Source organism: Azospira sp. I13, assembly GCF_003112695.1.
Taxonomy (GTDB): domain Bacteria; phylum Pseudomonadota; class Gammaproteobacteria; order Burkholderiales; family Rhodocyclaceae; genus Azospira.
In genome coordinates, this window is the sequence record NZ_BFBP01000013.1 from 172180 (window position 1) to 227356 (window position 55177).

Genomic DNA, 55177 nt, shown 5'->3' on the forward strand with positions numbered 1-55177 from the left:
TCTCGCCGTTGCCCTGTTTGCCGCTTTCGGTACCGCCTTCGCCCAGGCTCCCGCTGCTGCCCCGGCCGCCGCACCTGCCGCTCCCGCTGCTGTGCCTGCCGCCGCCGCGACCAAGGCGACGGTGGACGCCCCCAAGGCCGACGTGAAGGGCGAAGCCAAGCACGCTGAAAAGCACACCCATCACAAGGCTGAAAAGGCCGAAAAGAAGGCCGAGAAAGCCGAAGTGAAGACTGAAAAGGCCGAGATGAAGAGCGAGGCCAAGGCCGAAGCCAAGCCCGAAGTGAAGAAGGAGGAAGCCAAGAAGGTGGAAGCGCCCAAGGCTGAAGTGAAGCCGGCGGCGGACGCTGCCAAGAAGTAAGCAGTCCATCAGCCGGGGCGTCCTAGGGATGGGGCGCTCCAAAATAGGAAGGGCGCCGGATATTCGTATCCGGCGCCCTTCTGCTATTGGGGGATGACCTTCGGGCTTATTCCATCTTTTCGGCGAAAGCCAGGGCTTCCAGCTGGGCCTTGTTCACCTGGTCGGCGGAGAGCCCGAGCATGCCGGCCTGTTCGATCAGGGCGGTGCCGTCCGTCGCTTCGCAGGCCAGGGCGATAGCGTGGAAGGGCGCATACATGCCGCCTCGGCCGAGCAGGGCATCGGTGATGGGTTCGGGCAGGTGCATGGCATCCAGCACCTGTTCCATGGGCACGCCCAGCATGTGGTCGAGGAGGGAGAAGGCGCCGGTGATGAAGAGGTTGTCGTATTCGGACTTGTCCACCAGGCCGTGGCCCAGGGTTTCCATCAGCCGGGCCCGGGTCAAGGCGGTGTGCATCAGGGCCGGCGCCATGGGGTCTTTGGAGGCGGTCACCAGCAGCAGGGAAAGCCACTTGTTGAGCTTGTCGTAGCCGAGGATGGTGACGGCATGCTTGAAGGACTGGATCTCGCAAGAGAGACCGAAGCCCACTGAGTTGATGTAGCGCAGCAGCTTGTAGGAAAGGGCCACGTCCTGCTTCAGGGCAGCCTCGATCTTGCCGGTGTCCTCGTTGTTGCGCACCAGGTTGAGCACCCGCACGATGTGGGCATGGCTCGGGTTGAGGGCCTTGCCGGCGGGCGCCGTCATATTCTTGAAGAACCAGCCGGAGGCGGCGGAGACGCCCGCATCCATGCAGGCCTGGAATTCCTGGGGACTGTCGGCGTTGAAAGCGACGGGAATGCCGAAGGGCTGGGTCTTGGCCACCAGGGCCTTCATCTGGGCCGGGGTGTAGGCATCCACATCGAAGCCGATGAAGCGGAAATGTAGGCCGCTGGAGAGGGCCTGGGAAGCATCGTCGCCGAAGTCCAGACAGAGGGACGGATTGCGGTTCTTCAGTTCCGTCAGCAGGATGCCGTCGCCGGTGGTGAGGGCGAAGGGATGGACTTCCAGGGTGGCGTTGGCTGGTACGTCCCAGTTCAGCAGTTCCGGGGAAAGGGGCGCGCCGCTGCTGATGAAGACGGATTTTTCTCCCTGGGGCCAGACGTCGACCAGGGTGCCCAGACCCTCGGCGGCGGCCGGCATGGGGTCGACGCCTTCGGGGAAGGCCAGGCGCAACCGGGTGGCGATGATCTTGCTCTGGCGGTTGACCAGGGGCTGGCGGGTGAAGAAGACCTCGGCGGGCATGGTGCCTCCAGGGGTTCAGGAAGAGAAGGTGAAGGAGTCGGCGAAGAACTCGGCTTCCGGCAGGCCGCAGCGGCCGGTGAAGTCGCGCTTGGCCGCTTCCACCATGACAGGGGCGCCACAGACGTAAACCTGGTGGCCGGAGAGGTCGGGGAAATCCTGCATCACCGCTTCGTGCACCAGGCCGGTACGGCCTGTCCAGCCGTCTTCGGCCGCTGGTTCGGAAAGCACCGGCACATAGCGGATGTGGCTGTGTTCGGCGGTCCAGCGGGTGGGCAGTTCGTCCATGTAGAGGCCGGCCTTGTAGCGGTTGCCCCAGTAGATGACCATGGGGCGCTTGCTCTGGGTATACAGGGCGTGTTCGACGATGGCCTTGATGGGGGCGAAGCCGGTGCCGCCGGCCAGCAGGATCATGGGCTTGTCGGAGTCTTCGCGCAGGAAGAAGCTGCCGTGGGGGCCGTTGAGGCGCAGGATGTCCCGCTCCTTCATGCCGTTGAAGACGTGTTCGGTGAACAGACCGCCGGGTACCAGGCGCACGTGCAGCTGCAGGAAGGCGTCGTCGTGGGGCGCGTTGGCCAGGGAGAAGCTGCGCCGCTTGCCGTCCTTGAGCAGGATGTCCACGTACTGGCCGGTGAGGAACTGGAAGCGCTCGGTGGCGGGCAGGCGCAGGTGCAGCACCATCACGTCCGGCGCCGCCTTTTCCATCTTTTCGACGCGGGAGGGCAGGGTCTTCACCGGGATGTCGCTGGCGGAGCGCACTTCCCGGCATTCCAGGGTCAGGTCGCTTTGCGCCTTGGCGCAGCAGAAGAGGGTCAGGCCGGCGGCCTTGTCGGCGTCGGTGAGGGCGTGGGGCTGGGACTTGCCGTGATCCACCTCGCCGCACAGCACCTTGCCCTTGCAGGCCCCGCAGGCACCGTCACGACAGCCGTAGGGCATGGTCAGGCCCTGGCGCAGGGCGGCTTCCAGGATGGTTTCGTCGGTTTCGGCGGCAAACTGGTGCTTGCCGGGTTCGATGGTGACGGAAAAGCTCATGGTTCCCCTTTTTCAACCTCTATAAGGCACCGAAACGGCTAAAATGCCGCGGTGCAAAGATTATTGATTGTCGGTTGTGGCGATGTGGCCTGGCGCGCCCTGCCGCAACTTCTCCGGCGCTATCGCGTTTTCGCCCTGCTGCGGGATGTGGATCAGTGCGTCCGCTGGCGGCAGGCCGGTGCGGTGCCGTTGATCGGCGACCTGGACCGGCCGGAAACCCTGGGGCGTCTGGCCGGCCTGGCGCAGCACATCCTGCATCTGGCGCCGCCGCCCGACCGAGGCCTGCGGGATTCCCGCACGCGGCACTTGGTGGCCGCTTTGGGCAGGGCGAGCGGTAAAAATTCACGGAAAAGTCTACCACGACTCCCGAGTGCCCTGACCTACATCAGTACGACAGGCGTGTATGGCGATCAAGGGGGGGCGCTGATCGATGAAACCGCTCGGCGGCGCCCGCTTAGCCCCCGCGGCCAGCGGCGGGCAGATGCCGAACAGTACCTGCGCGACTGGGCGCGGCGCAGCGGGGTGCGGGTGAGCATCCTGCGGGCGCCGGGCATCTACGCCAGCGACCGCCTGCCCCTGGCCCGCTTGCAGGCCGGCACCCCGGCCCTGGTGGCGGAGGATGACGTGCAGACCAACCATATCCACGCCGACGACCTGGCCGGCCTCTGTGCCGCGTCTCTGCTGCGGGGGCGGTCGAACCGCTGCTATAACGCCAGCGACGATTCCTGCCTGAAAATGGGCGAGTATTTTGACCAGGTGGCGGATGCCTTCGCCCTGCCCCGTCCGCCCCGGCTCTCCCGGGAGGAGGCTGGCCGGGTGCTGTCGCCGGTGCAGCTGTCCTTCATGAGCGAATCCCGGCGCCTGCTCAACCGGCGCATCAAGACCGAACTGCGCTATCGCCTGCGCTACCCCCGGGTGGATGATGGCATCGCCGCGGCCCTTCAGGAGCAACTCCATGCTGACGCTTAAAGCCCTGCATATCATTTTCGTGGCCAGCTGGTTCGCTGGCCTTTTCTACCTGCCGCGTATCTTCGTCAATCTGGCCATGGTGCCCGAGGGCAGCACGGCGGAGCGGGAGCGCCTGCTGTTGATGGCGCGCAAGCTGTACCGTTTCATGGCGCCCCTGGCCGTACTGGCCCTGGCCTGCGGTACCTGGCTGTGGCTGGGCTATGGTTTCGGTGGCGGCTGGCTGCATGCCAAGCTGACCCTGGTGCTGGTCCTGATCGGCTACCACCTGTATTGCGGCCGCCTCTACCGGCAGTTCCTGGCAGGGGACAACCGGCGTAGCCACGTCTGGTTCCGCTGGTTCAACGAATTGCCGGTACTGATCCTCTTCGTCGTGGTCTTCCTGGTCGTCCTCAAACCCTTCTGAATCTTCTGAAAGCCGCTTCCATGTTCAAACTGTTCGCAACCTGTCCCCGGGGTCTGGAAGCCCTGCTGGCGGAAGACCTGGCCGCTGCCGGCGCCAGCGACATCCGCATCGTCGCCAGCGGCGTGGCCTGCAAGGGCGGCTGGGAAACCATCTACCGCACCAATCTCAACTCCCGTATCGCCACCCGGCTGATGATGCAGCTCTCCTTCGGCAAGTATCAGAAGGAAGAAGATATCTACAAGCAGGCCCGGCGTATCGACTGGCCCCGCCACTTCGACGTGGCCCGCACCATCCGGGTGTACGTTACCGCCATCAAGTCGCCCCTGAAGAGCCTGGAATTCATCACCCTGCGCATCAAGGACGCGGTCTGCGATGTCTTCCGCGATCACTGCGACGAACGCCCCAGCGTCGATACCCGGGAGCCGGATGTACGCATCCACGCCTTCCTCACCGCCGAAGATTGCACCTTGTATCTGGATACCACCGGTGCGCCCCTTTACCAGCGGGGCTATCGCCAGAAGACGGTGGATGCGCCGCTGAAGGAAAACCTGGCCGCCGGCATTCTGCGCCTGGCCGGTTGGCAGCCCGGCACCGTGCTGCTGGACCCCATGTGCGGCAGCGGCACCTTCCTCCTCGAAGCGGCCCAGCAGGTCTATAACATTGCCCCTGGCGCCCGCCGCAGCTTTGCCTTCGAGAAGCTCAAGGGTTTTGATGCCCAGCAGTGGCAGCGCATGAAGAGCGCAGCCCAGCAGGCCGAGCGCAAGCCCAGCGGTGCCCCCACCCTGTTCGGCCGGGATGCCTCCCCCAGCGCCTACCGGGCGGCCCTGGCCAACCTGGACCGGGCCGGCCTGTTGCCGGCGGTGGACCTGGCCCAGGGCGACATCCTGGAAGCAGCCCCCCCGGCAACGCCGGGCCTGATGGTCTGCAATCCGCCCTATGGCGAACGCCTGGAAGAGCTGGATGACCTGCTGCTCTTCTACCCCAAGCTGGGCGCCGCCCTGAAACAGAAGTACGCCGGCTGGACCTGTTATTTCCTCACCGCCGACCCGGCCATGCAGAAGGGCATCGGCCTCAAGCCGAGCAAGAAAACGCCCCTCTTCAACGGTGCCCTGGAGTGCCGCCTTTTCGAAATCAAGATGGTGGCCGGTTTCAACCGGCGGAAGAAGCCGGGTGAGGGTGACGGAGCGGCTGAAGAAGCCTCGGAGAAATAGGCACGGGGCGGTACAAAGAAAAACGGCGAGGAGTGCGATCACTCCCCGCCGTTTTTCTTTGGTTGGATTCCGTCAGGCTTAGACGATATCCAGGTGGCCGATGCCGGAGGCCAGGTCACGGTCCTTCGATTCCTTGCCGTGCAGCTTGATCTGCAGGCGCAGGTCGTTCACCGAGTCGGCGTTGCGCAGGGCGTCTTCGTAGCTGATCTTGCCGGCTTCGTAGAGGTCGAAGAGGGACTGGTCGAAGGTCTGCATACCCAGTTCCCGGGACTTCTTCATGATCTCCTTGATCTCGGCCACTTCGCCCTTGAAGATCAGGTCGGAGATGAGGGGCGAGTTGAGCATGATCTCGATGGCCGCTGCCCGTCCCTTGCCGTCCTTCAGGGGGATCAGGCGCTGGGAAACGATGCCGCGCAGGTTCAGGGAAAGGTCCATCAGCAGCTGCTGGCGCCGTTCTTCCGGGAAGAAGTTGATGATCCGGTCCAGGGCCTGGTTGGTGGAGTTGGCGTGCAGGGTACCCATGGCCAGGTGGCCGGTTTCGGCAAAGGCGATGGCGTGCTCCATCGTTTCCTTGTCACGGATTTCACCGATCAGGATGACGTCCGGCGCCTGGCGCAGGGTGTTCTTCAGGGCCGCTTCCCAGGACTCCGTATCCACCCCCACTTCCCGCTGGGTGACCACGCAGTTCTTGTGCTCATGCACGTATTCCACCGGGTCTTCGATGGTGATGATGTGGCCATAGGAGTTCTCGTTGCGGTAGCCGATCATGGCTGCCAGGGAGGTGGATTTCCCCGAGCCCGTGCCGCCCACGAACAGCACCAGGCCCCGCTTGGTCATGCCCACATCCTTGAGCACCGGCGGCAGGCCCAGGTCCTCGAACTTGGGAATGGTGGTGTTGATGGTGCGGCAGATGACGCCGATACGGCCTTGCTGCACGAAGGCGTTGGCGCGGAAACGACCGATGCCGGCAGGGGAGATGGCGAAGTTGCACTCCTTGCTGGATTCGAATTCCGCTGCCTGGCGGTCGTTCATGATGGCCCGGGCCAGCTCCGCCGTATGCTGGGCGGTGAGGGTCTGGTTGGACACCGGGGTCATCTTGCCATCCACCTTGATGGCGGGCGGGAAACCGGCGGTAATGAATAGGTCGGAGCCCTTTTTCTGCACCATCAGGCGCAGCAGGTCCTGCATGAATTTCAGTGACTGATCGCGTTCCATGATTCTTCTGTCTGGCGGCGCTTAACCGCCGAACATGTCCTTGTTGACTGCCTTGGTACGGGCTTCGGCCGGGGAGATGAGATTGCGCCGCACCAGGTCTTGCAGGTTCTGGTCCAGGGTCTGCATGCCGAATTGCTGGCCGGTCTGGATGGCAGAGTACATCTGGGCGATCTTGGCTTCGCGGATCAGGTTACGGATGGCCGGGGTGCCGATCATGATCTCGTGGGCAGCGACGCGGCCGTTGCCGTCCTTGGTCTTCAGCAGGGTCTGGGAGATGACCGCCCGCAGGGATTCGGAGAGCATGGCCCGGATCATTTCCTTTTCCGCGGCCGGGAACACGTCGATGATCCGGTCCACCGTCTTGGCAGCGGAGGAGGTGTGCAGGGTGCCGAACACCAGGTGGCCCGTTTCCGCCGCCGTCATGGCCAGGCGGATGGTTTCCAGGTCGCGCATTTCGCCCACCAGGATCACGTCCGGGTCTTCCCGCAGGGCGGAACGCAGGGCGTTGTTGAAGGACAGGGTGTGGGGGCCCACTTCCCGCTGGTTGATCAGACACTTCTTCGACTCATGCACGAATTCGATGGGGTCTTCGACGGTGAGGATGTGGCCGAAGTCGTTTTCGTTGATGTGGTTCACCATGGCCGCTAGGGTGGTGGATTTACCCGAGCCGGTGGGGCCGGTGACCAGCACGATGCCCCGGGGCGTCTCCGAAATCTCCTTGAAGATTTTCGGTGCATTCAGGTCTTCCAGGGTCAGCACCTTGGAGGGAATGGTCCGGAATACGGCGCCGGCGCCACGATGCTGAACGAAGGCGTTAACCCGGAAGCGCGCCAGGTTGGGCACTTCGAAGGAGAAGTCGCACTCCAGGTTTTCTTCGTAGGCTTTGCGCTGCCCGTCGTTCATGATGTCGTACACCATGGCGTGCACGTCCTTGTGCTCCATGGGGGGCAGGTTGATGCGGCGCACGTCGCCGTGAACCCGGATCATGGGGGGCAGGCCGGAGGAAAGGTGCAGGTCGGAGGCCTTGTTCTTGACGCCGAAGGCAAGCAGTTCGGTGATATCCATCAACGGTCCTTGGAGTTCGGGGAATTTCGGAAAAGAGGGGGTGGGCAAAGCCTCGCGCCGGGCCGGCCGGGATGGCCGGCAGTGCTATACTTTTGCGCCGGAAATGTTCATCAGCAGCACCCATCAGCAGCGCCCGATTATGACGCCAATATTTGCCAACCTGCAAGCTGTGAAAGCCCGTATCGACGCGGCTGCCCGCACCGCCGGACGAGCCCCGGCCGCGGTGGCCCTGCTGGCCGTCTCCAAGACCTGGCCTGCCGGGTGCGTGGCCGAAGCGGCCGCTGCCGGCCAGCGGGCCTTCGGTGAGAATTACGTGCAGGAAGGCTGCGACAAGGTGGATGCCCTGGCCGCCCAGGGCCTGGCAGACCTGGAATGGCATTTCATCGGGCCCCTGCAGAGCAACAAGACCCGGCCCGTGGCCGAGCGCTTCCACTGGGTACATAGCGTGGATCGGCTGAAAATCGCCCAGCGCCTGTCCGAGCAGCGGCCGGCGGAGCTGCCGCCCCTGCAGGTCTGCGTCCAGGTCAATATTTCCGGCGAAGACAGCAAGAGCGGCTGTGCCCCGGCCGAGGTGGCCGAATTGTGCCGGGCCGTGGCCGCCCTGCCGCGGCTGACCCTGCGGGGCCTGATGGCCATTCCTGCGCCAGCGGAGGATGTGACGGCCCAGCGGGAGCCGTTCCGCCAGCTGCGCCAGCTGCTGGAGCAACTCCAGGCGGCCGGCCTGGCCCTGGATACCCTCTCCATGGGCATGTCCCACGATATTGAAGCGGCGGTTGCCGAAGGCGCCACCATCGTTCGTGTGGGCACCGCCATTTTCGGTGCCCGCGATTACGCAAAGGAACCAGCATGAAAATCACCTTTCTCGGCGGCGGCAACATGGCCAACGCCCTCATCGGCGGCCTGGTGGCCAAGGGCTTCGCCGCCGCCGACATCGCCGTGGTGGAACTCAACGCCGACAACCGCAGCAAGCTGGAGGCCGCCTACGGCGTGCGCACCTATGCCGGCCCGGATGCCGCGGCCTGGGCCTGCGACGTCATTGTCCTGGCGGTCAAGCCCCAGAGCATGAAGGAGGCGGTGGCGCCCCTTGCCGGCCAGTTGCAGCAGCAGCTGGTGGTGAGCATTGCCGCCGGCCTCAACCTCGCTTCCCTCTCCCGCTGGCTGGGCGGCCACCGCCGCCTGGTGCGCACCATGCCCAACACCCCGGCCCTGATCGGCGCCGGTGTCACCGGCCTGTATGCCCTGCCCGAAGTGGACGAAGCCGGCCGGGCCGCTGCCCAGCGCGTGCTGGAAGCCGTGGGCAGCGCCGTCTGGTTCGCCGACGAATCCCAGATGGATGCGGTGACCGCCGTTTCCGGCAGCGGCCCCGCCTATGTCTTCCTCTTCATCGAGGCCTTGCAGCAGGCCGGCAAGGACCTGGGTTTCGACGATGAGCAGGCCCGCCGCCTGGCCATTGAAACCGTGCTTGGCGCCGCCCGGCTGGCGGCCCAGTCCCCCGATCCGGCCAGTGTGCTGCGGGAGCGGGTGACCTCCAAGGGCGGCACCACCGCCGCCGCCCTGGCCGTCATGGCCGAACAGGGCGTCAAGGAAGGCATCGTCGCCGGCGTCAAGGCCGCCGAGGCCCGGGGCGTGGAACTCGGCCAGCAGCTCGGCGCCGACTGACGGCCAGGCCGGACCATGATCCTCGACATCTTCAATTTCCTGCTCGACGTGGTGGCCAGTTTCTTCGGCTACCTGCTGCTGCTGCGCTTCGCCCTGCAATGGCGGCGCATCTCCTTCCTCAATCCCCTGGGGCAGTTCGTCCTGCAGGCGACCAACTGGGCCGTCCTGCCCCTGCGCAAGGTGCTGCCTGCCGTGGGCGGCCTGGACATGGCCAGCCTGGTGCCGGCCTGGCTGATGCAGGTGCTGGTCAAGCTGGTGCTGCTCAGCCTCAAGGGCGGCGCTGCCCTGGGGGTAGGCGCCCTGCTGCCGGTCGCCCTGGTCATGGGCTTTTTCGAGCTTTTGCATATGGCCGTGATGGCCGTCATCGCCCTCTTGCTGGCCCAGGCCGTGCTCTCCTGGGTCAATCCCCACGCCCCCATGGCCGGCCCCATCCGGGCCCTGGTGGAGCCGCTGCTGCGGCCCTTGCGGCGCATCGTGCCGCCCATCGCCCATGTGGATCTTTCCCCGCTGGTGGCCATCGTTCTGGCTCAGGTGCTGATGATGCTCCTGACCTATGCCAAGGCCGCCCTCATGCCGTTGCTCTTCTGATGTTTCACCAGCGCGGCGGTGATGGCCGCCTGCTGCTGACCCTGCACATCCAGCCCGGCGCCAAAAAGACGGAAGTCTGCGGCCTCCACGGCGATGCCCTGAAAATCCGCCTGGCAGCGCCGCCGGTGGATGGCAAGGCCAATGCCGCCCTGCTGGCCTTCGTCGCCGGCCTCCTTGAGGTCAGCAAGGCTGCGGTCAGCCTGAAGAGTGGCCAGACCTCCCGGCGCAAGGTGGTGGAAGTGCAGGACGCCCCGGCGGATGCCGTGCAGCGCCTGCTGCCGGATGCCTGAGTACTACCGCCGGCCTCCTCCCCTTCCTCCCTTATCCTCCTTCGTTTTTTTTCGCCATCCTAGCCGCCGAGCCGGGCGGCCACGGCCGGTGCCCGGCTGCGGCCAATGGGTAGGCGGGTGGCCGGGAAAGTGGCCATCACCACCCAGGGGCGGCCATCCTGGCGCTCCAGGCGCGCCGCGTGGGCTATGGCAATGAAGTGGCGGCGATGGATGCGGAGGAATTGCTGCGGCTCCAGGCGCCGCTCCAGTTGGGCCAGGCTGAGAGGGCAGAGAAAGGATTCACGGGCGGTGAATAGCCGGGCGTAATGTCCCTCGGCCTGTAGGTGCACCACTTCCGCCGGGTCCAGCAGGGCGGTGCCGCCTTGCAGCAGCACTGGCAGCTTGGCCAGGCGCCGCTCCGTTTCGACTGGCACCGGCGGCAGGGCATGCAGGCCCCGATAGTCGTAGAGCAGCAGGCAGAAGCCGGCCATGCCCGGGCCGCCGGCATCCTCCAGGCGGCTGATGCTGAGCAGCAGGGGCCGTTCCGGCGTGTTGATGGTCATGGTGACGGGCACCGGCACGTCACCGCTGGCTGCTTCCTGGAGCAGCCAGGCGATCTTGCGCCGGCTCGGCTCCGGGTGCAGCTCCACCACGCTGCGCCCCTCTAGGGTCGGGTGGTCGCGTTGCAACAATCGGCGGGCAGCGGGATTGAGCTGGCGGATGCGCCCCTCCCGGTCCAGCATGACCACGCCGGGGTCCATTTTCTGCAGCAGGTATTCCGGGCTTTCCATGTCGGGTTTCTGTCGTTCGTGCAGGAATGGTGTCGTTCATGCAAGAAACCTGCCGTTGATGCAGCGGCCCTTGTCCGCCGTTCACCGGCACCGCCAGAATGGGCCATCAATCATTGGAGGATGGGCCATGTCCGAACAATCAGCCGCCACCGCGGACCGTTACGTTTCCTTCGAAGGCATCGACTGCTGGCACAACGCCTGTGCGGTGGTGGCCCGGGTGCTGCACCACTATGAGGGGCCGGAGCGCACCAACAAGTACTGGGAGTATTTTGTCGCCAAGATCCCGCCCGGCTACTACAGCGGCGAGCCGACGGAAGACCTGCTGTATCTGGTCTGCTCCAACACCTACTACATCGAGGAGCTGTTCGAGAAGTTTGACGATGGGGAGGGATTGGCCCTGTTGCAGAAGGCCGAACTGGAGTGTTGCTAGACAGCTGATGGGGAGGGCAGGCGGGACGGGCATCTGCCGCGCCCGCCTGCTGTGTAAGGCCTAGAGTGGCCGGCCGCCGGCCACCACAGCCAGGACGCGGCCCTTCATGGTGCGCCCGGCCAGGGGGCTGTTGCGGCCCACGCTGCTGAAGGCTTCCGGGGTGATGGTCCAGCTGGCGGCGGGGTCGAAGACGCAGACATCGGCGACGGCACCCGGTGCCAGGTGACCCAGGTCATCCCGGCCAATGATGGCGGCGGCGTTGCTGGTGACCCGGGCCAGGGCGGTATTGAGGGAGAGCCCTGCTTCTTCCGCCCAGGCCAATACCAGGGGCAGCAGCAAGGTCAGGCCCGGGTTGCCGGCATCGGCTTCGCCAAAGGGCAGCAGCTTGCCGTCTTCCGCCGTCGGCGTGTGGTCGGAGCAGACAGCGCCCACCGTGCCCTCGGCCAGGCCGAAGCGCAGGGCGGCACGGTCGCTGACGGCCCGCAGGGGCGGGTCGAAGCGGGCCAGGGCATTGAAGTAGCCGATATCCTCTTCCGACAGGTGCAGGTGGTGCACCGCCACGTCGCAGGTTACCCTGGCGCCCTTGGCCTGGGCATCCCGCACCATGGCGACACCCGCGGCAGAAGAGATTCGCATCAGGTGCAGGCGCACGCCGGTAGCCTTGGCCAGCTCCACCAGGGTGGCGATGGCGACGGTTTCGGCCGCTACGGGAATGCCGGCCAGGCCCAGGCGGGCGGCCACTTCGCCGTCATGGGCGACGCCGTCCCGGGCCAGCTGGTAATCCTGGGGCCGCAGCCAGACGGTGAAATCATAGGTGGCGGCGTACTGCATGGCCCGGTAGAGGGATTGCAGGTCGGTGACCGGCCGGTCGGCCTGGGAGAAGGCGACGCAGCCTGCGCTGGCGAGGCCGGCCATGCTGGCGAGGCTTTGGCCTTCCAGGTTGCGGGTGAGGGCGCCCAGGGGCAGCACCCGGGCCAGGCCCAGGGCTTCGGCGCGCTGGATGAGGCGCTCCACCAGGCCCGGCTCGTCGAGTACCGGCTTGGTGTCGGGGGGGCAGACCACCGTGGTGACGCCACCGGCGATGGCGGCAGCCAGTTCGCTTTCCAGGCTCGGCAGGCGCACAGACAGGTCGATCAGGCCGGGGCAGACGACGGCACCGTCGGCCTCGATGGTCTTGTCGGCGGTAAAGCCCGCCGGGGCCTGGCCGACGGCGGCGATGCGCCCGTCGGCGATGAAGAGATCCAACTGGGCGTCGATGCCATTCTTGGGGTCGACGAGGCGGCCGTTCTTGATGCAGATGTTCATGGTGTTCAGTTCCCCGCGAGGATGCCCATCACCGCCATGCGCACGGCAATGCCGAAGGTGACCTGGTTGAGAATGACGGCCTGGGGGCCATCGGCCACGGAAGAGTCGATTTCCACGCCCCGGTTCATCGGGCCCGGGTGCATGACGATGGCGTCTGGCTTGGCCAGGGCCAGCTTTTCCGGCGTCAGGCCGTAGCGCTTGAAGTACTCGCCGACGGAAGGCAACAGGGCGCCGTTCATGCGCTCGTTCTGCAGGCGCAGCATGATCACCACGTCGCAATCCTTGAGGCCTTCGTTCATGTCGTGGAAGACCTTCACCCCCAGGTTTTCCAGGTAGCCGGGCAGCAGGGTCTTCGGCGCAATGGCGCGAATTTCGCCGCAACCCAGGGTCTTCAGGGCGTGCAGATCGGAGCGGGCCACTCGGGAATGGAGGATGTCGCCGACGATGGCCACGGTCAGCTGGGAGAAATCCTTCTTGTAGTGACGGATGGTGTACATGTCCAACAGCCCCTGGGTGGGGTGGGCATGGCGGCCGTCACCGGCGTTTACCACCCGGATGTCGTCCCGGCCGATGCGCTGCAGATGCTCGGCGATGAGGAAGGGAGCGCCGGAGGTGGCATGGCGCACCACGAACATGTCAGCGTGCATGGCGCAGAGGTTGTCGATGGTGTCCAGCAGGGTTTCGCCCTTGGCGGTGGAGGAGCGGGAGACGTCCAGGTTGATGACGTCTGCCGACAACCGCTTGGCGGCGATCTCGAAGGTGGTGCGGGTACGGGTGGAGTTCTCGAAGAAGAGGTTGAAGACGCTCTTGCCGCGCAGCAGGGGCACCTTCTTCACATCCCGGTCGGAAACCTCGAGAAAGCTCTGGGCCGTGTCCAGGATGTGGGTGATCACCTCCAGGGGAAGCCCTTCGGTGGACAGCAGGTGCTGCAGCTTGCCGTTGGCGCCGAGCTGCGGGTTCATGTGGGCATTCACGGAAAGCTCAGCCACGGTCGTTTCTCCCCATTTTCCAGAACAGGCGGCCGGACTCCTCCCGGCCCAGGATCAATTCTTCACCTTCGCCCAGGTCCACTTCCCAGACGCAGTAGCCGGGCTCGATGGGCAGCTCCCGCTCGCCGCGGTCGGCCAGCACCGCCAGCTCGACCCGGGCCGGGCGGCCATAGTCGAACAGCTCGTTGATGGCGGCCCGGGTGGTGCGGCCGGTGTACAGCACGTCATCCACCAGGATCAGGGGCCGGCCTTCCACTTCAAAGGGAATGTTGGAGGGGCGCACCTGGGGATGCAGCCCCTTCTCAGCGAAGTCGTCGCGGTAGAAGGAAACGTCGATCTGGCCGACAGCCTCGCTGATGCCGAGGATGTCCTTGAGTCGTTCGGCCACCCAGGCGCCGCCCGAGTAGATGCCCACCAGGGCGGTATCGGGCGTCAGATGGGGGCGCAGTTGCTCGGCCAGGGTGGCCAGCTGCTGCTCGGCGTCGGGCAGCGTATCGAATGTCAAATCAGGCATGGGTAGAAGATTCCGGGCGAGGCTCGGGAGGGGTGTCGAAATAGGATTGCAGGATCAGCTGGGCCGCCACGGCATCCAGGTGGGCTTTGGCGGATTTGGCATTGTGGCCGGTTTCCCGCAGGCGCTCCTGCGCATCCAGGGAGGTCAGGCGTTCATCGGCGAAGGCCACCGGCAGGCCGAAACGGCCCTTCAGCTGGTTGGCGAAGCGGGTGCAGCGGGCGGTCATGCCGTGGGGGTTGCCGTCCAGGCTCAGGGGCAAGCCCACCAGCAGCAGGGCCGGTTGCCACTCGGCAATCAGGGCGGCGATGGCGGCGAAGCGCTCAGCGTTGGCCTGGGCGTGGATCACCGTCAGGGGGTGGGATTGGCGGAGCAGGGCTTCGCCGACGGCAACGCCGATGCGCTTTTCGCCGAAATCGAAGGCCAGGACCGTGCCGATCGGAGCGGAAGGAGTGCCGACGGCCGCCTCAGGCATGCCCGGCATCCTCGGCCAGGTGGGCGAAGTCGATGCCCAGGGCGAGCATGGCGGCAGCCAGGCGCTCTTCCGGCGGCAGGGAGAAAACGATGCTGGGGTCGGCCCGCACCGTCAGCCAGCCGTTCTGGGCCAGCTCGTTTTCCAGCTGGCCGGCGCCCCAGCCGGCGTAGCCCAGGGTCACCAGCACATCGTGGGGTTCGCCGCTGTGACCCATGGCTTCGAGAATATCCCGGGAGCTGGTCAGGCCGACATCGGCGTTCACCGGCAGGCTGGACTGCCACTGGCCTACCGGCCGATGCAGGACAAAGCCCCGGTCGGTCTGCACCGGGCCGCCGAAGTAAACCGGCAGGTCGCCCAGGGTCGGCGTTTGCAGGGGGATGTCCACCTTCTCGAAGAGTTCCGCCAGGGGCATGTCCAGGGGCTTGTTGACGACGATGCCCAAGGCGCCCTGTTCATTGTGTTCGCAGACGTAGACCAGGGCCTTGGAGAAGTACGGGTCGTCCATCGCCGGCATGGCGATGAGGAAGTGGTCGGTGAGATTGACGCTGTCCATGGCGCGATTTTACCCCGGAACCGGCCGGGCCATGGGCGCCGGGCGTCAGCTTTTGCCCCGGGCCAGGGGCTCGGCCTCCAGGACGCCTTCGCCGATACGGATGAGCAGGCCGTAACCCAGGTCACCCCGGGTGGCGTAATGCAGGTTGCCGCAGCGTACCTCCAGGCCTTCGAAGACTGCCTGCTCGGCCACCACCTTGGCGCTTTCGGCCAGGCGTAGTTGTTCCCGCAGCAGGGTGCCTTCTTCCTCCAGGCGCAGCAGGGTGCGGCGCAGGGATTCACTGGTGATGCGGCCTCGCTTGAGGGTTTCCGGCGGTACCCGGTCCGGCAGGCGTACGGCCAGGTCGAGCAGCTTGGCCACCTGGGCCATCTGCTCCTCGATCTGCTGCCGGTGCTGTTCGTGGCGGTGCTGCTGGGCCCGTAGCTTGGGATTGAGGCCCACTTCGATGTGGGTGGCGATGTGGGCGGCGGACCCGATGACCTTGGCTTTCACCAGCAGGGTGGCCTGGCATTTGCCGCCGATGATGTGGCCCCGCTGCTTGTGGCCGACGACGATCTGGTTGATGGCGGTGAGGGTGCTCTGCATGGCCACGTCGTCGATGAAGATGCTGTCGCCAGCCTCCACCGTGGCCTGTTGCACGTAGGTGGCGGTGAAGCTGCCGCCGCACTGGATGTAGGAGGGGATTTCGTTGCCGTGGGCGTCCTTGCGCCCCCGGGCGCCGATGGCGCCGCCCTTGATGACGATGTTGCCGCCGGCGATGAGTACCGCCGCCTCCACCGTGCCGCCGATCTCGATGTCGCCGCTGGCCTTGATGGTCATGCCGGCCTGCACGTCCCCCTTCACCGTCACGGCACCGTCGAAGGCGATGTTGCCGGTGTTGATGGTCACTTCCTCCACCGCGTAGGTGGGTTCGACGATGATGCCGTCCCGGGTGCGCACCGGCTGGCCGGTGATGGCTGCCGCCAGGGTGTTGGGGTCATCGGGTGCTGGCGCAACGCCAGTGAGGTTGGGGGAGAACATGGCCTCCTTGCCGGCGATGGCGGGAATGACTGCGCCGTTGACCGTTTCCCCCGCTGTGCCCGGGGTGGCGGGGATGCGCCGCATCACCGCTTCACCCGCCTGGACGGTGAGAATTTCGCCCAGGTTGCGGTAGTCCATCAGCCCCTTTTCGTTGAGCTGGGGCACCCGGTTGCTGCTTTCCGGCACCAGGGTCTCGATGCGGCCGTCTTCGCCGTGCACCGGCAAGGCGCCTTCCGCCACGAGCAGGTTGCTGGCCTGGCCGAGGGCGACGGCTCCAGCGATGGCATTGTCGCGAATACCCGCCACCACGCCCTGTTGGGCGAGGGCGCGGCGAATGGCAGCATCGTCAATGGGTTTGCCGCCCTGGGGCGGCGCAACGGTGAGGAAGGCGGCCATCTTGTCTGGTGCCACGGAGACTTCCGCCACCGCGTCCACCGCTTCGGCCACCGCCAGGGCAGCCACCGGCCGGGCGGCCTTGAGATTGTCGGCCAGCACGCCGAGGGCAGCGGCATTGCGGCGCAGTTCACCGTAGCCCAGTTCCGCCAGATGGGTTTCCAGCCAGTCCACATCCACCGTGGGCGGCACCGCGCCGCTTTCCGGTGCGTAGCTTGCCACCAGGGAACGACTGTCCTGGTCGAAGGTGAAGCTGAGTCCTTGTACGTCCACTATCCCGAACCTCCCTTTGGGCGGGAGTGTCTGCCGCACTCCTCGCCGTCGACCGGAGCCGTTAATATCGCGGTGGTCTGATGCCACATTTCCATGACTGCTCCGGCCGGCGACCGATCGGGGTCTTGGCCCCATACCTGGTCGCACCTGAAAAAAAGCACCGCCCATTATGCTCGAAACTGCCCTTGTCTGGTTCCGCCGTGATCTGCGGGATTACGATCATGCCGCCCTCTATTACGCCCTCAAGTCAGCCCGTCGGGTGTGGTGCGCCTTCGTCTTCGATACGGACATCCTCGACGCCCTGCCCGACCGGGCCGACCGGCGGGTGGAGTTCATCCGCGAATCCCTGGTGGAACTGCATGCCGCCTTGGCGGCCAAGGGTGGCGGCCTCATCGTCCGCCACGGCCCGGCGGCCCGGGAGATTCCTGCTCTGGTGCGGGAGCTGGGGGTACAAGCCGTCTTTGCCAACCGGGATTACGAGCCCGGTGCCAAGGCCCGGGATGCCGCCGTGGCCGCCGATCTGGCCGGGGATGGCCGGGAGCTGCGGCTGTTCAAGGACCAGGCCATCTTTGACGGGGCCGAGGTGCTGACCAAAGGCGGCACCCCCTATACCGTCTTCACCCCCTACAAGAACGCCTGGCTGGCGCGGCTGACGGATTTCTACGTGCGCCCCTATCCCGTCGATGCCTACATCCAACACCTGGCGCCGCCGCCGGGGGGCGGCGGGGTGCCGACCCTGGCGGAGATCGGCTTTCAGCCCACCGATCTGGCCGCCATCGGCATGGTGCCCGGCATGGCCGGGGCAGCGACCCGCTGGCAGGATTTCCAGGAACGGATGGCCCGCTACGGGGAGCAGCGGGATTTTCCGGCGGTGAAGGGTGTTTCCTACCTTTCCGTCTATCTGCGCTTCGGCTGCCTTTCCATCCGCCAGCTGGCCGCTGCCGCCTGGCGGGAAGGCAATGCAGGCGCCAATACCTGGCTCTCGGAGCTGATCTGGCGGGATTTCTATTTCATGGTGCTGGATCACTTCCCCCAGCTGCCGGCCGGCAGCTTCAAGCCCGACTTCGACCGGGTGCAATGGGATGACGCCCCCGCCCTGCTGGATGCCTGGCGGGAGGGCCGCACCGGTTACCCCCTGGTGGATGCGGCCATGCGCCAGTTGCGTAACACCGGGTGGATGCACAACCGGCTGCGCATGGTGGTGGCCTCCTTTCTGACCAAGGATCTGGGCATCGACTGGCGTGCCGGGGAAGCGCACTTTGCCGACCTGTTGCTGGATTTCGACCTCTCCGCCAACAACGGCGGCTGGCAGTGGGCCGCCTCCACCGGCTGCGACGCCCAGCCCTGGTTCCGCATCTTCAACCCCATTACCCAGTCGGAGAAATTCGACCCCCAGGGCCGCTTCATCCGCCGCTATGTGCCGGAACTGGCCAAGGTGCCGGACAAGTTCATCCATGCCCCCTGGCGCATGGCGCCCCTGGAGCAGCAGGCAGCGCGCGTGGTTATTGGCCGGGACTACCCGGCACCGGTCGTGGATCACGACCAGGCGCGACGCCGTACCCTGGGCCGCTTTGAGGTGGTGAAGGGTAAGGGGGGCGATGGCGGCAAGGACGCTGCATTGGATTAACTGCAACACAATTGCAGTTGCAATCGGGTTGTGTTGTAATCCGCCTCCCTGTTCCTCGCTCCCCGGCTTCTTCTGCCCCAACTGTCGCCATGCCTACTGCTACCGATCCCGCCCTGCTGGCTTCTGCCGCCATCCGCGCTGCCGGCGCCCGGGTGACGCCAGCCCGGGTGCAGGTGCTGGCCCTGCTGCGGGGCGCCGCGGGGCCTCTGACCCACCTGGAGGTGGAAAAGGCTCTCGGCCCCCTGGCCGGTGATCGGGTCACCCTTTACCGGGCCCTGGACTGGCTGGTTTCCGCCGGGCTGGCGGTCAAAGCCACCGACGCGGCCCGGGTCTACCGCTATTCCGCCACCGGCCCCGCCGCCGAACACCAGGCCCACGCCCATTTTCGCTGCGAAGGTTGCGGCCGCATCTTCTGCCTGGATGTGCCGCCCCCCGTGGCGCCCAACTTGCCCGCCGGTTTCCGCCTGGGCCGCATGGAGGTGGATCTGCACGGCCAGTGCCCCGCCTGTGCGGCCACGCCTGCTTGAAAGCTGTCATGCTCAACACCGATCCCCGTATCCCCGTCACCCTGCTCACCGGTTTCCTCGGCAGTGGCAAGACCACCCTGCTCAACCGCATCCTCAAGGAAGCCCACGGCCAGCGTATCGCCGTCATCGAAAACGAATTCGGCGAAGTGGGGGTGGATAACGACCTGCTGGTGGAAAGCGAAGAGCAGATCGTGGAAATGAACAACGGCTGCATCTGCTGCACCGTGCGTGGCGACCTCACCCGCATCCTCGGTGAGCTGGTGGAAAAGCGCGCCAACGGCACCCTGCATTTCGACCGGGTGCTGATCGAGACCACCGGCCTGGCCGATCCGGGCCCGGTGGCCCAGACCTTCCTGGTGGAGCCAGAGGTGGCCCAGGCCTACCGCCTGGACGCCATACTCACCCTGGTGGATGCCAAGCACGCCATGGCGCAGCTGGATCAGCACGAGATCGCCCAGGAGCAGGTGGGCTTTGCCGACCGCCTGCTGCTGACCAAGACCGATCTGGTCAGCGAGGCCGAGAAGGCCGCCCTGCTGGCCCGCCTCATGGACATCAACGGCCGCGCCGCCATCTACGAGGCGCACCAGGGTGAGGGCGTGGACCTGGCGGCCCTGCTGGACGTCAACAGTTTCTCCCTGGAGGCCGTGCTGGAGCGGGAGCCGGACTTCCTCGCTACCGGCCACCACCATCACCACAACAACGCCATCAGCAGCTTTGCCTTCACCACCCACGGCGAGTTCGACGCCGGCCGCCTGGACGAATTCTTCGGTGCCCTGGTGCAGGTGTACGGCGAGGACATGCTGCGCTACAAGGGCCTGTTGGCAGTGGCCGGCCAATCCCGCCAGATCATCCTGCAGGGGGTGCATCAGCTGGTGGCCACCAACGTGGGCCGCCCCTGGGCTGACAACGAGGCACGGGAATCCCGCATCGTCTTCATCGGCCGCAATCTGCCCCGGGAAATTTTCGAGAAGGGCCTGCGCCAGTGCATCTCCAAGCCCTGGTAAGCACGCCTTAGGACCATGGACCGCCGCGTTCCCGTCACCGTCCTCACCGGCTTTCTCGGCGCCGGCAAGACCACCCTGCTCAACCACCTCCTGCGCCAGCCGGAGATGGCGGATACCGCCGTGCTCATCAACGAGTTCGGCGAAACGGGGCTGGACCACCAGCTGGTGGAAAAGGTGGATGAGAACCTGGTGCTGCTCGATTCCGGCTGCCTCTGCTGCTCCGTGCGCGGTGACCTGGTGCGGGCCCTGAAAGACTTGGCCCTGCGCACCCAGCGGCGGGAGATCAAGGCCCTGAAACGGGTACTGATCGAGACCACCGGCCTGGCCGACCCGGCCCCGGTGATGCATACCCTGATGGAAGACTTCTTCATCGCCGAGCGCTATCGCACCGATGGCGTCATCACGGCGGTGGATGCCACCCATGCCGAGGGTCAGCTCTCCCGCCACTTCGAGGCGGTGAAGCAGGTCACCATGGCTGACCGCCTGCTGCTCACCAAAACCGATCTGCTCAGCGATCCCGAGGCCCTGCCGCGCCTGGAGCGCCGCCTGCAACGCCTCAACCCGGGGGCGCCGCGCCATCGGGTGGTGCAAGGCCAGGTGGATGCCGCCTGGTTCCTCGACAGCGGCGCCTTCAACCCAGGAGCCAAGGCCCCGGAAGTGGCCCGCTGGCTGGCGGAGGAGGCGGTGAAGGCGACCCGGGCAAGTCACACTGGTCACGACCACGATCCCAACCGGCACGATGCCTTGGTGCACGCCTTCACCCTGCGCTTCACCGAGCCCCTCCACTGGGGCGAGTTTCTCGAAGCCCTGGACGTGCTGCTGTCCACCTGCGGTGACCGCATCCTGCGGGTCAAGGGCCTGGTCCATGTGGCTGGGGAGGCCCAGCCCCGGGTGGTGCATTGCGTGCAGCACACCCGCTACCCGACCCAGGTGCTGGACGCCTGGCCCGAGGCGGCACCCTTCAACGATCGCAGCACCCGCCTGGTTTTCATCGTGCGCAACTTCGCCAAGGACCATGTGGAGAAGGCTTTCACCATGTTCTGTGGCGGCGTGCGGGATGCGGATGGGGAGGGCGACCAGCGTGCCGCTGCCGGTAGTGCCGCTTCTGCTGTGCCCGCCACTGAAACCCCCGCGGAGGGCCGGGGCTGATGCGCCGCCGCTCCCTTGTCGCGCGCTCCCCGCTGGCCCGCTGGCTGGCCCTGCTGCCCCTGTTGCTGGCGGCGGTCTGGCTGCTGCATCTGGCCGGCCACCTGCAGACCGGCGACGAGGCCGGGCCGGCGGCTGAATCCTGCCTGGTCTGCCTGCATCTGGCGGGCCAGGGCGCGCCCCTGCCTGCCACGCTCCCGCCCCTGGCCGTGGTGGCGGCAGACTTCATTCTTGCCATCGCTGGAACGCCCGTCCAGCGCTATTCTCCTACACCCCTGCCGCGCCAGGGCGCCCCGCCTCGCGTTTGAACGCCCCCTGTTGAAAGTCCGCGTCCCTCTTGCCTCTCCGGGCAGGTGGGCGCTCCTTTCCGCTTTCCACCTGCCGTTCACCCGTTATTCCGCGAGGTAAGCATGACCCGTCTTTCCCTTCACCGGCTGACGCCCCTGGCCGCCGCCCTGGCTCTGGCCGCGGCGCTGGCTCTGGCCGCGGCGCTGCCAGCGGCCCACGCCGCCCCCGCTTCTGCCGGTACCGATCCCGAGCTGGCCCGGGAACTGAAACAGATGCGCGAGCAGCTGCAGAAAATGCAGAGCGCCTACGAGCAGCGCATCGCCGCCCTGGAAGGCCGCCTGGCCCAGGCGGAAACCCAGGCCGGCCAGGCCGAGAAGGTGGCTGCCAGCGCCACCGCCCAGGCCAGCGAGGCCCGCCAGACAGCCGCCCAGCTGCAACAGGCCAGCCTGCGTCCGCCCGGCCAGGCTAGCAGCTTCAACCCGGAAGTCTCCCTCATCCTGCAAGGCCAGATGGCTCGCCTGAAGGACATCAACGAGCGCAGCATCACCGGCTTCTGGGGCCCTGGCGGCCACGACCACGGCGGCCAAAGTGCCGACAAGCGCGGCTTCTCCCTGGATCACACCGAGCTGGTGTTCTCCGCCAACATCGATCCCCGCTTCCGCGGCGTGGCCCGCCTGGCCATCATCGACGGCGAGGTGGAGGTGGAGGAGGCCAGTGTGCAGACCCTGGGCCTGGATCATGGCCTGGTGGTGAAGGGTGGCCGCTTCCTTTCCGACATCGGCTACAGCAACGTGCAGCATCCCCACGAGTGGGATTTCGCCGACGCCTCCCTGATGCAGAAGGTACTGTGGGGCGGCCACGGTTACCGCCAGGATGGCCTGCAGGTGCGCTGGGTGGCGCCTACCGACCTGTTCTTCCAGCTCGGTGCTGAAGCCGGCCGGGGCGATGCCTTCCCCGGCACTGACCGCAACAAGAACGGCAGCGGTTCCGGCGCCCTCTTCGCCAACCTGGGAGGCGACGTGGGTAGCTCCCACAGCTGGCGCACCGGACTGTCCTACCTCAACACCCGGGCCAGCAACCGCCAGAGCCACTTCGAGGATGCCGCCGGCCTGGGCGAGGTGCTGGGCCAGTTCACCGGCCGCAGCCGCACCTGGATCGCTGACTTCGTCTGGAAATGGGCGCCGGAGGGCAACCCCAAGGTGCGCAACTTCAAGTTCCAGAGCGAACTCTTCCGCCGTACCGAAGACGGTGGCCTGAGCTGCGCCGATGGCGTTACTGCCGCCTGCGCCAACAGCGACAGCAGCGCCTACCGTTCGCGCCAGAGCGGCGGCTACGCCCAGGCGGTGTACCAGTTCATGCCCCAGTGGCGGGTCGGCTACCGCTACGACTGGCTTTCCAGCGGCCAGATCAGCGTCGATCCGGGCGCCTATGCCAATTTCGATGCGGGCAATGCTGCCTTCTCCGCCTACCGGCCGAAGAAGCACAGCTTGATGGTGGATTGGTCGTCCTCCGAATATGCGCGCCTGCGCCTGCAATTCGCCCGGGACCAGTCCATGCAAGGGGTCACCGATAACCAGGTGATTCTGCAGTACATCATGTCGCTAGGCACCCACGGCGCCCACAAATTCTAGAAAACCGGCTGCGCTTGGCGATGCGGCGTTGCTCGGGGCCTTGTGTGCCGGATGCACACGGCGGCCCCTCGCGCCTTGCCTCGCCGGCGCTCGCTCGGTTTTCAGGTGATCTGATTTTTGCCGGGAATGGGCGAGGCCCTTCCGGCGTCTGAAAGGAATGTCCATGCAACGACTGCTACTTCTACTGCTCCTCGCCGCCGCCCTGCCGGCCCAGGCGGCGCTCAACATCCTGGCGACGGTGCCCGAGTGGGGCGCGCTGGCCAAGGAGATCGGCGGGGATCGGGTGACGGTGTTCACCGCCACCACCGGCCTGCAGGACCCCCACCGCATTGAGGCCAAGCCTTCCCTGATTGCCCGGGCGCGGCGGGCGGATCTGATCATCGCCACCGGCGTCGAGCTGGAGGTGGGCTGGCTGCCCCTGTTGCAGCGGGAATCCGGCAACAGCCGCATTCAGACCGGCCAGCCGGGCTATTTCGAGGCGGCGGCCCAGGTGGCGATGCGGGATATTCCGGCGGTGCTGGATCGGGCCCATGGCGACGTACATGCCGGCGGCAATCCCCACATCCAGACCGATCCGCGCAACTTCCTGAAAATCGGCGAGGCCTTGGCGGCCCGCCTCGCCCAGCTGGACCCGGCCCAGGCCGGCGCCTACCAGGCCGCCTACCGCAGCTTTGCCGAGCGTTGGCAGGCGGCCCTGACGCGCTGGCAAAACCGGGCAGCGCCCCTCAAGGGGGTGGCGGTGCTGGTGCAGCACGATGCCTTCCCCTATCTCAATGCCTGGCTGGGGCTGAAGCAGGTCGGCGTGCTGGAGCCCAAGCCGGGCCAGGAACCCTCCAGCGCCTACCTGAGCGAGATGCTGGCGCGGCAGAAAGCGGTACCGGCCCGCATGGTCCTGCGGCCTGCCTATCAGTATGATGCCCCCTCCCGCTGGATGGCCGAGCGGGCCGGCATTCCCGCCGTCACCCTGGCCTTCACGGTGGGCGGTACCGCCGAAGCCGCTGATCTGTTCAGCCTCTTCGACGATACGGTGGAGCGGCTGCTGGCCGCCCTCAAATAAGGGATGAACGGCGTGAGGACTTCCCCATGATGCTGCTGCAAGCGACCGGCCTGGTGGCCGGCTATGGCCGCCCGGTGGTGGGGCCGGTGGATATTGCCCTGCACCGGGGGGAGGTCCTGGGCCTGGCCGGCCCCAACGGCGCCGGCAAGAGTACCCTGCTGGCCGCCCTGGCCGGCAGCGTACGCTGCTTTGCCGGCAGCATCCTGCGGGCGCCGGGCGTCGCCCTTTCCTGGCAGACCCAGCGCCAGCCGGCGGTGGCGGGCATTCCCCTCAACGGCCGGGAACTGCTGGCCCTCACCGGCGCCGCCCCGGCCGGGCTACCGCCCTGGCTGGCCAGCCGGCTGGAAGAGCGCTTGGACCGCCTCTCCGGCGGCCAGCTGCAGTTCCTCCATCTGTGGGCCTGCCTGCAGGCGCCGGCGGAGGTGATCCTGCTGGATGAACCCACCAATAACCTGGACCCGGACGGCGTGGCGGCCCTGGCGGCGGCCATCGCCCAGCGGGCGGCGGCCGGGGCCGGCATCCTGCTGGTCAGCCACGACGAGCGTTTCGTCACCGCCACCTGCCAGCGCCAGGTGCTGCTGAAGGGAGCGGCCGAGTCATGAATGTGGAACTGCTGTTTGACCCCCTCTTTCTCTGGCCCTGCCTGACGGGGATGGTCTTTGCCCTGCTGCTGCCCCTCTGCGGCGCCTATCTGCGCCTGCGCGGCGAATGGCTGGCCGCCCTGTCCTACGCCCAGATGGCGGCGGCTGGCGGCCTGGGGGCCATGGCCCTGGGCTGGCCCCTGGCCCTGGGCGGCCCGGCAGCGGCCTTTCTTGCGGCGGGGGTGAAGAACGTCTTCGAGGAAGCCGCGGAATCGGTGCGCGGCGCCGCCTACGCCATGCTGCTGCTGGCGGGCTGGGGCGTCGCCGTGCTGCTGGCGGCCAACCTGCCCCTGGCCGAACGGCTGGGCCACGCCCTTTCCGACGGCCAGCTGTATTTCACCGACCAGGGCCACTTCTTCGCCGCCCTCGGCGCCCTGGCCGTGGCCTTGCCAGCCCTGGCAGGGCTTTCCCGGCCCCTGCTGCTGTCCCATTTTTATCCGGATTTCTACCGTGCCCGGGGGCGCTCCGCCCGCCGCCTGCATCTGGCCTTCGATTTGCTGGTGGCCGGCGTGCTGGCCCTGGCCACCACCGGCATCGGCGTCATGGCGGCCTTTGCCCTGGTCTTCATCCCGCCCCTGGCGGCCGCTCCCTGGGCCGGCAGCTGGCGTCGCGCCCTGGTGCTGGGTGGCGGACTGGGCGTCTTCGCCCATCTGCTGGCCTTTGCCCTGGCCCTGGTCCTGGATCAGCCCTACGGGCCGGTCCTGGCCCTGCTGCTGGTTGCCCTGGGGGCGGGCAGCGCCCTGTTGGCCCAGGGCCACTCCCGGATTGCGAAATGACGGAGGAGTGTGATAAAAGTCTTCGGCTAGTCGTGATGTTTCATCCCGGCTTTCTCTGCCCAGAACTGCCCAGAATCGAAAGCAGGCCATGATTTTCTCGCTGTTCAAAAAAAATCGCGAAGACAACAAGGTGCCCGAGGTGCGCATGGTCAAGGTGCCCGCCCAGGCACCCGCGACCCCGCCCGCTGCGGAAGGTGCGCCGCCGCCTGAGGTGGCGCCGGCTCCTGTCGCCAAGGAAGCGAACGATCCCATGTCCCTGGATTTCACCGATCTCTCCCTGGGGGATCTGGAATCCGGCGGCATCGAGCTGGACCACGAGGCCGACCCCCTGGAAGCGGTGGTGGAACAGGCCGCTGTGCTCTACGCCAATGGCCAGGAAGGGGTGGCCCAGGCCACCCTGGAAGACGCCGTAGGCCGCTATCGTGCCGGCCCGACGGCCGAACGCCTGTGGATGATGCTCTTCGATTTCTACCAGTTGCAGGGCAACAAGCAGGCTTTTGAAAACCTGGAACTGGAATTTGCCCGCATTTTCGAGCGTTCGCCGCCGGCCTGGAGCGAAACCAAGAAGGCCGAGGCGGTGAGCGGCGGCGGCATTCCCACCGCTACCTTCAAGGGCGCCATGGAAGGCAGCAACCATGCGGCTTTCGGCATTCTGGCCGATGCCCTGGAAAAGAACCCCAAGCAGCGCCTGGACCTCTCCAAGGTGCAGCAGCTGGACGACGCGGGGGCCGAGCGCTTCCTCAAAATTCTGCAGCAATCCGCCAAGCGCAAGCAGTTGCTGGAACTGGCCGGGGTGGACGCCCTGGAAAAGCTGCTGGCCGAGGCTGCCGTCACCGGCACTGCGGCCCATCCCCAATGCTGGTTGCTGCAACTGGAACTGCTGCAGCGGGCCGGCCTGCAGGAACAGTTCGAGGAGCGGGCGGTGGATTACGCCGTCACCTTCGAAATGTCCCCGCCCTCCTGGGACCCTGCCCGCATTCAGGAAAAGGTCGTGGTGGAAGAGTCCTGTCCGGCCTGTACCGACGGCGAAGGGGCGGCGGAAGCCTATTGCCTCAGCGGCGAACTGAAGAATGCCCGCTTTGCCGACCTCAAAGCCTTCGCCGAAGGGCGGGACCCGGTGGTGCTGGACTTCACCAGCGTGGTGCGCATCGACTTCGTCAGCGCTGGCGCCCTGGTCAATCTCCTCACCCCCTGCAAAACCGCCGGCAAGGCAGTCATCATTCGCAACGCCAACCGCCTGGTCTTCGAACTGCTGGCCGTGGTCGGCGTCAATGCCGTGGCCCGCATCGAGCCGGCCCGCAAGTGAATACGCCCGCCGCCGTCCGGCGGCGGGTCTTGTCTCTTTCCCCATAGAAGAAACGCCATGGAACAGTATCACGGCACCACCATCCTCTCGGTGCGCCGCGGCACCTCCGTCGCCATGGGCGGCGACGGCCAGGTGACCCTGGGCAACATCGTCGTCAAGGCCACGGCGCGCAAGGTGCGCCGCCTCTATAACGACCGTATCCTGGCCGGCTTTGCCGGCGGCACCGCCGATGCTTTTACGCTCTTCGAACGCTTCGAGGCCAAGCTGGAAAAGCACCAGGGCAACCTGGTCCGCTCCGCCGTGGAGTTGGCCAAGGACTGGCGCAGTGATCGCGCCCTGCGCCGCCTGGAAGCCATGCTTTCGGTGGCCGACCGGGAATCTTCCTTGATCATCACCGGCAACGGCGACGTGCTGGAACCCGAACACGGCATCGTCGCCATCGGCTCCGGCGGTTCCTACGCCCAGTCCGCGGCCCGCGCCCTGATCGAGAACACCGAACTGTCGCCCCTGGACGTGGTGCGCAAGTCCCTGGAAATCGCCGGCGACCTGTGTATCTACACCAACCGCAATTTCACCCTTGAGACGCTGGAGTAAGCGCCATGACGCAAATGACGCCCCAGGAAATCGTCCACGAACTGGACAAGCACATCGTCGGCCAGGCCGCCGCCAAGAAGGCCGTAGCCATCGCCCTGCGCAACCGCTGGCGCCGTTCCCAGGTGGACGAGCCCCTGCGCCACGAGATCACCCCCAAGAATATCCTCATGATCGGCCCCACCGGCGTCGGCAAGACCGAGATCGCGCGCCGCCTGGCCCGCCTGGCCAATGCGCCCTTCATCAAGGTGGAAGCGACCAAATTCACCGAAGTGGGCTACGTCGGCCGGGATGTGGAGACGATCATCCGCGATCTGGTGGAAACCGCCATCAAAGGCCACCGTGAACAGGCCATGAAGCGGGTGCGTAGCCGTGCCGAGGATGCCGCCGAGGAGCGAATTCTCGATGCCCTGCTGCCTCCGCCCCGGGGTGCCGGTTTCTACAACGAGAACCAGGGCAGTGCCGAGGATTCCGCCACCCGCCAGAAATTTCGCAAGAAGCTGCGGGAAGGCGAGCTGGACGACAAGGAAATCGACATCGAGGTAGCGGCCCCGGCCATGCAGGCCGAGATTTTTGCGCCCCCCGGCATGGAAGACCTGACCAACCAGATTCAGGGCATGTTCCAGAGCATGGGCAGCGCCCGCAAAAAGCCCCGCAAACTGAAGATTCCCGAAGCCCTCAAGCTGCTCACCGACGAGGAAGCCGCCAAGCTGGTGAACGACGAGGAAGTGAAGCTCGAGGCCCTGAAGAACGTGGAGCAGAACGGCATCGTCTTCCTCGATGAAATCGACAAGATTGCCTCCCGCTCCGAGGCCCAGGGGGCCGATGTTTCCCGCCAGGGCGTGCAGCGGGATCTGCTGCCCCTGGTGGAGGGCACCACGGTGACGACCAAGCACGGCATGGTGAAGACTGACCACATCCTCTTCATTGCCAGCGGCGCCTTCCATCTCGCCAAGCCCTCGGACCTGATCCCCGAGCTGCAGGGCCGCCTGCCCATCCGGGTGGAGCTGGACTCCCTCTCCGTCGCTGACTTCGAGCAGATCCTGACCCAGACCGATGCCTGCCTGACGCGCCAGTACCAGGCTCTGCTGTCCACTGACGGCCTGACCCTGGAATTCACCCCCGACGGTATCCGCCGTCTGGCCGAAATCGCCTTCTCGGTGAATGAGAAGACCGAGAATATCGGCGCCCGCCGCCTGTACACGGTGATGGAAAAGCTGCTGGAGGAAATCTCCTTCACCGCCGGCAAGACCGGTTCCGAGCAGCTGACCGTGGATGGTGCCTACGTCGATGCCCGCCTGGGCGAGCTGTCGCGCAACGAGGACCTCTCCCGCTACGTGCTGTAAGCCCCGGTAACGGGGAGGCCAACGCCTCCCCGCAGGGCTCGTCCCCATGGCCGCCGGGCTCCCGGCGGCCTGAAGCTGTCTGCCCAACCGCCCCTGCTTGAGGAGCCGACATGCTGCTGCGCATCGTCGCCATCGTCTTTCCCCTCTTCGCCATCGTCTTCTTCGGCTGGCTCTACGGCCGCAAGAAGCAGCCGGACATGGCTTTCGCCAACCAGCTCAACATGGATGTCTTCGTGCCGGCCCTGGTCTTCGCGGCTATGGCCGACAAGTCCTTCGACCTGGCGGCCAACTGGGGGCTGGCGCTTGGGGCGGTGGTGGGCGTGGCTGGTTCCGGTCTCGCCGGCTGGGGTCTGGCCCGCCTGCTGGGGGTGGCGCCGAAGACCCTGGTGCCGCCCATGATGTTCAACAACTGCGGCAACCTGGGCCTGCCCCTGACGGTGCTGGCTTTCGGCGATGCCGCCCTGGGGCCGGCGGTGGTGCTGTTCATGATCTCCAACCTGGCCCATTTTTCCTTCGGCGCCTGGCTGCTGGACCACCATACCCGCCTCTCTAACCTGTGGCGCATCCCCGTGGTGCTGGCCAGTCTCGCCGGCCTGGTAGTCAGCCTGCTGCACATGCCGCTCTGGCCACCGCTGAAAATGGCGATCCGCATGTTGGGGGATGTTTCCATTCCCCTGCTGCTCTTTTCCCTGGGCGTGCGTCTGGCTGGCGCTCGCCTGGCGGCCGTGAAAGTGGGGCTGTGGGGTGCCGTGGCGCGCCCGCTGGTGGGTCTGTTGCTGGCTTACGGTACGGCCCTGGTGCTGGGCCTGGAAGGGCAGCAGAAGGCGCTGCTGGTGATTTTTGGGGCCCTGCCGCCGGCGGTGCTCAACTATGTATTCGCCGAACGCTATCGGCAGGAGCCGGACCAGGTGGCCTCCATCGTCATGATCGGCAACCTGGCAGCCCTGGTGTTCCTGCCCCTGGCCTTGGCCCTGGTGCTGCCCTAGGGGCCGGGGTAGTCCCGGGAGTCTCCCCGGGGCTTACTTGGGTTCGATCTGCCGCAGGTAGAGGCCGACGGAAAGCTGGGCGCCGAGCCAGCCGAGCAGGGCGCCGATACCGAGAAGCAGGGCCGACTGGCCCAGCCCCAGGCCGTGCAGGCGGAAGCTGGCGGCATAGAGCGTGGCCAGGTGGCTCACCGGCTCGGCCAGCAGGGCGACGCCGCCGTTCACCAGGAGCACTGCCAGGGCGCCGCCCAGCATGCCCTGGAGGGCGCCGAAGTAGTAGTAGGGCCGGCGGATGAAACCGTCGGTGGCACCGATCAGTTTGGCCACCTCGATTTCGTCGGCCTGGGCCAGGATCTGCAGACGGATGGTGTTGAAGGTGACAGCCACCAGGGCCGCGGCGAAGGCGGCTGCCAGCAGCAGCACGGCCAGTCGGCCGAGGCGCAGGAAGGCGTCGAAGCGCTTGATCCAGGCCGAATCCAGCTGCACGTGGGCTACCTTGGGCCAGGCCGAGAGGGTCTTGGCCAGGCTTTCCAGGGCCTCGGGGCCGGCATTGCGCGGCTCGAGAATGAAGGCGTCGGGCAGGGGGTTGCGCGGCAGGCTATCCACCAGTTCGGCCATGCCGGCGGTTTCCTGCAGGCGCTTCAGGGCCTCTTCCCGGGCAACGAACTGCACCTTGCCGGAGACTTCCTGGCGCAGGCGGGATTCCAGCTCCGTCGCGTCCTTGCGGCTGGCTTCGGGGCTGAGGAAGACGCTGATCTGCTGGGTGCTGGCTACACCGGCTGCCGCCTGGCGCAGGTTGTCCAGGAGCACGGCGCCGGCAGCCGGCAGGGTCAGGGCGATGCCGATGACCAGCAGGGAGAGCAGAGTGTTGAGGGGGGAAGCCAGCAGGCGCTGCCAGGCGCCCTTGATGGCCACGGAATGCTGGGTCAGCCAGACGTTCATGCCTTGCCCTCCGGCAGTGCCTCGCCCGGAGCGCGGACCTGGCCTTGTTCCACCCACAGTACCCGGGGATTGAGTTGGCGCACCCATTGGGTGTCGTGGGTGGCGAGGATGACGGTGACGCCCACCTGATGGAAGGCCTTGAAGAGTTCCATGATGTCGGCGGCCGAATCCGTATCCAGATTGGCGGTGGGTTCATCTGCCAGCAGGATGGCCGGGCGGTTCACCACCGCCCGGGCGATGGCCAGGCGCTGCTGCTCACCGCCGGAAAGGGCGATGGGGTTGGCCTTCTCCCGCTCCAGCAGGCCCACCTTGTCGAGGGCGGCGCGGGCCCGCTTCTGGGCTTCCTTGGGGGGCAGGCCGACGATGGCCAGGGGCAGCAGCACGTTGTCCAGCACGGTGCGGTCGAAGAGCAGCTTCTGGTCCTGGAAGACCAGGCCGAAATTGCGCCGCACATAGGGGATGGCGCTCTTGCGCAGGGCCGCCAGGTTCTGGCCGTTTACCACCACGCTGCCCGAGGTGGGCCGCTCGATGGCGGCGGCCAGCTTGCACAAGGTGGTCTTACCGGCGCCGGAGTGGCCAGTGATGAACACCAGCTCACCTGCTTCGACGTCGAAACTCACGCCCCGCAGGGCTTCATAGCCGGTGGGGTAGCGCTTGTGTACCGCGGAGAAGGAAATCATGACGGTCCTGGCGGATGGGGCGGCTGGATGGGGCGACTTACTCGCCGAAAAGGGCGTCCACAAAGTCCCGGGCGACGAAGGGGCGCAGATCATCAATGCCTTCGCCGACACCGATGAAACGCACGGGCTTGGGGCATTGGCGGGCGATGCCGGCGATGACGCCACCCTTGGCGGTGCCATCCAGCTTGGTCAGCACCAGGCCGGTGACGTTGATGGACTTGTCGAAGGATTTGACCTGAGCCAGGGCGTTCTGGCCCACGTTGGCGTCCAGCACCAGCAGCACCTCGTGGGGGCCGGTGGGATCGGCCTTCTGGATGACCCGGCGTACCTTGGCGATTTCTTCCATGAGGTGCAGCTGGGTGGGCAGGCGGCCGGCGGTGTCGGCCAGCACCACGTCGATACCCCGGGCCTTGGCGGCAGCGATGGCGTCGAAGACCACGGCGGCGGGGTCACCGGATTCCTGGGCGATCACCGTCACGTTGTTGCGCTCGCCCCAGGTCATCAGCTGTTCCCGGGCGGCGGCGCGGAAGGTGTCGCCGGCGGCCAGCAGCACGCTCTTGCCCTGGCCCTGGAAGTACTTGGCCAGCTTGCCGATGGAGGTGGTCTTGCCGGCGCCGTTGACGCCGGCAATCATGATGACGAAGGGCTTGTGGCCATCCACCTGCAGGGGCTGTTCCAGGGGTTGCAGCATGGCGGCCATGGCTTCGGCCAGGGCATTCTGGATGGCCTCGGCGCCTTCCAGCTTCTCCTGCTTGGCGCGGCGCTTCAGTTCATCGAGCAGGTGCAGGGTGGCGTCCATGCCCACGTCGCTGGTCAGCAGCAGGGTTTCCAGCTCTTCCAGCAGCTCGTCGTCCACCTTGCCCCGGGCAAAGACGGATTTGAGCTTGCCGCCCAGCTGGGCTCGGGTGCGGGAGAGGCCGGCGAAGAGGCGTTCACGCCAGGAGAGTGCCTTCTCGGGCGACTCCTGGGGCGTGTCGATGGGCTCCGGCACCGGGGCCACGGCGGCCGCGGTGGGGGAAACGTTGTCGGCATCCTTGCCGGATCTTTTCAAGAAACCAAACATGCAGGGTCCAGTCCTAAGTGGTGCCCCCGGCTGACAGGGGGGCGGCGGCTGGGTAATATGCGCCGCAGCAAAAGACGAATTTTAGCCCAAGCGCCCCTGGGGGCGCTGCTCAATTGCGCCAAACCTCGTCCCCGGTTCCTGTCACGGGTCCCGTTTCCGCGCCGCCACGGCGCCCTTGTATAAAGTTCTCGAAAGCGAGCCATGTTCCCCCGAAAACTGCGTGCCCTGCCCCTGTTGCTCCTGGGCCTGCTGTCCGCCTCGGCAGCCCTGGCCAATCCCTTTGAAACTACCCTGAAGAACGGCCTCAAGGTCATCGTCAAGGAAGACCGGAGGGCCCCCACGGCCGTGCATATGGTCTGGTACAAGGTGGGCAGCATGGATGAGGTGGATGGCACCTCCGGCCTGGCTCACGCCCTGGAACACATGATGTTCAAGGGCACGCCGAAAGTTGGCCCCGGTGAGTTCAACAGGCGGGTGGCCGCCGCTGGTGGCCGGGACAATGCCTTCACCAACTACGATTACACCGCCTACTTCCAGCAGATTCCCAAGCAGAAGCTGCCGGAGATGATGGCGCTGGAGGCGGACCGCATGGGCCACCTGACCCTGGACCCGAAGGAATTCGCCAAGGAAATCCGGGTGATCATGGAAGAGCGGCGCATGCGCACCGACGACAATCCCCAGTCCCTGCTTTTCGAGGCCCTGAATGCCGCCGCCTACCAGGCCCACCCCTATCGCCGCCCGGTGATCGGCTGGATGGCCGACCTGGAGCAGATGACGGCCACCGACCTGCGGGACTGGTATCGCCGCTGGTACGTGCCCAACAACGCCACCCTGGTGGTGGTGGGTGACGTGGATCACCAGGCCGTTTTCCGGGAGGCGGAGAAAACCTACGGCAAGCTCAAGTTCCGGGCCATCGAGGCCCGCAAGCCCATCGCCGAGGCGCCCCAGAAGGGCATTCGCCGCATTACCGTGAAGGGGCCGGCGGAGCTGCCCCAGGTGCTGCTGGCCTGGAAAGCCCCGGTACTGCGCGATGTGAACAAGGATAGCGACCCCTACGCCCTGGAAATGCTGGGAGCAGTGCTGGATGGCCACGATGCGGCCCGGCTGACCCGCAGTCTGGTCAAGGAGCAGCGCCTGGCCCAGGGGGTCGGTTCCGCCTACGACACCACCAGCCGCGGCCCGTCCCTGTTCTATCTGATGGCCACGCCTGCCGAGGGCCATACCCCGGCGGAGTTGGAGGCGGCCCTCAAGGCCGAGGTGGCGCGCATTGCCGCCGAAGGCGTCAGCGACGAAGAGTTGCAGCGGGCTAGGGCCCAGCTGGTGGCCAGCCAGGTCTACAAGCGGGATTCCATGTTTGCCCAGGCCATGGAGATCGGCCAGATGGAAATCGTCGGCCTCTCCTATCGCGCCGTGGATACCATGATCGACAAGCTGAAGGCCGTTACCGCTGCTGACGTGCAGCGGGTGGCCCGCCAGTATTTCAACGACGACAGCCTGACCGTGGGCCTGCTGGAACCTCAGCCCCTGGATGAGGCCCCCCGCCGCCGCGCCGCTGCCGGCGCCCGCCATTAATGCGAGGTTGAACACCATGCGACTGCGCCATCTGCTTTGTTTTGCCGCCGCCCTGCTGGGCACTTCCGCCCAGGCCGGCGTCACTATCGATCATTGGGTCTCCCCCTCCGGAGCCCGGGTCTATTTCGTTGAAACCCATGCCCTGCCGATGCTGGACGTGCAAGTGGACTTCGCCGCCGGCAGTGCCCGGGACCCCGAGGGCAAGTCCGGCCTGGCCAGCTTCACCCACGGCCTGCTCGACGGTGGTGCCGGTGATCTGGACGAAACGGCCATCGCCAACCGCCTGGCCGATCTCGGCGCCAACCTGGGCGGTGGTGCCGACCAGGACCGGGCCAGTCTGAGCCTGCGCACCCTGTCCGCTCCCGCTACCCGGGACGGCGCCCTGGAAATCCTGCGTCTGGTTCTGCAGCAGCCCCGTTTCCCCGAAGACGTGTTGCAGCGGGAGCGTGGCCGCGCCGTGGTCGGCCTGCGGGAAGCCCTGACCAAGCCGGAAGTCCTGGCCAGCCGGGCCTTCTGGCAGAACCTCTATCCCAACCACCCCTATGGCCGGCTGTCTTCGCCGGAGTCTCTGGAAAGCCTCAGCCGGGCCGATGTCACGGCCTTCTGGCAAGCCCACTACAACGCCGCCAAGGCCAGCGTCACCCTGGTGGGGGATCTGAGCAAAGCGGAAGCTGCCGCCATTGCTGAGCGCCTCACCGCCGGCCTGCCGGCCGGTGGCCCGGCTACGCCCCTGCCTGCGGCGGCCCTGCCCGATGCCCGCACGGTGACGGTAGCCCACCCGGCCAGCCAGTCCCACCTGCTGCTGGGGTTGCCGGCCATTCCGCGCGGCCATCCGGACTTCTTTGCCCTGCAGGTCGGCAACTACGTGCTCGGCGGCGGCGGTTTCGTCTCCCGCCTGCTCAAGGAAGTGCGGGATGCCCGGGGCTATGCCTACAGTACCTATAGCTACTTTGCGCCCATGCTGGCCCAGGGGCCTTTCCAGATCGGTCTGCAGACCAAGCGCGCTCAGGCTGGGGATGCCCTGAAGGTGGTCAATGAGGTGCTGGCCGACTTTCTCGCCAAGGGCGTGACTCCGGCGGAGTTGCAGGCAGCCAAGGCCAATATTGTCGGCGGCTTCCCCCTGCGCCTGGACAGCAACCGCAAGCTGCTGGACAACGTGGCGGTGATCGGCTTCTTCGGCCTGCCCCTGGATTACCTGGATACCTATGCCGACAAGGTGGAGAAGGTGACGGCCGCCGATATCAAGGCGGCGTTTGTCCGCCACGTGCAGCCGGCCCATCTGGTGACCGTCAAGGTGGCCGCCGAGTGAGCTTCCGTTCTCCCAAGGTGCCCGCCCGTTCCGGGCCGGCCAAGGCCCGGGCCGGCAACAACGTGGTACGCATCATTGGCGGCGAATGGCGCCGCCGCGTCCTCTCCTTCCCCGATGGCGAGGGGCTGCGGCCAACACCCGACCGGGTGCGGGAAACCCTCTTCAACTGGCTCGGTCAGGATCTGACAGGCTGGGATTGCCTCGACCTCTTCGCCGGTAGTGGCGCCCTGGGCTTCGAGGCGGCTTCCCGGGGGGCTGCCCGTTCGCTGCTGGTGGAGCGGGCGCCGACAGTCTTTGCCGCCCTGAAGGACAACGCCCGGCTGCTGGATGGGGAAAATTTGCAGATAATCCGGGAAGATGCGCTAAAATTCGTCGCCTCCACGGATCTGCGTTTCGATCTGGTTTTTCTTGATCCGCCCTATCATCAGGGCTGGCTGGAAAAGCTGGTGCCCCACCTGCCCCGCTTGCTGAAGGATGATGGCCTCATCTATGCCGAAGCGGAGCACCCCCTGGAAAACCTGGGGGAGTGGGTGACAACGAAGCGCGGCAAGGCCGGGCAGGTCTTCTATCACCTCATGGCGCGGAACATAGCCGATGCTGAATAACCGACTGGCGATCTACCCCGGTACCTTCGATCCTCTCACCAAGGGGCACGAAGATTTGGTGCGTCGGGCCTCCAGCCTCTTCGACCGGGTCATCGTGGCCGTGGCCGACAGCCCGAATAAGCGCCCCTTCTTCGCCCTGGAAGACCGGGTGGCCATGGCCCAGGAAGTCCTGCAGCCCTATGGCAACGTGGAAGTCAAAGGTTTCTCCTGCCTGCTGATGGATTTTCTCCACCAGCAGGGAGCCAAGGTCATCATCCGCGGCCTGCGGGCGGTGTCCGACTTTGAGTACGAATTCCAGATGGCGGGGATGAACCGTAATCTGTACCCCGAGGTCGAAACGGTATTCCTGACGCCCGGGGAACAGTACATGTTCATTTCCGCCACCATGGTGCGCGAGATCGCCCGGTTGGGGGGGGATGTCAGCAAGTTCGTCCAGCCCGTCGTGGAAAAGCGGCTGGCGACGAAAAAAGTCTCCGAACTATCTTGAATGAAGGAAAGCAGCTATGGCTTTGATGATTACCGACGAATGCATCAACTGTGACGTGTGCGAGCCGGAGTGCCCCAACGAGGCCATCTCCCAGGGCGAAGAGATCTATCAGATCGACCCCAACAAGTGCACCGAATGCGTTGGCCACTACGACACTCCCCAGTGCGTGGAAGTGTGCCCGGTGGATTGCATCCCCAAGAACCCCGACGTGGCTGAGTCCGAAGACCAGCTGTGGGGCAAGTACGAAAAGCTCACCGGCAACAAGCGCCCCTGAGCCCGCTTCCGGGCTGCGCCGATCCCTCCGGATTGCGGCAGCCTGTCAGCAAAAAAGCCACGGCATTGCCGTGGCTTTTTGTTTTCTGGGAGCGGGTACTGACCCGCCCGGGTCTCAGGCTGCTGCCTGCAGCTTGTCTTCGGTCTGGTGGAGCAGGTCTTGCAGCTTGTTGCTCAGGCCTTGCAGAGCGTCGATCTGGGCCCGCAGGGCGCTTTCCATGTGCTTGAGTTCGCTGATGCGGTCTTCCAGGGTGTCGGTGGCCTGGTGGATGCGTTTGATGCTTTCCAGGCGGCGCTTCAGCTGGATCTGGTGCTCCCGTACCTGGGTCTCCATGGGAGCCATGACGGCCTTGAGCCAGATTTCCACATCCCGGTTGGCGTGTTCGAAGGCGCGGCGTACCTGCACGGCGACTTCCTCGAAGAACTTCTGGGTGACGTTGCCCTTCTGGTGCACCAGGAGCTGGAACATGGTGTTGAGGTGGGTATTGCACCACTGCTCCAGCCGGTCGAGTTCCTTTTCGTAGCGCATCAGGTTGAACTGGGTGGGGGCACCCAGCTTGAGGCCATGCTCGACACTGAATTTCTTGTAGATGGCTTCCATCATCTCCAGGATTTCGCTGATTTCCTTGCCGGACTTGCGCACGTTCTCCTTGGAAACGGAGAAGAAGTGGTTCATGGAATCAGACAGGCTGCGGGAGAAGGTGGCCGCCTGCATGGCTTCCCGGGTGTCGTGGGTGAGGCTGCGCAGGGCATCCAGGCCCAGGTGGGCGAAGAGGTTGTTGGTCAGGGTGGAGAAGACGCTGCGCACTGCGTAGTAGCGCTGCAGGCCGGATTCGAACTCTTCCTTCTCGGTCTTGATCTTGGCCATCATGTATTCCACGACGCCCTTGTTCTTGCCCTTCAGTTCGGTGAGTTCGGTCAGCTGCTCTTTCAGGCCCACCATGCGGGAATCCAGCAAACCCCGGATGCGGAGGTGAAGGTCGCCGAATTCGCTTTCCGTGTTGTCGCGGACGATGTCCTGCTTGGCCGGGATCAGCTCCTCGGAGAGGGCCCGCTCCAGTTCGGGTAGGCGGGAACGGGCCAGCAGGGCCTCGTCGCCATTGATCTTGGCCACCAGGGCCTTCTGGGCAGAAACCGGGAAAACCTGGTTCACCGGCAATTCGAGAATGCTGGCACAGCTATTGGCCTGGCGGGAAATCTCGGCATTGATTTCCTCTTCGGTCTTGAGCTCGTCCCACTGGGCGTCAATCTTGTTCATCACCGCCAGGCGACCCCGCTTGCGGTTGCCGCCGGCACCGATGTTGTCTTTCCAGATAGCCAGGTCGGACTGGGTAACGCCCGTATCCGCCGCCAGGATGAACAGCACCGCGTGGGCGTTGGGCAGCAGGGAGAGGGTCAGTTCCGGTTCGGCACCGATGGCGTTGAGGCCCGGGGTATCCAGGATCACCAGGCCCTGTTGCAGGAGGGGGTGCGGGAAATTGATGACGGCGTGGCGCCAGCGGGGGATTTCCACCAGTCCGTCTTCGCCCACCCGGTAGGTGGCGGCGTCGTCTTCACCGACAGGAAAGCCGAGCTTTTCCGCCGTCTCCCGGTCCACCCGGGTGACTTCGCTGACGTGACGCAGGGTTTCCTGCATGGCTTCCGGAGAATCCACATTGAGCGGCACCGTTTCCCATTCATTGGGGAAGCGCTTGTATTCGGAAATGCCGGCATTGCTGGCGCGGGTATGGATGGGCAGCAGCTCGATGCCTGGTTCCTTTTCCGCATCGAACATCAACTCCGTCGGGCACATGGTGGTGCGTCCGGCGGAGGAGGGCAGCATGCGGTTGCCGTAGTCGGCGAAGAAAATGGCGTTGATCAGCTCCGATTTGCCCCGGGAAAACTCGGCCACGAAAGCCACGTTGAGGCGATCTTCCCGCAGGCGATCAAGGAGTTGGGTGAGACGCAACTCACTCTGGGCGTCTCCCAGTTCATTGTCGGCCAGCCAGGTGCGGAAATGCTCGATGTTCTCCGACAGGCTCGTCCGCCATTGACTGTAGGCGGCGAAATTCTGGGCAAGGGTATTCGGCATGGCAGCACCGGCGACAAAAATGGAAGCCTACTCTACCCCACAATGCTAAATGGAATCAACGCGCTGGCGAGGCTTGTGCCAGCACTGGTTTAGTTCAGGCGACGGACGGTAGGCGCAAGTCGTGCGGCGCGGCTTCAGCGTTGGCAGTGGGGGCAGTAGAAAGTGCTGCGCCCGCCCTGAACAATTCGCCGCACGGGGCGGCTGCAAATCGTGCAGGGCTCCCCTTCCCGGCCATAGACGGCGACGATGAGCTGGAAGCTGCCGGCACCCCCGTCGCTATGGACGTAATCCCGCACGCTGCTGCCGCCAGCAGCGATGGCCTCGCTCAGGACTTCCCGTACCGTGGTCGCGAGGCGCTCGCAGCGCGGGCGGCTCAGGCGGCCGGCTGCGGTGAGGGGAGAGATGCGGGCCCGGAAGAGGCTTTCCGCCGCATAAATATTGCCGACGCCGACAATGGTGTGGGCATCCATCAGGAACTGCTTGATCGGGCTCTGGCGTTTGCGGGTGGCGGCGTAAAGCCAGGCGCCGTCGAATTCCGGAGTCAGGGGTTCGATCCCCATCACTGCCAGGAGCGGATGCTGCAGCACGTCGGGGCCATCCACCCAGACCAGGGTGCCGAAGCGGCGGGGGTCCCGGTAACGTAGGGTACGCCCGGCAAAGAGCAGGTCCACATGGTCGTGGGGGCCGGGCGGAGTATCGGGAGCGACGAAGCGCAGGCTGCCGGACATGCCCAGGTGCAGGATGATCCAGCCACCGCCTCGGCTGCTTTCGAAGTCGAAGAGCAGATACTTTCCCCGCCGCTCCACCCGTTCCAGTCGGCGGCCCACGGGGCGTTCGGCCAGGGCCGGCAGCAGGGGATGGCGCAGTCGCGGGGCGCGCAGAATGACCTTTTCCAGGGTCTGGCCGGGCAGGTAGGGCAACAGGCCCAGACGGCTGACTTCGACTTCGGGGAGCTCGGGCATGGCGGGCAGCGGGGTCAATGATGGGTGAATGAAGGATGAGTGAAGGGTAAAAAGCGGCGATACGCCGGGCCTTCGGCTTGTGGCGGTCAGGAAAACTGCCTAACATGCGGCACTGAATCTTAAGCGAAAGCCGCTCACTGCGGTCGCCTTTGCCGGTGCCCGGAACCGCCATGAAAATCCTGCCCCTTGCTGTCCTGCTTGGCGCGTTTGCCGCCAATGCCGCCCTCGCTGCCGAGCCCGTTGCGCCTGTTGCGGTCAAGCCCCGTACTGTTCCGGCCAAGGCCGAGCGCACCCAGTCCATGCCGGTGCTGCCCCTGACAGCGGCGGAACTGCCCGCCGGCCAGGTGGCGTATCAGGTTTTGCTGGCCGAGATCGGGCTGCGTCGCGGCTACGGCGAACTGGCCCTTTCCGTCTACGCCGAACTGGCCATGCGCAGCCGGGATCCCCAGGTGTTGGCCCGGGCCGTGGAGGTGGCGGGCTTTACCCGGCGCCTAGATGTGGCCTACGAGCTGGCCCAGCTCTGGGTGGAGACCGAGCCCGAATCCACCGAAGCTCGCCAGACCCTGGTTGGGGTCATGGTGATGCTGAACCGCATCGATGAATTGCAGCCCCATCTGGTCCGCCTGCTGGAGCAGGACAAGGACAACCTGGCCGATAATCTGGTGCGCCTGAACCGCATGTTTGTCCGCCAGCAGGACAAGGCGGCGGTGTTCCGCCTGATCGAGCGGGTGACCGCACCCTACGGCCAGGTAGCCGAAGCCCACTACGCCCTGGCCCAGGCAGCACTGGCCAATGGTGACCGGGCCCAGGCCCTGAGCAGCGTGCGCCGGGCCCAGGAGCTGCGGCCGGAATGGGAATCGCCGGTGCTGCTGGAGGCCCAGATCACTGCGAGTGAGGCCCCAGCCCAGGTGGTGAGCCTGCTGGAGCGCTATCTGCGGCGCTACCCGGCAGCCAAGGATGTTCGTCTGCATCTGGCCCGGGCCTACGTGGGCGACAAGCGCTACGCGGATGCCAGTGCCGAGTTCCGCCGCCTGCTGCGGGATTTCCCGAATAATGTCGAAGTGGTCTACCCGGTGGCCATCCTGGCCTTGCAGCAGAATGACCTGGATACCGCCGAGGCCCAGCTGAAGCACCTCCTGGAGCTGGATTTCGGTGACCGGGGCGTGGTCAATTACTACCTGGGGCAGGTCATGGAGGCCCGCCATCAAGATCGTGCCGCCATCGACTACTACGCCCAGGTCGGCCTCGGGGATTCCTTCGTCAGCGCCCGTAACCGGCAGGCAGTCCTGCTGACCCGGGAGGGGCGGCTGGGGGACGCCCGCTTGGTGCTGCAGCAAGCCGCTGCCATCCATCCGTCCCAGCGGGTGGCCTTTGGCCAGGTGGAAGCCCAGCTGCTGCGCGATGCCAAGCAGTTCCCGGCTGCCCTGGAGCTCCTGGAACAGCTCCTGAAGAAGCACCCCGGCAATCCTGATTTGCTCTACGACTCCGCCCTGGTGGCAGATCGCCTGGACAAAGTGGAGCTGGTGGAGGAGCGCCTGCGCCAGGTCATCGCCCAGCAGCCGGACAATGCCCATGCCTACAATGCCCTGGGTTATACCTTCGCCGAGCGCAACCTGCGCCTGGAGGAAGCGCGAGAACTGGTGGCCCGGGCCCTGGCCCTGTCGCCGGGCGACGCCTTCATCATCGACAGCATGGGCTGGGTGCTCTACCGCCAGGGCGACCTGAGCGGTGCCCTGAGCCAGTTGCAAAAAGCCTACGCAATACGGCAAGACCCGGAAATTGCCGCCCACCTGGGCGAGGTGCTGTGGGTGCTGGGCCGCCAGGACGAGGCCCGGCGTGTCCTGCGCGAGGCGGTGCGGCTGAATCCCGATAATGAGGCCCTGGCCGCCGCTGCCAAGAAATTCCTGCCCTGAACGCCGTGTTGTACGTCTTGTCGAAGCGCCGGGGCTGGCGGAGCCTGCTCGCCGCCCTATTCCTGTTCATGCTGGCCGGCTGTGCCACCCCTCCGCCCCTCCACTCACCGAGCCTTCCCCGGGAGTCGGTGCGGTCCTTCCAGATGGAAGGGCGGTTTTCCCTGCGCCATGCCGACGGCAGCTATTCGGGGAAAATGGCCTGGAACCACAGTCCTCAGGGCGACGACATCTTCCTCATGAATCCCTTCGGCCAGGGCGCGGCGGAAATCCAGAGCCGTCCGGGAATGGCGCGCCTCGTCACCGCGGAGCAGAAGACCTACGAGGCGGAGAGTGCCGACCAATTGGTGGCTGATGTGCTCGGCTACCCCCTGCCGGTTGCTGCCCTGGCCGACTGGTTGCTGGGCCGTCCGTCGCCGGGAGGCGAGGGCCGCCATGATGCCCAGGGCCGCCTGCTGGAACTCCGTGCCGAAAGCTGGCGTATTGAATACGACTATGGTGACAGCCTGGATGCCCGGGCCCTGCCCCAGCGGCTGACCATACATCGGGGCGAGGAGCTGGATTTGAAACTGCGCATCGATACCTGGAGTACGCCATGAGCGCCCCACAGGCAGACTGGGGCTGGTCCAGCGCCTATCCGGCTCCGGCTAAGCTCAATCTTTTTCTCCACGTGGTAGGCCGGCGGACTGATGGCTACCATCTGTTGCAGACAGCTTTCCGTTTCGTCGATTACGGCGACACCCTGCATTTTTCCCCTCGGACGGACGGGCAGGTACGACTGCTCACCCCCTTGCCTGGCGTACCCGAGGCCGCCGATTTAACGGTGCGGGCTGCCCGCTCCTTGCAAGAAGCAAGTGCTTGCCATCAGGGGGTGGATATCCGCCTGGAGAAGCGGTTGCCCATGGGGGGCGGTCTGGGGGGGGGGAGCTCCGATGCCGCCACCGTGCTGCTGGCCCTCAATCATTTATGGGGGCTGGGCCTTTCCCGGTCGCGCCTCCAGGAGCTGGGTCTGGCCTTGGGGGCCGATGTGCCTATCTTTATTTTCGGCCATGCCGCATTTGCCGAAGGCGTCGGCGAGTCCCTGGGCCGGATCGAAGTGCCTCCGGCCTGGTATCTGGTACTGGAGCCGCCGGTGGCCGTGCCGACGCTGGATATCTTCCGTGCCCCGGAACTGAAGCGGGATACGCCGGCCATCTCTGCCGCCGCGTGGCGGCCCGGCATGGGGGGTAACGATCTGGAAGCCGTGGCCTGCGCCCGCTATCCTGCGGTGGCCGAGCACCTCACCTGGCTCGGCCGCTTCGGCCAGGCCCGCATGAGCGGCTCTGGCGCCTGCGTGTTTGTCGAGTTCGCCGAGCGCATTGCCGCCGAAGCCGCCCTGGCTCAGTTGCCCGAAGGCTTTCGGGGCTGGGTGGCGGCGGGATTGGCTGAGCACCCCCTGCAGTCACTGGCGGGTTGAAGCCGGCGGGAGGAAAATTTTTCGCCAAAATTTGCCCCTCCCGAAAATTTTGTGTATTATCCGCGCCTCGCTAGTCACACGGCGGCAGCAAGGCCGGAGGCAAGCATCGATTTCCAGTCGTTGTCTGGGTATTGAGTTTCACCCAGGTAGCGCCAGAGCAGTTACTGGGGAGTCGCCAAGTTGGTTAAGGCACCGGATTTTGATTCCGGCATGCGAAGGTTCGAATCCTTCCTCCCCAGCCATATTTCGAGAAAACGGGCAGGTATCCACCTGCCCGTCTTGCATTCTGGGGGCGCCTCTATGGCTTTCAACAGCCTGATGGTCTTTACCGGCAACGCTAATCCCAAGCTGGCTGCCGACGTCGTTTCCCGCCTGGGGCGTCGTCCCCTGGGCCGCGCCAATGTAGGCCGCTTCTCCGACGGTGAAGTGAGCGTCGAGATCGAAGAGCACGTGCGGGGCCACGACGTCTTCATCCTGCAATCCACCTGCGCCCCTTCCAACGATACCCTGATGGAACTGCTGGTGATGGTGGATGCCCTCAAGCGCGCCTCCGCCGGCCGTATCACCGCTGCCATTCCCTATTTCGGCTATGCCCGCCAGGATCGTCGCTCCCGCTCTTCCCGGGTGCCTATTGCCGCCAAGCTGGTGGCCGATCTGCTGACCGCCGCCGGGGTGGACCGGGTCCTCACCATGGACCTGCACGCCGAACAGATCCAGGGCTTCTTCGATATCCCCGTAGATAACGTCTACGCCCTGCCCATCCTGCTCGATGACATCCAGAAGCAGAACCACGAAAACCTGCTGGTGGTCTCCCCCGACCACGGCGGCGTGGTCCGCGCCCGTTCCCTGGCCAAGCGCCTGGAGTGCGATCTGGCCATCATCGACAAGCGCCGCCCTAAGGCCAACGTTTCCGAAGTGATGAACATCATCGGCGAAGTGGACGGCCGTACCTGCGTCATCATGGACGACATCGTCGATACCGCCGGCACCCTGTGCAAGGCCGCCACTGCCCTCAAGGCCAACGGCGCCCAGAAGGTGGTGGCCTACTGTACCCACCCCGTACTCTCCGGCATTGCCGTGGAACGGGTGAATTCTTCCGACCTGGACGAACTGGTGGTCACCGACACCATCCCCCTGCGGGATGACGCCATGTCCTGCAGCCGCATCCGCCAGCTTTCCGTGGCCGACCTGCTGGCCGAAACCATTCGCCGCATCAGCAACGAGGATTCCGTATCCTCCTTGTTCATCGAATAAGTTTTTCTCAACCCCCTGGCTGGTCGCGGTCAGGGTTTTAACTTTGGAGTCATCATGATCTTTGAATTCAACGCCGAACAGCGCACCCTGCAGGGCACCGGAGCGAGCCGCCGCCTGCGTCGTGCCGGCAAGGTCCCGGGCATCGTTTACGGTGGTACCGCTGCCCCCATCTCCATCGAGGTGGACCACAACGCCATTTACCTGGCCCTGCGCAAGGAAGCCTTCCACTCTTCCCTGATCAACCTGAACATCAACGGCCAGAAAGAATCCGTTCTGCTGCGTGATTACCAGGCTCACCCCTACAAGGCCATCGTGCTGCACGTGGACTTCCAGCGCGTTGATCCCAACCAGAAGCTGCACACCAAGGTGCCCCTGCACTTCGTGAACGCCGACATCGCTCCTGGCGTCAAGCTGGGTGGCGGCATCGTCTCCCACGTGCTGAACGAAGTGGAAGTGACCTGCCTGGCCGCCGATCTGCCCGAGTTCATCGAAGTGGATCTGAAGGATCTGGCTGCCGGCCACTCCGTGCATGCCGCCGACCTGAAGCTGCCGAAGGGCGTGACCCTGGTGCAGCACGGCCAGGACAACCCCGTTCTGGCCACCATCATGGCCGTGCGCGGTGCTGCCAGCGCCGAAGGCGAAGGCGCCGCTGCCTGAGTCTCAGTTCGCTGAGCTCAAATAACCGCCGCCCGGGCTTCGGCCCCTGCGGCGGTTTTCTTTTTGGGAGTCCGCATCCACATGACCATCCCCCGCCTCATCGTCGGCCTGGGCAACCCCGGGGCTGAGTATGAAGATACCCGCCATAACGCCGGCTTCTGGTTTGTCGACCGCCTGGCCCGGGATTTGAAGGTGAGCCTGGCGCCCCAGAGCAAATTTCTCGGCCTGGCCGCCCGGGCCGGCGAGGTATGGCTGTTGCAGCCCACCACCTTCATGAATCGTTCTGGCCACGCCGTGGCAGCTCTGGCCCGCTTCTACAAGATCGCGCCGGAAGAAATCCTGGTGGTGCACGACGAGCTGGACCTGCTGCCCGGCGCCATTCGCCTCAAGCAAGGGGGGGGCAATGGTGGCCACAATGGCCTGAAGGACATCCAGGCCCAGCTGGGTACTCCCAATTTCTGGCGCCTGCGCCTGGGCATTGGCCACCCCCGCAGCCTCAAGCTACAACAGGAGGTGGTGGATTTCGTCCTGCACCGGCCCCGGGCTGAAGAACAGCAGGAAATCGATGCTGCCATCCACCGCTGCCTGCTGGCCTGGCCTCGCCTGGCTACCGGGGATTTCGCCGCTGCGCAACAGCAGCTGCACGGCAAGGTGGTTTGAAGGTCCGCGCCAGGCGGGCATCTCCAGGGGGTTCCCAATACTCCTGGCGGGGGAGCCAGCCGGCCTGCCGCACACGCCACCATAGCCCGGGCTGAGGGCTTTCGTTCGCAGCCTGGCTTGCCATGGGTCAAGTCGGCCGGCATATTGCCGTTAATGACCCATGCCTTTCCCGCCGATTCCCTTCCGTGAAAATTACATCCCATAACTGGGCTACCCTCACCCCTGTTTCCAGCAAGCGCACCGAGCAGCAGGGAGCGGCGCAGGGGGTGCAGGAGCGTGCCAAGGCCCTGGCCCAGTCCATCCTGACGCCCAAGGAGGATGAACAGAGCAAGCGGCAATCCGAGCGTTCCCAGCAGATGCGGGATTTGCTGCAACAGCTGCGCTCCATGCCGTCAGCACAGGAAACCCGAAAGAGGGCCGCCGCCGAGAAAGCGGACATGCTGAAAAAGCGCCTGGAAATGCTCAAGTCCATGCTGATTGGCGCGACGCCGGAGCAGGCCAAGGCCCTGGCCCGTCAGGTCCGCGGTATCGCCAAGGAACTGGCCTCCCTGGCCGGCAATCTCGGTGGCAATAGCAATGCCGCGGCGGGCAATCCGTCGGTCAGCAACAGCACCAATATCAGCAATGCCGCCAGCAGCGCCGACGCCGCCCAAGGGGCGACGGATGCCGTCGGGCAGGGGACTGCCGCAGCCCAGGCCACCGCCGCCGCGGCGCAAGCCGACACGGGCGACGCCGCTGCTGGCGAAGACGCCGCCACTGCAGAGGAATCCGCCGCAGCGACCAGCGGTGCGGCCGCCGAGGCCGAAGCGGAGGCTGCCGCCGTAGCTTCCACCGACCCGGAGGCGAAAGGCGAAGAACGGAAAACTGGCGATAGCCAGGGCAGTTCCGAGCCCGCCAAGAGAAACGGTGCCTCCGATGCCGACAAGGCATTGCGCAAGGCGCTGGAGGAGGCACGCAAGGTGCTCAAGGTGGTCGCAGCCCTGCTCAAGCAGAAGCTCGGGCATCAGGACAAGGACATGCGTAGCATCCAGGAAAGCATGGACAAGCTGGATAAGCTGATGGGGCAGGGCGGCGATATTGTTGCCAGCGTTGCCAGTGCCACCCAGGCCTATACCGACGTGGGCAGCCTCGCGGGGGCGGGCGATACTGCCGGGGCCGTTGCGGCCGTTGCCGGTGCAGCGGTGGATACTCAGGCCTGAGGCGTTACTCGGGGTGCCCCGGGTTGCTCCTTCTGGGCCCGCAGGCGTTTGCGATACTGGCTGGGCGAGGTGCCGGTCCAGGAAACGAAGGCACGGAAAAATGCGGAAGGATCGGCAAAGCCCAGATCGGCGGCAATCTGGCCCAGGGGCTGGCTGGTCTTGGTCAGGCGCGACAGGGCCAGATCCCGCCGCAGGGCATCCTTGATAGTGCGAAAGCCGGAGCCTTCTTCCTCCAGCCGGCGGTGCAGGGTGCGGGGAGACAGGTTGAGTCGCTGGGCCACGGCTTCCAGGTCCGGTAGTTCCGGCAGGGCGTCCCGCAGGGTATCCCTGACCCGCTGCACCATTTCCCGGTCCCGCCGATAGAGGGTGGTGATCTTGCCGGGAGCACCATCGAGAAAACGCAGCAGGGCGGCTTCGTCCCGCCGCACCGGTAGTTCCAGGAGGTTGGCGGCAAAGCTGGCTTCCAGCACGGGGGCGTCAAAGCGGCTGCTGGCGGTATAGATCAGGTCGTAGTCCGCCGCGTGGGCCGGGCGGGGATAGGGAAAATCCACGCCATCCAGCGCCACGCCGCGGCCGGCCAGCCAGCAGGCCAGGCCGTGCAGCAGGCGCAGCAGCCACTCGAAGGCAAAGACGCGGCCGGCCCCCAGGGGGGTGGCCTCCCTGATTTCCAGTAGCGCCGTGCCTTGCCGGTGAATGACCCGCACCTCCAGCTCCGGCAGCACCAGACGCAGGAAGCGGCAGCAGCGGTCCAGGGCCTGGGCCAGGGTGGGGGCGGTGATGGCGGCGCGGCAGAGAAACTCCAGGGTGCCGGCGCGCAAGGGGGCGGCGAAAAGGCCGAAGGCCTCGTCGTCCAGGGCGGCCACCACTTCGTTGTAGAGCGCGGCGTAGCGATCCAGGGGAATGCGTGCCTTTTCGTCCTCCAGGCAGGCTGGCGCCAGGCCCACGGCGGTCAGCCAGGGTGTCGGGTCCTGGCCTCGGCCCATGGCCGGAGCCAGCATTCCCCGTACGAAGGCGATGGCGACGCTGGCACGGGGGCGCGCGTTCTCGCCGCTTTCGGCCTGGAGATCAAGGGAATGTGACATATTTGTCTTCCTGCGATGTTTGGCGGATTTTGCACGATTGGCGGCAGTTTGTGCACTGGGAGGGCCTTTCGCCTGGGCGTACACTCGACCGGATCAATGGCTGGAGGATATTCCGGCCTCTTCCCCCACCGGTTGCCTTGAGGAGCCTGGCCATGACCGACCTTTCCATCGCCAAGAAAATCGTCCCTTACAAGCCCAAGAACAAGGTGCGCTTCATCACCGCGGCTTCCCTCTTCGACGGCCATGATGCTTCCATCAACATCATGCGGCGCATCCTGCAGTCCACCGGCTCCGAGGTGATCCACCTGGGACACAACCGTTCCGTGGGGGACATCGTCAATGCGGCCCTGCAGGAAGATGTGCAGGGCATCGCCATCACCTCCTACCAGGGCGGCCACGTCGAGTTCTTCAAGTACATGATCGACCTGCTGAAGGAAAACGGTGGCGAGAACATCAAGGTCTTCGGCGGCGGCGGCGGCGTCATCGTGCCCTCCGAGATCAAGGAACTGCACGACTACGGCGTCACCCGCATCTATTCCCCGGAAGACGGCCAGCACCTGGGTCTGCAGGGCATGATCAACGACGTGGTGGAACAGTCCGACTACAACCTCACCACCCTGGCCCCCCAGAAGCCCGAGGAAGTCCTGGCTGACCTGCAATCCGGCAACCGCCGCGCCCTGGCCCGTATTGTTTCCGCCCTGGAAAATGGCGCTTACCCCGAAGGTCTGCGCAAGCAGATCATCGAAGCCGCCGCCCAGGTGGCCACCACCCCGACCCTGGGCATCACCGGTACCGGCGGCGCCGGCAAGTCCTCCCTCACCGACGAGCTGGTGCGCCGCTTCCGTCTGGACCAGGAAGACAGCCTCAAGCTGGCCATCATCTCCATCGACCCCTCCCGCAAGCGCACCGGTGGCGCCCTGCTGGGTGACCGCATCCGCATGAATGCCATCGAGCATCCGAATATTTTCATGCGTTCCCTGGCCACCCGGGATACCGGCTCCGAAGTGTCCGCTGCCCTGCCCGAGGTTATCGCCGCCTGTAAGCTCTCCGGCTTCGACCTGGTGATCGTCGAGACTTCCGGTATTGGCCAGGGCGACGCCGCCATTGTTCCCCTGGTGGATGCCTCCCTCTATGTCATGACCCCCGAGTTCGGCGCTGCTTCCCAGCTCGAGAAGATCGACATGCTGGACTTCGCCGACTTCGTCGCCATCAACAAGTTCGACCGCAAGGGCGCCGAAGATGCCCTGCGCGACGTGCGCAAGCAGTATCAGCGCAACCGGGAACTGTTCACCCAGTCCCCCGACGACATGCCCGTCTTCGGCACCATGGCTGCCCGTTTCAACGACGATGGCGTCACTGCCCTGTACCAGGCCATCCTGCCCAAGCTGATCGAATTTGGCCTCAAGAGCAAGGTCGGCAGGTTGCCCGTGGTGACGGTCAAGGAATCCTCCCGCGGCCGTGCCATCGTGCCGGTGGAGCGCACCCGCTATCTGGCCGAGATTGCCGAAGCCCTGCGCGGATACCACAAGCACATCGACGAGCAGGTGAAGATCGCCCGGGAGCGTCAGTCCCTGCGCATCTCCAAGGACCTCTTCAATAGCTATGACGATGCCGCCAAGGCCGCCCTGCCCAAGTTCGACGAACTGATCGCCTGCAAGGAAAGCGAGCTGGACGCCAAGGCCAAGAAGCTGCTCGACATGTGGCCCGATACCGTCAAGGCCTACTCCGGTGATGAGTACGTGGTGAAAATCCGCGACAAGGAAATCCGCACCAAGCTGGTCTCCGAATCTCTCTCCGGCACCAAGATCAAGAAGGTGGTGCTGCCCAAGTGCACTGACGACGGCGAGACCCTGCGCTTCCTGATGAAGGAAAACGTCCCCGGCTCCTTCCCCTACACCGCCGGCGTCTTCGCCTTCAAGCGCGAGGGCGAGGACCCCACCCGCATGTTCGCCGGCGAAGGCGATGCCTTCCGCACCAACCGCCGCTTCAAGAAGGTTTCCGAAGGCATGCCGGCCCACCGTCTGTCCACCGCCTTCGACTCCGTCACCCTGTACGGTTGCGACCCGGACGTGCGTCCCGACATCTACGGCAAGATCGGCAACTCCGGCGTTTCCATCGCCACCCTGGACGACATGAAGGTGCTGTACTCGGGCTTTGACCTGGTCTGCCCCACCACCTCCGTCTCCATGACCATCAACGGTCCGGCGCCGATCATCCTGGCCTGTTTCTTCAACACCGCCATCGACCAGCAGCTGGAGAAGTTCCGCGCCGACAACGGCCGCGAGCCCACCGAAGACGAAGCCGAGAAGATCCGCGAGTGGGTCCTGTCCTCCGTGCGCGGCACGGTGCAGGCCGACATCCTCAAGGAAGACCAGGGCCAGAACACCTGCATCTTCTCCACCGAGTTCGCGCTGAAGATGATGGGCGACATCCAGGAGTTCTTCGTGCACAACCAAGTGCAGAACTTCTACTCGGTCTCCATCTCCGGCTACCACATTGCCGAAGCGGGTGCGAACCCCATCTCCCAGCTGGCCTTCACCCTGGCCAACGGCTTCACCTACGTGGAGTCCTACCTGGCCCGGGGCATGCACATCGACGATTTCGCCCCCAACCTGTCCTTCTTCTTCTCCAACGGCATGGATCCGGAATATTCCGTGATCGGCCGGGTGGCCCGCCGCATCTGGGCCGTGGCCATGAAGAACAAGTACGGCGCCAACGAGCGCAGCCAGAAGCTGAAGTACCACATCCAAACTTCCGGCCGCTCCCTGCACGCCCAGGAGATGGACTTCAACGACATCCGCACCACGCTGCAGGCCCTCATCGCCATCTACGACAACTGCAACTCCCTGCACACCAACGCCTACGACGAGGCCATCACCACGCCGACGGAAGAGTCGGTGCGCCGCGCCATGGCCATTCAGCTGGTCATCAACCGGGAATGGGGCGTGGCCAAGAACGAGAACCCCAACCAGGGCGCCTTCATCATCGACGAGCTGACCGACCTGGTGGAAGAGGCTGTGCTCAAGGAGTTCGAGGCCATCGCTTCCCGCGGCGGCGTCCTAGGTGCCATGGAGACCGGCTACCAGCGCGGCAAGATCCAGGAAGAGTCGCTCTACTACGAGCACAAGAAGCACGACGGCTCCTACCCCATCATCGGCGTGAACACCTTCTTGAATCCCAAGGGCAGCGCCCAGGTGGAGATCGAGCTGGCCCGTTCCACCGAAGAGGAAAAGCAGTCTCAGATCGCCCGCCTGAAGGATTTCCACCTGCGTAATGCGGACAAGGCCCCGGCCATGCTGGCCAAGCTGAAGCAGACGGTGATCGAGAACGGCAACGTCTTCGCCGTGCTGGTGGAGGCAGTGAAGGTCTGCTCCCTGGGCCAGATCACCACGGCGCTCTACGACGTGGGCGGCCAGTACCGTCGCAGCATGTAAATACCGGGTTCAGCGCGAGGGGCGATGGTTTTCCCGGCCCCAGCGCTGATTCCGGCAGTCAGGAATAAACCAAAGGAGAAGGAGACAGCAACGGACGCTCCGCCAGAGAGTGCCCGCTCCTAATAAGAACCTCTGCTGTGTTTGCGAACCGGGCCTTGTGCCCGGTTTTTTTTGTTCACGAGGGGCGGTCAGAATAAAAAAAGCCCCAGTCAGAGCCGGGGCTGGATGCCGCGTTGGCGGCCGATCAAGCGATGAACTTGACCCAGTCTTCCAGGGGCGCGCGTTCGGTGCGCAGCTGGTTTTCCGGCTTGCTTTCGTCGGCGTAGCCCAGGGCCATGCCGCACACCACCATCTCGTTTTCCGGCAGGTTCAGTTGCTCCTCGATGATGCGGTGGAACTGGGTGAAGGCGGCTTGGGGGCAGGTGTCCAGGCCACGGGCCCGGGCGGCCAGCATGACGGTCTGCACGAACATGCCGTAATCGAACCAGCTGCCCTGCTGCATGATGCGGTCGATGGTGAAAATGAGGCCGACGGGGGCGTCGAAGAACTTGTAGTTGCGGCCATGCTGCTCTTGCATACGGGCGCCATCACCCTTCTGGATACCAAGTAGGCTGTAGAGATCCAGACCCACCTTGCGGCGGCGCTCGATGTAGGGAGAAATCCATTTGGCCGGGTAATAGGGGTATTCCTCGGTGTGGGTCTGGGCTTCTTCCGGGTCGTTGAAGGCCGCCAGGATCTTGTTGGAGAGGGCTTCCTTGGCCTCGCCGGTCAGCACGTAGACCTTCCAGGGTTGCACGTTGGTGCCGGAGGGGGCCCGGGCGGCAACCTGCAGCAGGTCCTTGAGTGCCTCCTGGGGCACCGGGGTGGGCAGGAAGGCCCGCACGGAACGGCGGGATTGGATGACGTCGTCGACGATACGTTGGGTGTCGTTGCTCATGGAGCGTCCTTGTGGTGAGGAGGTGATAAAGCGGCTAGGCGCCGAAGCGGCGCAAGCCTTCCAGATCGATGACCGTGATACCGCCATATTCCACCCGCAGCAATCCTTCTTCCTCCAGCAGCTTGAGGGCCTGGTTGGCCCGCTGGCGGGAGACGCCGGCCAGGTAGCCGATTTCCTCCTGGGAAATTTGCAGCTGGGGGCCGATGCCGGGGTAGAGCACGGGGTTGAAGAGGGAGGCGACGCAGCGGGCGATGCGGGCGTCCGTTTCCAGCAGCCGGTCCATTTCCACCCGGCCGATGAACTGGCCCAGGCGTTCGTTGAGCTGGTGCAGGAGGAAGCGGTTGAAGGGAATGCTGTTGTCGAGCAGCCACTGGAAGGTGGTGCGGCTTATGCAGGCCACCAGGGAGTCCCGCAGGGCCACCACATCGTAGCGGCGGGGCTCGTTCTTCAGCATGGAACCTTCGCCAAACCAGCCGCCGGTGGGCACGCCGGTGAAGGTGGCCGTCTTGCCGGAGACCCCGTGGCTGGCGATTTTGACCAGGCCATCGATGACGCCCAGCCAGTAATCCACGGGCTCACCTTTGTAGCAGATGAATCCCCCTGCAGAAATGCGGCGCACAAAAGTACCGGCCTCAATTCTGGCGAATTCCTCGCCAGACAGTTCCCTGCCCCAGGTGGTGCTGTGCAACAACTCGGAGAGCGTCTGCATTTATTTAGCCAATTGTCAGGTCGACGACAATTATAGCCATGCCACGTCGCTAAATTGGGTGCAAATGCCATCCGGCGACCCTCCTTGATGAGGTGTTCGACCAGGGTGGAGGAGACAAGCCGGCGCAGGGTTACCGGGAAGACCGGAACCCCGCGCCAACACCGAAGCAGTACCCGGCTTCCGTCCGCACGGATGGCGCCGGACAAAACCGCGAGACGCTGGTCGACGCGGGGATAACAATGGAGGAGATGTTATGCCGGAAGTGGCTTCTTCCCAGGCGGCGCACACCCGTAATCTCACGGGTGAGACCTTTCCGCGCCTGCTCTTTCACCATGCCAAGGTACGGGGACACCGCCCCGCCATGCGCGAGAAGTATCTCGGCATCTGGCAGACCTGGAGCTGGGCCGAGGTGGCCGAGAATGTTCGTGCCCTGGCCTGCGGCCTGGCCGAGCTGGGCTTCAAGCGTGGCGACAACCTGGCCATCATCGGTGACAACCGTCCCCGCCTGTACATGACCATGGCGGCCGTGCAATGCCTCGGTGGCGTGCCGGTGCCCCTGTACCAGGATGCGGTGGCCAACGAAATGCTCTTCGTCCTCCAGGATGCCGGCATCCGCTTTGCCATCGTCGAGGATCAGGAGCAGGTGGACAAGCTCCTGGAGGTGCGTGAACAGCTACCCCAGCTGGACCACATCATCTACGACGATGCCCGGGGCATGCGCCATTACAACCAGCCCTTCATCCATGACATTGAAGCCGTCATGGCCATGGGCCGTATCCATCACCAGAACCATCCGGATTTCCTGGATGCCGAGATTGCGCTGGGCCAGACCACCGATACCGGCGTCATGCTCTACACCTCGGGCACCACCGGCAAGCCCAAGGGCGTCTGCCTGGCCCACGAGGCCTTCATCTCCGCGGCCAAGGGAGGCTGCCAGTTCGACAACCTGGGGGAGGGCGAAGACATCCTCTCCTATCTGCCCATGGCCTGGGTGGGCGACCATCTGTTCTCCTTCGCCCAGTCCCTGGTGGCCGGCTTCACCATCAACTGTCCCGAGTCCGGTGACACGGTGATGACCGACCTGCGGGAAATCGGCCCCACCTATTATTTCGCCCCGCCCCGGGTATTCGAGAACCTGCTCACCCAGGTGACCATCCGCATGGAAGACGCCGGTGCCATCAAGCGCAAGCTGTTTGCCTGGGCCATGGATGTGGCCAAGCGCTGCGGTGCCGACATCCTGGATGGCAAGCCGGTTTCCGGCAGTGATCGTCTGGCCTATTCCCTGGCGAATCTGTTGATTATCGGGCCGCTGAAAAACGTGTTGGGCATGAGCCGTATCCGCGTTGCCTACACCGCCGGCGCCGCCATCGGCCCCGACCTCTTCCGCTTCTACCGCTCCATCGGCGTGAACCTCAAGCAGCTCTACGGCCAGACCGAAACCTGCGCCTATGTCTGCCTGCAACCCGATGGCCAGATCAAGCTGGATTCGGTGGGCAAACCGGCACCGGGTGTGGAAGTGAAGATCGCCGACAACGGCGAGATTCTGGTCAAGGGACCCATGCTGCTCAAGGAGTATTACCAGCGACCCGATGCCACGGCCGAGGCCCTCAATGCCGAAGGCTATTTCATGACCGGGGATGCCGGCTTCTTCGATGACGACGGCCACCTGAAGATCATCGACCGGGCCAAGGATGTGGGCAAGATGGCCAACGGCGCCATGTTTGCCCCCAACTACATCGAGAACAAGCTCAAGTTCTTCCAATACGTGAAGGAAGCCGTGGCCTTCGGCAACGGCCGTGAGCAGGTCTGCGCCTTCATCAACATCGACATCGGTGCCGTGGGCAACTGGGCCGAGCGCCGTGGTATTGCCTACTCGGGTTACACCGACCTGGCAGCCAAGTCCGAGGTCTATGAGCTGATCCAGGAGTGCGTCGAGCAGGTCAATGTCCAACTGGTGGAGGACGGCATGCTGGCGGATTCCCAGATCCACCGCTTCCTCATCCTGCACAAGGAACTGGACCCGGACGACGATGAGCTGACCCGCACCCGCAAGGTGCGCCGCAACTTCGTCTCGGAAAAGTACGCGGTGCTGATCGATGCCTTCTACGCGGGCAAGACTTCGCAGTTCATCGAGACCCAGGTGAAGTTTGAAGATGGCCGTGTCGGCAAGGTGGCGGCGGATCTGGTGATCCGCGATGCCAAGACCC

55 protein-coding genes and 1 tRNA gene (1 of these 56 cut by a window edge) are annotated in these 55177 nt (G+C 65.4%); 37 read left to right on the forward strand and 19 right to left on the reverse strand.

Annotated elements, in window-relative coordinates:
• The coding region (locus tag AZSI13_RS13610) for a hypothetical protein (protein WP_201262393.1) at window positions 1-358 on the forward strand (358 nt) is incomplete at its 5' end.
• A gap of 106 nt (window positions 359-464) precedes the next feature.
• Here AZSI13_RS13610 and AZSI13_RS13615 read toward each other — a convergent pair.
• On the reverse strand, window positions 465-1637 hold the full coding sequence (locus AZSI13_RS13615) for an EAL and HDOD domain-containing protein (protein WP_109041720.1): 1173 nt from the start codon (window positions 1635-1637) through the stop codon (window positions 465-467).
• Between the two features lie 15 nt (window positions 1638-1652).
• Entirely contained in the window at window positions 1653-2666 is a 1014-nt protein-coding gene (locus tag AZSI13_RS13620) for a CDP-6-deoxy-delta-3,4-glucoseen reductase (RefSeq protein WP_109041721.1), read from the reverse strand.
• Window positions 2667-2717: 51 nt separating this feature from the next.
• On the opposite strand from AZSI13_RS13620, the gene AZSI13_RS13625 reads away from it, so the two are divergent.
• The 3 genes from AZSI13_RS13625 to AZSI13_RS13635 are packed head-to-tail and all read left to right on the forward strand — an operon-like array spanning window position 2718 to window position 5249.
• A complete protein-coding gene (locus tag AZSI13_RS13625; RefSeq protein ID WP_109041722.1) occupies window positions 2718-3635 on the forward strand; it encodes an NAD-dependent epimerase/dehydratase family protein in 918 nt (305 codons plus the stop codon).
• Window positions 3622-4038, forward strand: coding sequence for a CopD family protein (locus tag AZSI13_RS13630; protein ID WP_109041723.1), 417 nt, complete (start codon window positions 3622-3624; stop codon window positions 4036-4038). Before AZSI13_RS13625 ends, AZSI13_RS13630 begins: the two co-directional genes overlap by 14 nt.
• 20 nt (window positions 4039-4058) lie before the next feature.
• Window positions 4059-5249, forward strand: coding sequence for a class I SAM-dependent RNA methyltransferase (locus AZSI13_RS13635; RefSeq protein ID WP_109041724.1), 1191 nt, complete (start codon window positions 4059-4061; stop codon window positions 5247-5249).
• Window positions 5250-5327: 78 nt separating this feature from the next.
• On the opposite strand, the gene AZSI13_RS13640 is transcribed toward AZSI13_RS13635, so the two are convergent.
• Both AZSI13_RS13640 and AZSI13_RS13645 read right to left on the reverse strand, forming a co-directional pair.
• Entirely contained in the window at window positions 5328-6464 is a 1137-nt protein-coding gene (locus AZSI13_RS13640) for a PilT/PilU family type 4a pilus ATPase (protein WP_109041725.1), read from the reverse strand.
• A gap of 21 nt (window positions 6465-6485) precedes the next feature.
• On the reverse strand, window positions 6486-7529 hold the full coding sequence (locus AZSI13_RS13645; protein ID WP_109041726.1) for a type IV pilus twitching motility protein PilT: 1044 nt from the start codon (window positions 7527-7529) through the stop codon (window positions 6486-6488).
• A 139-nt stretch (window positions 7530-7668) separates the two neighbouring features.
• Here AZSI13_RS13645 and AZSI13_RS13650 point away from each other — a divergent pair, with 139 nt between their 5' ends.
• From AZSI13_RS13650 to AZSI13_RS13665, 4 genes are read left to right on the forward strand one after another with little or no spacing between them, the layout of a single operon-like run.
• A complete protein-coding gene (locus AZSI13_RS13650; protein WP_109041788.1) occupies window positions 7669-8379 on the forward strand; it encodes a YggS family pyridoxal phosphate-dependent enzyme in 711 nt (236 codons plus the stop codon).
• Window positions 8376-9188 carry a pyrroline-5-carboxylate reductase gene (gene proC, locus AZSI13_RS13655; RefSeq protein ID WP_109041727.1) on the forward strand — a complete coding sequence of 271 codons (813 nt, stop codon included), beginning with the start codon at window positions 8376-8378 and terminating at the stop codon, window positions 9186-9188. The genes AZSI13_RS13650 and proC overlap by 4 nt, the downstream gene beginning before the upstream one ends.
• Before the next feature lie 15 nt (window positions 9189-9203).
• Window positions 9204-9776 carry a YggT family protein gene (locus tag AZSI13_RS13660; RefSeq protein ID WP_109041728.1) on the forward strand — a complete coding sequence of 191 codons (573 nt, stop codon included), beginning with the start codon at window positions 9204-9206 and terminating at the stop codon, window positions 9774-9776.
• Window positions 9776-10066: a DUF167 domain-containing protein gene (locus tag AZSI13_RS13665; RefSeq protein ID WP_109041729.1), complete on the forward strand. Its 291-nt coding sequence runs from the start codon at window positions 9776-9778 to the stop codon at window positions 10064-10066. The genes AZSI13_RS13660 and AZSI13_RS13665 overlap by 1 nt, the downstream gene beginning before the upstream one ends.
• 59 nt (window positions 10067-10125) lie before the next feature.
• On the opposite strand, the gene AZSI13_RS13670 is transcribed toward AZSI13_RS13665, so the two are convergent.
• The gene (locus tag AZSI13_RS13670) at window positions 10126-10836 is read right to left on the reverse strand and encodes a LytTR family transcriptional regulator (RefSeq protein WP_109041730.1); all 711 of its coding nucleotides are present in this window, start codon (window positions 10834-10836) and stop codon (window positions 10126-10128) included.
• 127 nt (window positions 10837-10963) lie between these two features.
• Here AZSI13_RS13670 and cowN point away from each other — a divergent pair, with 127 nt between their 5' ends.
• Window positions 10964-11266, forward strand: a complete 303-nt coding sequence (gene cowN / locus AZSI13_RS13675; RefSeq protein ID WP_109041731.1) for a N(2)-fixation sustaining protein CowN — start codon at window positions 10964-10966, stop codon at window positions 11264-11266.
• 60 nt (window positions 11267-11326) lie between these two features.
• Here cowN and AZSI13_RS13680 read toward each other — a convergent pair whose 3' ends face one another.
• The 6 genes from AZSI13_RS13680 to AZSI13_RS13705 are packed head-to-tail and all read right to left on the reverse strand — an operon-like array spanning window position 11327 to window position 16785.
• On the reverse strand, window positions 11327-12571 hold the full coding sequence (locus AZSI13_RS13680; protein WP_109041732.1) for a dihydroorotase: 1245 nt from the start codon (window positions 12569-12571) through the stop codon (window positions 11327-11329).
• 5 nt (window positions 12572-12576) lie between these two features.
• Complete coding sequence (locus tag AZSI13_RS13685; protein ID WP_109041789.1) at window positions 12577-13533, reverse strand: aspartate carbamoyltransferase catalytic subunit; 957 nt, start codon at window positions 13531-13533, stop codon at window positions 12577-12579.
• A gap of 19 nt (window positions 13534-13552) precedes the next feature.
• Window positions 13553-14074 carry a bifunctional pyr operon transcriptional regulator/uracil phosphoribosyltransferase PyrR gene (pyrR, locus tag AZSI13_RS13690; protein WP_109041733.1) on the reverse strand — a complete coding sequence of 174 codons (522 nt, stop codon included), beginning with the start codon at window positions 14072-14074 and terminating at the stop codon, window positions 13553-13555.
• Window positions 14067-14546, reverse strand: coding sequence for a Holliday junction resolvase RuvX (ruvX, locus tag AZSI13_RS13695; RefSeq protein WP_109041734.1), 480 nt, complete (start codon window positions 14544-14546; stop codon window positions 14067-14069). The genes pyrR and ruvX overlap by 8 nt, the downstream gene beginning before the upstream one ends.
• Window positions 14539-15099, reverse strand: coding sequence for a YqgE/AlgH family protein (locus AZSI13_RS13700; protein WP_109041735.1), 561 nt, complete (start codon window positions 15097-15099; stop codon window positions 14539-14541). The genes ruvX and AZSI13_RS13700 overlap by 8 nt, the downstream gene beginning before the upstream one ends.
• Window positions 15100-15144: 45 nt before the next feature.
• On the reverse strand, window positions 15145-16785 hold the full coding sequence (locus tag AZSI13_RS13705; RefSeq protein WP_165833525.1) for a FapA family protein: 1641 nt from the start codon (window positions 16783-16785) through the stop codon (window positions 15145-15147).
• A 169-nt stretch (window positions 16786-16954) separates the two neighbouring features.
• Between AZSI13_RS13705 and AZSI13_RS13710 the strand changes: the two genes are divergently transcribed.
• The 13 genes from AZSI13_RS13710 (at window position 16955) to AZSI13_RS13775 (ending at window position 29711) form a co-directional block, all read left to right on the forward strand.
• The gene (locus tag AZSI13_RS13710) at window positions 16955-18412 is read left to right on the forward strand and encodes a deoxyribodipyrimidine photo-lyase (protein ID WP_109041737.1); all 1458 of its coding nucleotides are present in this window, start codon (window positions 16955-16957) and stop codon (window positions 18410-18412) included.
• Window positions 18413-18501: 89 nt separating this feature from the next.
• Window positions 18502-18939, forward strand: a complete 438-nt coding sequence (locus AZSI13_RS13715; protein WP_109041738.1) for a Fur family transcriptional regulator — start codon at window positions 18502-18504, stop codon at window positions 18937-18939.
• A gap of 8 nt (window positions 18940-18947) precedes the next feature.
• Window positions 18948-19943, forward strand: coding sequence for a GTP-binding protein (locus AZSI13_RS13720; protein WP_109041739.1), 996 nt, complete (start codon window positions 18948-18950; stop codon window positions 19941-19943).
• Between the two features lie 15 nt (window positions 19944-19958).
• Window positions 19959-21092 carry a GTP-binding protein gene (locus tag AZSI13_RS13725; RefSeq protein ID WP_235609778.1) on the forward strand — a complete coding sequence of 378 codons (1134 nt, stop codon included), beginning with the start codon at window positions 19959-19961 and terminating at the stop codon, window positions 21090-21092.
• Window positions 21092-21397, forward strand: coding sequence for a hypothetical protein (locus tag AZSI13_RS13730; RefSeq protein ID WP_109041740.1), 306 nt, complete (start codon window positions 21092-21094; stop codon window positions 21395-21397). The genes AZSI13_RS13725 and AZSI13_RS13730 overlap by 1 nt, the downstream gene beginning before the upstream one ends.
• 102 nt (window positions 21398-21499) lie before the next feature.
• Complete coding sequence (locus tag AZSI13_RS17635; protein ID WP_165833527.1) at window positions 21500-23008, forward strand: hypothetical protein; 1509 nt, start codon at window positions 21500-21502, stop codon at window positions 23006-23008.
• Between the two features lie 163 nt (window positions 23009-23171).
• The gene (locus AZSI13_RS13745) at window positions 23172-24065 is read left to right on the forward strand and encodes a metal ABC transporter solute-binding protein, Zn/Mn family (RefSeq protein ID WP_109041742.1); all 894 of its coding nucleotides are present in this window, start codon (window positions 23172-23174) and stop codon (window positions 24063-24065) included.
• A gap of 26 nt (window positions 24066-24091) precedes the next feature.
• A complete protein-coding gene (locus AZSI13_RS18240; RefSeq protein WP_109041743.1) occupies window positions 24092-24667 on the forward strand; it encodes an ATP-binding cassette domain-containing protein in 576 nt (191 codons plus the stop codon).
• Window positions 24664-25482 (forward strand): metal ABC transporter permease, encoded by an 819-nt coding sequence (locus AZSI13_RS13755; protein WP_109041744.1) that lies wholly within the window; start codon window positions 24664-24666, stop codon window positions 25480-25482. The genes AZSI13_RS18240 and AZSI13_RS13755 overlap by 4 nt, the downstream gene beginning before the upstream one ends.
• A gap of 88 nt (window positions 25483-25570) precedes the next feature.
• Entirely contained in the window at window positions 25571-26788 is a 1218-nt protein-coding gene (locus tag AZSI13_RS13760; RefSeq protein ID WP_109041745.1) for an STAS domain-containing protein, read from the forward strand.
• A 57-nt stretch (window positions 26789-26845) separates the two neighbouring features.
• Entirely contained in the window at window positions 26846-27382 is a 537-nt protein-coding gene (gene hslV, locus AZSI13_RS13765; protein ID WP_109041746.1) for an ATP-dependent protease subunit HslV, read from the forward strand.
• 5 nt (window positions 27383-27387) lie between these two features.
• Window positions 27388-28725: an ATP-dependent protease ATPase subunit HslU gene (gene hslU / locus AZSI13_RS13770; protein ID WP_109041747.1), complete on the forward strand. Its 1338-nt coding sequence runs from the start codon at window positions 27388-27390 to the stop codon at window positions 28723-28725.
• Between the two features lie 110 nt (window positions 28726-28835).
• The gene (locus AZSI13_RS13775; RefSeq protein WP_109041748.1) at window positions 28836-29711 is read left to right on the forward strand and encodes an AEC family transporter; all 876 of its coding nucleotides are present in this window, start codon (window positions 28836-28838) and stop codon (window positions 29709-29711) included.
• 33 nt (window positions 29712-29744) lie between these two features.
• Here the strand turns inward: AZSI13_RS13775 and ftsX are convergent, their stop codons facing one another.
• The 3 genes from ftsX to ftsY are packed head-to-tail and all read right to left on the reverse strand — an operon-like array spanning window position 29745 to window position 32393.
• A complete protein-coding gene (gene ftsX, locus AZSI13_RS13780; RefSeq protein WP_109041749.1) occupies window positions 29745-30650 on the reverse strand; it encodes a permease-like cell division protein FtsX in 906 nt (301 codons plus the stop codon).
• Window positions 30647-31330: a cell division ATP-binding protein FtsE gene (gene ftsE, locus AZSI13_RS13785; protein WP_109041750.1), complete on the reverse strand. Its 684-nt coding sequence runs from the start codon at window positions 31328-31330 to the stop codon at window positions 30647-30649. The genes ftsX and ftsE overlap by 4 nt, the downstream gene beginning before the upstream one ends.
• Before the next feature lie 37 nt (window positions 31331-31367).
• A complete protein-coding gene (gene ftsY, locus AZSI13_RS13790) occupies window positions 31368-32393 on the reverse strand; it encodes a signal recognition particle-docking protein FtsY (protein WP_109041751.1) in 1026 nt (341 codons plus the stop codon).
• Between the two features lie 201 nt (window positions 32394-32594).
• Between ftsY and AZSI13_RS13795 the strand changes: the two genes are divergently transcribed.
• From AZSI13_RS13795 to AZSI13_RS13815, 5 genes are read left to right on the forward strand one after another with little or no spacing between them, the layout of a single operon-like run.
• Window positions 32595-33965: a pitrilysin family protein gene (locus AZSI13_RS13795; protein ID WP_109041752.1), complete on the forward strand. Its 1371-nt coding sequence runs from the start codon at window positions 32595-32597 to the stop codon at window positions 33963-33965.
• A 16-nt stretch (window positions 33966-33981) separates the two neighbouring features.
• The gene (locus tag AZSI13_RS13800; RefSeq protein WP_109041753.1) at window positions 33982-35274 is read left to right on the forward strand and encodes a pitrilysin family protein; all 1293 of its coding nucleotides are present in this window, start codon (window positions 33982-33984) and stop codon (window positions 35272-35274) included.
• Window positions 35275-35291: 17 nt separating this feature from the next.
• Complete coding sequence (rsmD, locus tag AZSI13_RS13805) at window positions 35292-35879, forward strand: 16S rRNA (guanine(966)-N(2))-methyltransferase RsmD (protein ID WP_109041791.1); 588 nt, start codon at window positions 35292-35294, stop codon at window positions 35877-35879.
• The gene (coaD, locus tag AZSI13_RS13810; protein WP_109041790.1) at window positions 35872-36366 is read left to right on the forward strand and encodes a pantetheine-phosphate adenylyltransferase; all 495 of its coding nucleotides are present in this window, start codon (window positions 35872-35874) and stop codon (window positions 36364-36366) included. Before rsmD ends, coaD begins: the two co-directional genes overlap by 8 nt.
• Window positions 36367-36382: 16 nt before the next feature.
• Window positions 36383-36640, forward strand: a complete 258-nt coding sequence (locus AZSI13_RS13815) for a YfhL family 4Fe-4S dicluster ferredoxin (RefSeq protein ID WP_109041754.1) — start codon at window positions 36383-36385, stop codon at window positions 36638-36640.
• A 114-nt stretch (window positions 36641-36754) separates the two neighbouring features.
• Here the strand turns inward: AZSI13_RS13815 and AZSI13_RS13820 are convergent, their stop codons facing one another.
• Both AZSI13_RS13820 and mutM read right to left on the reverse strand, forming a co-directional pair.
• Entirely contained in the window at window positions 36755-38710 is a 1956-nt protein-coding gene (locus AZSI13_RS13820; protein WP_109041755.1) for a dynamin family protein, read from the reverse strand.
• A gap of 134 nt (window positions 38711-38844) precedes the next feature.
• Window positions 38845-39672 carry a bifunctional DNA-formamidopyrimidine glycosylase/DNA-(apurinic or apyrimidinic site) lyase gene (gene mutM / locus AZSI13_RS13825; RefSeq protein WP_109041792.1) on the reverse strand — a complete coding sequence of 276 codons (828 nt, stop codon included), beginning with the start codon at window positions 39670-39672 and terminating at the stop codon, window positions 38845-38847.
• 170 nt (window positions 39673-39842) lie between these two features.
• Here mutM and AZSI13_RS13830 point away from each other — a divergent pair, with 170 nt between their 5' ends.
• From AZSI13_RS13830 to AZSI13_RS13865, 8 genes are all read left to right on the forward strand, one after another.
• A complete protein-coding gene (locus tag AZSI13_RS13830; protein ID WP_109041756.1) occupies window positions 39843-41585 on the forward strand; it encodes a tetratricopeptide repeat protein in 1743 nt (580 codons plus the stop codon).
• Window positions 41586-41590: 5 nt separating this feature from the next.
• Window positions 41591-42181 carry a lipoprotein insertase outer membrane protein LolB gene (gene lolB, locus AZSI13_RS13835; RefSeq protein ID WP_133247319.1) on the forward strand — a complete coding sequence of 197 codons (591 nt, stop codon included), beginning with the start codon at window positions 41591-41593 and terminating at the stop codon, window positions 42179-42181.
• Window positions 42178-43038, forward strand: a complete 861-nt coding sequence (ispE, locus tag AZSI13_RS13840; RefSeq protein ID WP_109041758.1) for a 4-(cytidine 5'-diphospho)-2-C-methyl-D-erythritol kinase — start codon at window positions 42178-42180, stop codon at window positions 43036-43038. Before lolB ends, ispE begins: the two co-directional genes overlap by 4 nt.
• 165 nt (window positions 43039-43203) lie before the next feature.
• Window positions 43204-43280 (forward strand) — tRNA-Gln (locus AZSI13_RS13845).
• Between the two features lie 58 nt (window positions 43281-43338).
• The gene (locus tag AZSI13_RS13850) at window positions 43339-44292 is read left to right on the forward strand and encodes a ribose-phosphate pyrophosphokinase (protein WP_109041759.1); all 954 of its coding nucleotides are present in this window, start codon (window positions 43339-43341) and stop codon (window positions 44290-44292) included.
• A 54-nt stretch (window positions 44293-44346) separates the two neighbouring features.
• The gene (locus AZSI13_RS13855; protein ID WP_109041760.1) at window positions 44347-44949 is read left to right on the forward strand and encodes a 50S ribosomal protein L25/general stress protein Ctc; all 603 of its coding nucleotides are present in this window, start codon (window positions 44347-44349) and stop codon (window positions 44947-44949) included.
• Between the two features lie 81 nt (window positions 44950-45030).
• Window positions 45031-45609, forward strand: a complete 579-nt coding sequence (pth, locus tag AZSI13_RS13860; protein WP_109041761.1) for an aminoacyl-tRNA hydrolase — start codon at window positions 45031-45033, stop codon at window positions 45607-45609.
• Window positions 45610-45794: 185 nt separating this feature from the next.
• The gene (locus AZSI13_RS13865; RefSeq protein ID WP_133247320.1) at window positions 45795-46808 is read left to right on the forward strand and encodes a hypothetical protein; all 1014 of its coding nucleotides are present in this window, start codon (window positions 45795-45797) and stop codon (window positions 46806-46808) included.
• On the opposite strand, the gene AZSI13_RS13870 is transcribed toward AZSI13_RS13865, so the two are convergent.
• Window positions 46799-47890, reverse strand: a complete 1092-nt coding sequence (locus AZSI13_RS13870) for an AraC family transcriptional regulator (RefSeq protein WP_109041763.1) — start codon at window positions 47888-47890, stop codon at window positions 46799-46801. The genes AZSI13_RS13865 and AZSI13_RS13870 overlap by 10 nt on opposite strands.
• A 152-nt stretch (window positions 47891-48042) precedes the next feature.
• Here AZSI13_RS13870 and icmF point away from each other — a divergent pair, with 152 nt between their 5' ends.
• A complete protein-coding gene (icmF, locus tag AZSI13_RS13875; RefSeq protein WP_109041764.1) occupies window positions 48043-51324 on the forward strand; it encodes a fused isobutyryl-CoA mutase/GTPase IcmF in 3282 nt (1093 codons plus the stop codon).
• A 244-nt stretch (window positions 51325-51568) separates the two neighbouring features.
• On the opposite strand, the gene AZSI13_RS13880 is transcribed toward icmF, so the two are convergent.
• Both AZSI13_RS13880 and AZSI13_RS13885 read right to left on the reverse strand, forming a co-directional pair.
• Window positions 51569-52261, reverse strand: a complete 693-nt coding sequence (locus AZSI13_RS13880; protein ID WP_109041765.1) for a nitroreductase — start codon at window positions 52259-52261, stop codon at window positions 51569-51571.
• Between the two features lie 34 nt (window positions 52262-52295).
• Complete coding sequence (locus tag AZSI13_RS13885; protein ID WP_109041766.1) at window positions 52296-52970, reverse strand: Crp/Fnr family transcriptional regulator; 675 nt, start codon at window positions 52968-52970, stop codon at window positions 52296-52298.
• A gap of 253 nt (window positions 52971-53223) precedes the next feature.
• Between AZSI13_RS13885 and AZSI13_RS13890 the strand changes: the two genes are divergently transcribed.
• Window positions 53224-55177 carry the 5' portion of a long-chain fatty acid--CoA ligase gene (locus AZSI13_RS13890; protein WP_109041767.1) on the forward strand. Its footprint extends 26 nt past the window's final position, so the window shows 1954 of its 1980 coding nt (coding positions 1-1954); its start codon is at window positions 53224-53226; its stop codon lies off the right edge, out of view.

Bases quoted from the DNA above. Each gene is read 5' to 3' on its own strand.
- proC (WP_109041727.1), top strand. From the start codon at position 8,376: ATGAAAATCACCTTTCTCGGCGGCGGCAACATGGCCAACGCCCTCATC.
- ftsX (WP_109041749.1), bottom strand. From the start codon at position 30,650: ATGAACGTCTGGCTGACCCAGCATTCCGTGGCCATCAAGGGCGCCTGG.
- AZSI13_RS13760 (WP_109041745.1), top strand. From the start codon at position 25,571: ATGATTTTCTCGCTGTTCAAAAAAAATCGCGAAGACAACAAGGTGCCC.
- AZSI13_RS13885 (WP_109041766.1), bottom strand. From the start codon at position 52,970: ATGCAGACGCTCTCCGAGTTGTTGCACAGCACCACCTGGGGCAGGGAA.
- AZSI13_RS13645 (WP_109041726.1), bottom strand. From the start codon at position 7,529: ATGGATATCACCGAACTGCTTGCCTTCGGCGTCAAGAACAAGGCCTCC.
- AZSI13_RS13620 (WP_109041721.1), bottom strand. From the start codon at position 2,666: ATGAGCTTTTCCGTCACCATCGAACCCGGCAAGCACCAGTTTGCCGCC.
- AZSI13_RS13800 (WP_109041753.1), top strand. From the start codon at position 33,982: ATGCGACTGCGCCATCTGCTTTGTTTTGCCGCCGCCCTGCTGGGCACT.
- hslU (WP_109041747.1), top strand. From the start codon at position 27,388: ATGACGCAAATGACGCCCCAGGAAATCGTCCACGAACTGGACAAGCAC.
- AZSI13_RS13650 (WP_109041788.1), top strand. From the start codon at position 7,669: ATGACGCCAATATTTGCCAACCTGCAAGCTGTGAAAGCCCGTATCGAC.
- AZSI13_RS13615 (WP_109041720.1), bottom strand. From the start codon at position 1,637: ATGCCCGCCGAGGTCTTCTTCACCCGCCAGCCCCTGGTCAACCGCCAG.
- AZSI13_RS13850 (WP_109041759.1), top strand. From the start codon at position 43,339: ATGGCTTTCAACAGCCTGATGGTCTTTACCGGCAACGCTAATCCCAAG.
- AZSI13_RS13660 (WP_109041728.1), top strand. From the start codon at position 9,204: ATGATCCTCGACATCTTCAATTTCCTGCTCGACGTGGTGGCCAGTTTC.
- AZSI13_RS13755 (WP_109041744.1), top strand. From the start codon at position 24,664: ATGAATGTGGAACTGCTGTTTGACCCCCTCTTTCTCTGGCCCTGCCTG.
- AZSI13_RS13680 (WP_109041732.1), bottom strand. From the start codon at position 12,571: ATGAACATCTGCATCAAGAACGGCCGCCTCGTCGACCCCAAGAATGGC.
- pyrR (WP_109041733.1), bottom strand. From the start codon at position 14,074: ATGCCTGATTTGACATTCGATACGCTGCCCGACGCCGAGCAGCAGCTG.
- AZSI13_RS13820 (WP_109041755.1), bottom strand. From the start codon at position 38,710: ATGCCGAATACCCTTGCCCAGAATTTCGCCGCCTACAGTCAATGGCGG.
- pth (WP_109041761.1), top strand. From the start codon at position 45,031: ATGACCATCCCCCGCCTCATCGTCGGCCTGGGCAACCCCGGGGCTGAG.
- AZSI13_RS13870 (WP_109041763.1), bottom strand. From the start codon at position 47,890: ATGTCACATTCCCTTGATCTCCAGGCCGAAAGCGGCGAGAACGCGCGC.
- AZSI13_RS13685 (WP_109041789.1), bottom strand. From the start codon at position 13,533: ATGAACCCGCAGCTCGGCGCCAACGGCAAGCTGCAGCACCTGCTGTCC.
- ruvX (WP_109041734.1), bottom strand. From the start codon at position 14,546: ATGCCTGAGGCGGCCGTCGGCACTCCTTCCGCTCCGATCGGCACGGTC.
- AZSI13_RS13665 (WP_109041729.1), top strand. From the start codon at position 9,776: ATGTTTCACCAGCGCGGCGGTGATGGCCGCCTGCTGCTGACCCTGCAC.
- AZSI13_RS13725 (WP_235609778.1), top strand. From the start codon at position 19,959: ATGGACCGCCGCGTTCCCGTCACCGTCCTCACCGGCTTTCTCGGCGCC.
- AZSI13_RS13630 (WP_109041723.1), top strand. From the start codon at position 3,622: ATGCTGACGCTTAAAGCCCTGCATATCATTTTCGTGGCCAGCTGGTTC.
- ftsE (WP_109041750.1), bottom strand. From the start codon at position 31,330: ATGATTTCCTTCTCCGCGGTACACAAGCGCTACCCCACCGGCTATGAA.
- AZSI13_RS13775 (WP_109041748.1), top strand. From the start codon at position 28,836: ATGCTGCTGCGCATCGTCGCCATCGTCTTTCCCCTCTTCGCCATCGTC.
- cowN (WP_109041731.1), top strand. From the start codon at position 10,964: ATGTCCGAACAATCAGCCGCCACCGCGGACCGTTACGTTTCCTTCGAA.
- ispE (WP_109041758.1), top strand. From the start codon at position 42,178: ATGAGCGCCCCACAGGCAGACTGGGGCTGGTCCAGCGCCTATCCGGCT.
- AZSI13_RS13730 (WP_109041740.1), top strand. From the start codon at position 21,092: ATGCGCCGCCGCTCCCTTGTCGCGCGCTCCCCGCTGGCCCGCTGGCTG.
- AZSI13_RS13635 (WP_109041724.1), top strand. From the start codon at position 4,059: ATGTTCAAACTGTTCGCAACCTGTCCCCGGGGTCTGGAAGCCCTGCTG.
- ftsY (WP_109041751.1), bottom strand. From the start codon at position 32,393: ATGTTTGGTTTCTTGAAAAGATCCGGCAAGGATGCCGACAACGTTTCC.
- hslV (WP_109041746.1), top strand. From the start codon at position 26,846: ATGGAACAGTATCACGGCACCACCATCCTCTCGGTGCGCCGCGGCACC.
- AZSI13_RS17635 (WP_165833527.1), top strand. From the start codon at position 21,500: ATGACCCGTCTTTCCCTTCACCGGCTGACGCCCCTGGCCGCCGCCCTG.
- icmF (WP_109041764.1), top strand. From the start codon at position 48,043: ATGACCGACCTTTCCATCGCCAAGAAAATCGTCCCTTACAAGCCCAAG.
- AZSI13_RS13815 (WP_109041754.1), top strand. From the start codon at position 36,383: ATGGCTTTGATGATTACCGACGAATGCATCAACTGTGACGTGTGCGAG.
- mutM (WP_109041792.1), bottom strand. From the start codon at position 39,672: ATGCCCGAGCTCCCCGAAGTCGAAGTCAGCCGTCTGGGCCTGTTGCCC.
- AZSI13_RS13670 (WP_109041730.1), bottom strand. From the start codon at position 10,836: ATGGAAAGCCCGGAATACCTGCTGCAGAAAATGGACCCCGGCGTGGTC.
- AZSI13_RS13640 (WP_109041725.1), bottom strand. From the start codon at position 6,464: ATGGAACGCGATCAGTCACTGAAATTCATGCAGGACCTGCTGCGCCTG.
- AZSI13_RS13745 (WP_109041742.1), top strand. From the start codon at position 23,172: ATGCAACGACTGCTACTTCTACTGCTCCTCGCCGCCGCCCTGCCGGCC.
- AZSI13_RS13710 (WP_109041737.1), top strand. From the start codon at position 16,955: ATGCTCGAAACTGCCCTTGTCTGGTTCCGCCGTGATCTGCGGGATTAC.
- AZSI13_RS13855 (WP_109041760.1), top strand. From the start codon at position 44,347: ATGATCTTTGAATTCAACGCCGAACAGCGCACCCTGCAGGGCACCGGA.
- AZSI13_RS18240 (WP_109041743.1), top strand. From the start codon at position 24,092: ATGATGCTGCTGCAAGCGACCGGCCTGGTGGCCGGCTATGGCCGCCCG.
- AZSI13_RS13700 (WP_109041735.1), bottom strand. From the start codon at position 15,099: ATGGACAGCGTCAATCTCACCGACCACTTCCTCATCGCCATGCCGGCG.
- AZSI13_RS13720 (WP_109041739.1), top strand. From the start codon at position 18,948: ATGCTCAACACCGATCCCCGTATCCCCGTCACCCTGCTCACCGGTTTC.
- AZSI13_RS13880 (WP_109041765.1), bottom strand. From the start codon at position 52,261: ATGAGCAACGACACCCAACGTATCGTCGACGACGTCATCCAATCCCGC.
- AZSI13_RS13795 (WP_109041752.1), top strand. From the start codon at position 32,595: ATGTTCCCCCGAAAACTGCGTGCCCTGCCCCTGTTGCTCCTGGGCCTG.
- AZSI13_RS13715 (WP_109041738.1), top strand. From the start codon at position 18,502: ATGCCTACTGCTACCGATCCCGCCCTGCTGGCTTCTGCCGCCATCCGC.
- AZSI13_RS13830 (WP_109041756.1), top strand. From the start codon at position 39,843: ATGAAAATCCTGCCCCTTGCTGTCCTGCTTGGCGCGTTTGCCGCCAAT.